Genomic DNA, 57,671 nt, shown 5'->3' on the forward strand with positions numbered 1-57,671 from the left:
GAACGTAACATTAAATCTCGAATATCTAATGTAATCGAAAAACTAAAAATTTAAAGAAAGACAGGAGTTAGTTACGATGATAAAAGGTTTCGGTGGAATATTTTGGAGAACTAAGAATCTTGATGTTGTAAAAAAATGGTACAGTGAAGTGTTGAAGATTGAAATAGAAAATTGGAATGGGACTGTGATTAAACCCCAACTAGGAAATGAGACTATCTTTTCTTTCTTTGCCGAGAATGACAGTTATTTTCCAACAGAACAACAAGTGATGTTAAATTTTCAAGTACATAATCTAAACGAGACTATTAAGCATCTTGAACAAATTGGTGTACCTCTTGTTAAGGAAAAAGAGGTTAGTGAGTATGGAAAGTTTATTTGGATTGAAGATCCTGAAGGTCGACTAATCGAGCTTTGGGAGAAATAGCGAGTTGTAATTTATTTGCTATTGAGCTATCGGGTACGAGTTTAATAAATAAGTAAGATCCATCTTATCTAAGGTGGGTTTTTTTACTTTGGGGTTATTTAGCTTCAAAGTAAAAAACAAAAGGGTAATTTAAGATCGGTATAAGGAGCCAGCCTTTTTTAGTTTTTATATTTCGACATTTTTCTGCATTTTAAGAAGTGAAAAAAATTACATAAGAGATTAGAATCATATAAAGTTTGTTGATTTTACTGACTTTTCCAGTCATTACCGTTGCTAGTGAGTATATTAATTTTTGTTAAGTTGAGAATTTGTCAAATCTTGACCTATTATTTAGCTTTAATCAATTTCATTTTATTTGTAAAATATAAAAAAGTCAAAAAACATTTGTAGGAATAACTAAGAGAAGTGGAATGAACAAAAAGTTAGAATTAAATAAAGGAGATAGAACAAAATGTACAAGTATACAATCTATGTAACACATAAAGGTAAAGTCTATCAAACCAACGTAATAGCTAGCAAAGACCAAACAGAAGAAGAAGTTTACCGTATGGCACAAGAACAAGTTCTGAAACAATGGGCAAATTAAATACGTGATCCTGGGATTAAAAGGATTGAATGGAACTTCCACTTGAAGAATGGATTTTGGATAGCTTCCTTTACTTGAAATCCAGCTGCCAATGGCGGCTTTATTTCAGCACTTGCACTTATAACTCGTGCTGTAGTTTACTAGCATTTTTAGACCGCAAAAAAAGCCTGGCTGCCAATTCCAGGCTTTTTGCTTTACGGTCTTGCGCTTGAAACAGCTGTCCAGCCACTGTACACTTTTACAGTGCCGACCAACTTGTAGGACCTTGCTTTATAATAATAGGTTCTTCCGGTTGTCAATCCAGTATTGGTGAAATACAGGGAGGTCGTATTTTTGACAAGGCTGTATGTTCCGGTGCTGGAAGTCGCCCTATACACCTCATACCCGCTTGCCCCTGTTACCGCACTCCAGGTTGTTTTGATGCTTGTTGAACTGTATCTTGCTGCCTTGAAATTAGTTGGGACGGACGGGATTGGCTTGGCTGAGACCACTGTAGTATAACCGCTGTAAACTTTGGTTGTCCCGACCGTTCGGTACGCCTTGATTTTGTAATAATATAGTTTGTTGGTAGAAAGCCCTGTGTTCGTGAAGCTCGTTGCAGTCGTGGTTTTACCGACTAAGGAATACGTACCCGTTGAAGAGGTGGCACGGAATACTTCATACCCGCTTGCTCCGCTAACGGCCGTCCAGCTTGTTTTGATGCTGGAATATGAAGCGGATGCTGCCTTGAAATTAGTTGGAACGGACGGGATTGGCTTGGCTGAGACCACTGTAGTATAACCGCCGTAAACTTTGGTTGTCCCGACCATTCGGTACGCCCTGATTTTGTAATAATATACTTTGTTGGTAGAAAGCCCTGTGTTCGTGAGGCTCGTTGCGGTCGTAGTATTACCGACTACAGAATACGTCCCCGTCGAGGAGGTTGCACGGGATACTTCATACCCGCTTGCACCGCTGACGGCCGTCCAGCTTGTTTTGATGCTAGAATAAGAAGCCGATGCTGCCTTCGGAGAAGCTGGGACCGCTAGTACTGGCTTTGCGGAAACAACCGGGCTGAATGCACCGTAAATCTTTTCGCCATTATCAAATGTAAAATAAGTCTGGATTTTATAATAATACGTTGTACCAGTATTCAAGCCTGTGTTTGTGTAATAGGCAGTAGGATCGGTTGTGCTGCTAATTTTTGTAAAAGTCCCGGCACTTGATGTTGATCTGTAAATGTCATAACCGTCAACCCCTGTTGCTGGAGTCCATGTTAGCTTTATGCTATTATAGGAGCTCGCTGTCGCTTTCGATGTAACGACTGGCTCAAGGTAAGATGGGTCGGTTGTAAACCACTTATAATTGATTGCACCCGTTGCCTGATTCACGCCTGTACTAATCCTGATCACCGGTAGGCCGGCTGACTTTTTAACAAGAATCCCATACCATACTTCGGACGCTGATGCTTCACGGTCTAAATTAACACCGTTTTCATCCAGTCCTGCTAATTGGTCTGTAAACGAGGCGGTTGCAATTGGGGTGATTTTCTCCCCGCCCTTTGTATAGAAATTATAATCGCTCCGAATGAGATCAGCGCGCATTAAGGATTTTTCCGGCCCGGAGATATAGGACATATCAAAACCCATCAATATCCACTGTTCATCCGCTGCCGGATCCTGGTTGGATCCATCTTCAGTTTGGATGATATCGTTGGCATCTTCACCAAAATACATATCAAATTGCTGTAAACCCACCACTTTAGATGTGTCAGAACTGGATTTCTGCAAAGCGAACTCGTGATAATCCCATGCACTGTACGGTGTCGCTCTGTCCCCTATTGCTGCAAAAGCTTTTTCTGGAAGTAAGGAGACGGCTAATAAAAAGAAAAAAGACAATAAAAAAATGGTAACCTTGCTGTTTCTCATAATTTCCCCCTAGATAGGATATTTTCGGTATAGATAACCTATTCTCTTTTTTTACAGGTGCATCTATCCAATCTTAATTCTACAAGGTTTGAGAAAATCTGACAATATATCATTTTTATTGAAATTATTGGTAGTAGAAACGTTAAATATCTTCTATACTTTTAAAGTAAGAATAACACTATTTAATTTAGATTAAAAAAGATAAAATAAAGTGTACTTTAAATATTTGACAATAGAGGTGCCAAAGTGAAAGAGATTCTTTTGATTTTGCTGTTACAACTAATTTATGTACCTATATACACGCTGCGAACAATCTTTTTGGTTAAAAATATAACCGTGTTAGCATCGATATTAGGTATTGCAGAAATGTTAATTTATGTTTTTGGCCTTTCTCTTGTATTTGGTGGAGATCAAAGTTTTGTATCAATGGTTGTTTATGCAGTTGGCTTCGGGTTAGGAATTATCCTTGGGACGAAATTGGAACAAAAAATAGCTATTGGTTTTATAAACGTAACGGTTAATACACAAGAAAAAAATAGTAATTTGATAGACACATTACGACAGAATGGCTTCGGCGTTACTTTATATACGGGTGAAGGCCGAGACAGTGAACGTTATCGAATGGAAATATTGACAAAGAGAAATAGAGAAAATGAACTAATTGCAACGGTGGAAATGTTTGAACCTCGTGCGTTTATTATTTCATATGAGCCAAGAAGATTTAAAGGCGGTTTCTTATTGGACCGACTTCGATAGATGAATTAAACACAACGAACTGTTGTGTTTTTTATTTTTTTATACGCTATTTTCGCAAAGTTTGTTGTTTTTTATCCATATTAAAAAAACAGATTATAATTTAATAAGGGGGAATTTGAATAATAAACGACCGACTACATATGCATTATATAGCAAAGCATTTTTAAGGAGGTATTTACTTGAAAAATTTTGATCATCCCCAGGTAAAACCCTACCTAATTACAAAGACTTTATTCCCTGAAAATCAGGAAACACCTATACATTTTTTAAATAGCGATATTGTGGATGGAAAATTATTTTACAGAAGAAACCATTTTTCTTACCCTCACTTTACATCATCCTTTTATCTGCTCCCAATTGACGGATTGGTGCATACCCCAAAAATATTTTCTTTACAGGAAATTTACTCATTGCCATCGAAAACTATAAAAGTTGTTTTAGAGTGTGCCGGAGATAAGCGTGAGTTATTTCAACCAAAGGTATTTGGTGAACAATTTGGGAAAGGTGCAATCAGTCAAGGAATTTGGAAAGGTGTTTCTTTAAGGACCTTACTACAGCACACAGGTTTGATTGATACTGCAAAAGAAATTGTTTTTGAAGGCTATGATTATGGAGAAAGACCTGATTCCAACCAAATTTTTAATTTTTCAAGAAGCTTACCCATTAAAAAAGCCCTTGAACCTGATATCCTTATTGCTTATGAATATAATAATCAACCCATCCCATTCAAGCATGGTTTTCCCCTGAGATTGATTGTTCCTGGTTGGTATGCAATGGCTTCTGTAAAATGGATTAAAAAAATTACTGTGATTGACAAGGAATTTAAAGGTCCCTTTCAAGTAGTTGATTACGTTTACTACCCAAACAAAGAAAACGATGGAGGAAAGTTTTCCGTCACTGCGGCCAATGTTAACTCCACCATACAATATCCTTTAGATAGACAATTATTGCATACAGGAATTTATGAAATTAAAGGAATTGCACGGACAGGAGAAGGAATGATAACAAAAGTAGAAATTAGTTTAGATGGTGGTCAAACTTGGGAACCCTGTCAACTAAATTCTCCATCCGAAAAATACTCATGGGTTCATTGGAATTATAAATGGGAGGCACTAAAAAAAGGTGAATACACGATAAAATCAAAAGCAACTGATTCTCAAGGGAATGTTCAACCTTCGGAACCATTTTGGAACAGGAAGGGCTATGGTTACAATGCCTTTGATAGTATAAAAGTTAAAGTAGAATAAAACCAAAACATTAAAAGTCCAAGATAGGATGTTATTTTTTCCTAAATAGAACATGTGAATGTATAAATTCGGGCTAAATACACAAAAAAACGCCGTGCTAATTACGGAGTTTTTTTGTGTGCGATTGAACATGTTATTTTCACAACTATTTGGATCCGATTTCTAATGTATCGATGCTAAAATTTCTTGCATTTTTTGTGACACAAGAGGGTAAAAATTGTTTTTGGCATTCGTTGTGGAATTTCCACCGAAAAATCCAGTACCAGGACACGTTTTCACTGCATGTCCTTCACCGTGGTCTAACACTCTTTCCCCCGAATTAATATCCCACCAATGATGGTAGGTGATACTATCAACGGAAGGAGTTAACCCGTATTTCAACATAAGCAAGGCAGCGACAGTGACAATCGTTTCCCGTTGTGCCGCAGTCATTTGTTCGGCATCGAAGTTTCCAACATTTTCAATGGCTAACGCATCGGTTTCGATCGCATGCATGGCCGATTTATTTAGTAATCCAAATGAACCTTCTGGAGGTTTGTTAAAGGACCTGCCTACTACCACTGTTCCGTCTGGAAATGTAGTTAATTGTTGACTGATCTCACTCCATTTCATCACCTGAACATGATATTTCTCCATGTCCTTCATCAAAGCAAAATGATTGGACCCATTGAATTGCTGATAAGACGGTTGATAGGTGTGATGTTGTTGGATTTTGCCAACTTTTCTAGTGAATTTTTGATTAAATATCCAATCTTTAAATTCCTCTCGATTCATCCGTATAAACTTTCCATCCATGGTCAGCTTTTTAGGAGGAATTTTTAGTCTTTGTCCAACATAAATCGCATCGGATGTAAGTCCATTTGTTGTTACGATTAAAGAGACGGTAGAATTGAACGATTGTGAGAGCTTCCAGAGCGTATCACCTGAAACCACTTGATACATGATAGGGACCCTTAATTTTTGGTCAACTAATAGTAAATCCGATTGTAATCCGTTGATTAGTTTCAGGTCTGTTACAGAGGTTCCATAGGTATGAGCAATTTTCCATAAATAATCCCCGGATTTCACCTCATATATATTTCTCGGGTTATTCGCTGCAAAAGCTGGAGATAAATTGATTTGTAGTACTAAAATGAAGCTAAATAGGAGCACAAAGGTTTTTTTCATTTAGTTTATCCTTTCATGATGATTTCACGAAAAACTCTGTTGATCCCTAAGTTATTGTTTGTAAAAAAACAATAAAATTATTCTGGAATTAACTTCTATGCTGAACCTAATCATAAGTAAAATAGCGGTTTTTTGTTCATAGAAGCAGAACCATCGCAAACAAACAGGTTTGTTTCGCAAACAAATGTGCTCCATTTAGATATAAAGCTAGCTTTATGATACTGAAGGAGTGAAATTAGTCCTGTTGGTGCATTTTATCAGTGGATTTTTGAAGGATATCAGCGAATCGGACCGTTTTATCAGCGAATCTAGCGTTTTATCAGTTGGGATAGGTTATTGGTACTTTACTATTTTCTAAATGCAAAATTAGAGGGCTCACCCACAAGTAGTAATCTACTAGAAGGGTTAGCCCTCTTTCTTGACCTTTTGAAGACATAATCTTTGGGTAAGGCCTTTTATTAGCTTCCAGTAAATTTAAATAGTCTCTCCCTTTTTTTGTTACCCTTTTTTAATCTTCAAGCTGGAAGGTTTGGCTGAAATGGACCTTTCCATTTTCATCGCGAATTTCCACGCCTGCTTGATTTTTTGCCGGATCTACATGGAACACACCGAAGTTGAAGAAATTACCTTCCGCATACAAGCGTTCAGGGCCGAAGGTAGGATCCAATGTACCAGGATTGATTTTTACTGCTCCAATCGGACCGCTGATTAATTCGTGATAATCTGTTTTGCCGTCATGATTGGCATCATATTTGATGACTTCGGCAAAATGGACATCGGTTGTGACGAAATAAACGTTTTTGATTCCTTTTTCAATGATAAAATCCGAGATTTTTTTGAACTCGTTCTCATATCCTGTTACATCATTAGGGTTTACCTGATTACCATTTGCCCATCCATCCCTGGCAGTTGCTTTTCCAGTCGGAACGGAGATTGGCACGGAGGTCGCGACAAATTTAACCTTGGCATCAGATTCGAGAAGCTGCTGTTCCAGCCATTTCACTTGTTCTTCACCGAGCATTGTTTTATCAGGCCCATCTGCCATGGTGTTTGGAGAGCGGTAGCCGCGGTTGTTAAGAATGATCATATCCATTGCTTTACCCCAAGAATACTTGTGATAAAGCTTGTTCGCTGAACTGCGTTCACTTGAAATTGGCCAATAATCCTTAAACGCACCCAACCCCGCTGAAGTCAACGGCTGGGAAGGTCCTGAAAAGTCATTGGTCACTTCATGATCATCCCATATAGCAAACGTTCCTGTTTTTTGTAAAAGGCTGCGTAATCCAGCATCCGTACGATTCTCCTTATATTTCGCCCAGAAATCCTGAACGGTTTGAGATGGAGGGTTAGGAACAGCCGGTGTCTTATTATCAGCATAGATGGTATCCCCGCTGAACAGGAAGAAATCTGGATTGATTGCTGACATCGCTTTGAAAGATTTATACGGCGGTATTTCTCCCTGGCCGCCAGTATCTCCGCCCCAGACGATTGACATTGGCTGTAAGCTGTTTTCCTCCGGTGCTGTTTTGAATGAACCATTTACGGTGTACTGGCTGGAAACTGCATGGGCCCGGTAATGATAAGTAGTATCAGGCTTTAATCCGTTAACCTCTACATTTACTGTATAATCATGTGCTTCATCTGCATGGCTCGTTTTGACGATGGTATCGTGTTTAAAACTGCTGTCGGTTGAAATTTCAAACTGAACTCTTGCATCAACATTTGCGCGGGCCCATAAAATCACCGATGAATCCGTTACATCTCCGCTTGCCGCTCCATGTGAAATATACGGCTTTTCCAGTAAATCCACAAGCTGGTCAGTATTATTTGTGAACTCTCCGTCCACACCAAGGGAAAGCAAGGAGACCATATCGTCCTCTGAATTGACTGTCCATGGATGCACTAGAAGCTGATTCTGATGAGCGGCTTCCATTAGTTTCGGTACAACAAGCTCCTTACTAGGACCTACGCCGGCAGCAAAGTCAGCGATCCGTTTCATTTCCTGATAAACATCCTTACCTGCCAGCATACTTCCTGAATACAGTTGAATCAGCTTTACATTAGGGGCAAGCGTTTTTAATTTACGAAGGCTTTCTTCACTAAATGATTCGAGAAAAAGTTTTTCGTTATCAAGTACATTGGTTTCTTTCAAGATTTCAATTACTTTCTCTTCCATTCCTGGGTAAACGTTTGGCGCTTTTGTTTCCATGTAAAGGCCAACTTTTCCGTTCCCATGTTTTTTGACAAATTCAATGGCTTCCTCAAGCGTTGGGACATGCTGTCCGATGTACTCTGTTTTTGCTTTATCCGGATATGCTTTATTGAACCATGACCCTGCATCCAGACGGCTGATTTCTTCAAGAGTGAAATCTTTTACCCTCCAAGGTGCGCGGTCTGGGTAAAGTTCCTTTACGTTGGTAGTTCTGGCCAAGGTTTCATCATGCATGGCGATCAATTGGCCGTCCTTTGTCATTTGTAAATCGAATTCTACATAATCCGCCTTCATTGTCATCGCCTGCTTATAGGCGGCGAGTGTATGTTCCGGGCCGTAGGCAGATGCACCGCGATGAGCAATTACCGCTACATCAGAGGTAAGCGGTCGTAAAGTCGATTGTCCATTATCTGTAGCAGTGCTTTGAATGGGATGGGCGAAAACAGCGTAAGGAGCCGCTGCTGTTACCGAAAGTGACAGACAAGCTAATCCGGCTATTAAACTCTTTTTCATTTTCAATTCATCTCCTATAAGTTTATGTATTTCAATTTAAAAGTATAGAAGAATTGTAAAGCCGTAATTGATAGAATGTTAATATTTAGTAAAGCACACTAAAACAATACTTTTTACTTATAATGAAATAATGAAAATAGAACTATTTTTACAGGGATAATTACCTATAAACGTTTAAAGAGCATGTGCATTTCCTCCCGGCGTTTGTTGTATTCATAAGAAAAAAACATCGATGAAATAAAGGAAGAAGAATGGTTTTCCAACCTGAATAAAGATGTTCGATACAATTACATCATTTGGCATAACAAGAGAGTTAAGCACTTCTTAAGGAAGCCTGAAAATATTAAAATTCTCAAAAGTAGTGAAGAGGAGCGCGAAAGATTTATTCAGCTTATTATTAAGGAACATTTTTAGTGTGGTTGTGGCTTCGCCTGCCCGTACAGTTTATGAAACTGATAAAATATTATAATCATCAATTCCTCCAAAATAAATTCATTCGTTAATTTGTGTAATTCCCCCAAGTTCTATTTACGCAAAAGCTCAGGTACATAAACAAAAAGATGAAATTCAGCAATATTTAAGCGTAGAAATCCCGCATTTTTCATCTGTTTTCCATCAAAATCCCCCAATTTACGATACGGATATTCCTAAGTACAATAAAACTAACAAAGATATTTGTCGGAAGATTTCAAAAAGACTTATTATTATGTTGGTTTTAAGGGGGAGAATGTATTGGGGAAAACTAAGTTTAAAAAGATTTTTGCAAAGACAGCTATGAGTTGTCTATTGTTGTCATCCATTCCTTATAATGTTATGGCTGCAGACCCAGTCCAAAACATCACTCAAGGTATGATTCCTAGTAAAGCTCAAACGGGTACATATAAGCTAACCCCAGAGCAGCTAGAGGCGATGAACAAAATTAGCACCGAGAATGACGTGAAAATTTCGCAGAAAATTAACGTTCAAAGTGCTGAGCCTGTTCGGATTATTGTCGAGTTTAAACAAGCTCCGGCAGCAGTAGCAGTCGTTAAGGAGCAAATAGAAGGAAACAAGATTTCGTTGACAGAGGCGACTAAAGTCGTAAATGATAGTCATAAAAAGTTTAAAGACTTTGTTAATAAAGTGAAGCAACAAAAAGCTGGAGCTAGTGCCATCACTCCATTTAATGCTACTAAATCAACAATTGAGATTACTAGAGAATATAAGCACGCGTTTAATGGTGTTGCGATGACACTTCCCGGAACAGCTGTGGAACAACTACTGGATTCAGGCTTGGTCAACCGCATTTTTGAAGATCAAGTGATTAAAGTTGACCCAAGGGAATCAGAGGGTTCTGATTTAAATAAAAATGGGTCATTGAAATCAACGGCAACTTCAATCAAGCAGCAAAGTGTGGCTGTTCAAAATACTTCGACGGATACAATGAAAGAGAATTCTATTCCTCTTCCGGGTATTGATGAAGTGCATAATGAAGGAGTGACGGGTAAAGGAATCAAAGTCGGTGTCATCGATACGGGAATTGATTACAAACATCCAGATTTAACAGATGCATATAAAGGATACCGTAAAAAAGATGGAGAAAATCCAGAAAATATTGATTCGGCGACCGTAAAAGGCTGGGATTTTGTCGATAATGATGCGGATCCAATGGAAACGACGTACCAAGATTGGATTGATGCAGGAAAGCCGGATGGTGGTACTAATTCGTATTTTACGTATCACGGTACTCACGTATCAGGCACGATTGCAGGTCAAGGAACTAATAATGTAGAATCTCCAGCTTTAGGGGTTGCGCCAGATGTTGATTTGTATGGGTACCGTGTATTAGGTCCATACGGCAGCGGATGGTCAAGCGCCATTATTGGAGGAATTGATAAAGCTGTACAAGATGGAATGGATGTTATTAACTTGTCATTAGGTGCTCCAGTAAATAATCCGTTAATTGCTGAATCCATTGCGATTAATAATGCAACACTTGCTGGTGTGACGTGTACAGTTTCGGCAGGAAACTCAGGCCCAGGTGAGAAAACGCTTGGTTCACCAGGGACAGCGGCATTAGCAATTACAGTAGGAGCAAGTGACTTCCCAATGGCTATACCTGCAGCATCGGCAACCGTTGGCAGCGAAACCTTTAACAATATGAAACTCTTAGGCCAAGGGTTAAATGATCATTTAGATAGTTTAGTAGACAAATCATATCCTGTCGTCTATATAGGTTTAGGCGGGGAGGATGACCTTAAAGAGGCAAATGGCCAACCGCTCAACTTAACAGGAAAAGTGGCCTTAATTCAGCGTGGAACGTACGCGTTAAATGACAAAGTTACGAACGCTAAGAAAGCGGGAGCGGCAGCTGTCATTCTTTATAACAATGTCGACGGAGAAATCGACTCGTATTTAGGGAAAGACCCATCACTTATTCCGGCGTTCCGTATCACGAAAGCGGATGGCGAGCGTTTAAAAGCAGCTGCAGCATCTTCGTCCATTACTTTCAGCAGTGTCGGTACATTTGTGTCAGAAGGAACTCATTTAGCGGGTTTCAGCTCAAGAGGACCAGTTACGCAAAACTATGACATTAAACCTGACGTCGTGGGACCTGGTGTATCTGTTTATTCCACTTACCCGGAATACGTTCATAGTCCAGAGGACGGAATCGACTATTCGACAGCTTACGCTCGTATTTCTGGAACGTCGATGGCATCGCCTCATCTTGCGGGAGTAGCAGCGCTTATTTTACAAGCCCATCCAGATTACACACCGTTTGATGTGAAAGCGGCGTTAATGAATACAGCAGATAAATTATCAAACGACTATTCCGTATACGAAGTAGGGGCAGGAGAAGTCGATGTAAAAGAAGCCGTTCACGCTGATATAGCTATTAAAGTCATGGACAAGACACAAAACATCGATGAGTATGGTTCCCTTGTCACGATTGACGAAGAAGCAGGCTCGATTGCTTATGGTACAATCTATCGGATAGAAAACGCCACAAATGAAGACAGTCGTAAAATTGTTATAAACAATAAGGGAACTGAGCAAAAAGAATTCGATATCAGTTATGAATATTCGAAGGCTAAGGCTGGTGTTCTTAATGCTGAGTCCAATAAAGTGGCAATCACGACATCTGCACAGTCACTTACTGTTGCAGCTGGCGCCTCTACTGATTTGACAGCAGCGATTCATGTGCCAGGAACGGCGGAGAAGGGCCGATACGAAGGATATGTGAATATTGTCAATCATGCAAATCCACACGAAAGCTATCGAGTGCCGTTTGCCGTTCGTGTCGTGGATAAAGGGATGGAAGAAATTGTCTTGTCAAACCCAGCTATGAGCACGGCAGAATGGAATCCAGGCCATCCATTTATGGCAGGTCCTACTCGATACTTGAATTTTAAATTAAATAGCCCAATGAAGACAGTTCGTGCGATTTACTATGACAAAGACGGTCATGCACTGGGAAGCACGACTCCAAGAACGATAAATGCTCGAACCGCACCAATTGACCAAGATTTATTGCTGACCATTAGCCCTTCTTACCTTCCATTTGTTGGAGATCCATTAGAAGAGAAAACCGATATTAATCAGCCACAGGCTGTATTACCGGAAGGCCAATACACCGTGAGGTTTAAAGCAGTGGACGCCGACGGCAAAACATACGAGAAAGACCATTTGTTTATTGTTGACAATACATTGCCTAAACTAACCTTTAAAGATAAAGCTCCGGGTAAGGTGTATGAGTTAAAAGATTCAGACTTTACACAAGAAACGGTTAATGGTAATGCACATAACGCATTTTGGGTTCATGCCAATTTATTTGATGAAGGGACAAAGCAATTAGCATCTGCTGGTGTTACTCAATCATCTAACGTCCTTTGGTATTATCTAAATCAGAAAATTTACCCGGATGGAGATTTCCCTTTAAGCGATAACGGAGACGTGAAATTCGGAATCGAGAAATCAGATATTGAGAATGGTCCGGCGACTATGATTTTATTCCCAATGGATTTAGCAACAAACGCTCATTTGTTAAATGAATTTTATCCTTATGCCTTTGTTAAGGAAGGTACGCCTTATGTCGTGCCGACCTACGATAAACACAAAGTATACAAAAACGACACGTTAACGATGACATTAACTTTAAACAATGTTGAAAAAATGATGTCAGGTACGTACAATGTTGATTTCTATAAAAACTTTAATTTTGAAGATGTCAAAGTGAATCAAGCGTTCCAAACGTATGCTGACCAACACAATTTTAACGTAACAGTGGATGAACCAGTTGTGATACCAACCCCTAATCTTGAGAATAATAGAAAAACAGTTAATGTAGGTGCTAAGATCAGTGGGAATGGATTCAAAGGATTTACTGGCGACACACCGTTCCTTGATGTAACATTCAAGTTAGTTGACGATCAGTTCTATATTCTTGCCGACGAAATGAACGGTATAGATAATACAACACCATTTATTTACACAAAATTTGGGGAATCAACGCCGACAACAATCACATCGTTTAACCAAATTGACAGCTATAAAATTATTCCAAAGCATTCATATGTTCAATCATATGCACGCTTAGAAGCATTCGACGGTCAATGGGATAAAGATTTATCGAAAATTGGCGCAACAACCTACGCACAAGATTCGAATGGAGTGAAATACCCAGGAACAATTGACAGACAAGGCTATATCGATATCCAAAATATCCCGTTATCAAAAGATCCAACAAATATCGTTGTAGAAGCACCTGGCCATTTAAAGAGTATCCAAAAAGTAACCCTAGGCAAAAAAACGACTTGGGGTGAGGATATTGGAGAATATTTATGGATTGGCGGTCGCCAACCGAAAGCGGCTGGAGGTGACGTCAATGGTGATGGTGTGATTGATGTCCTGGACGTAAAGAAATTAGCCAATAAAATTGGTATGCAAGATCAAGACGATTTTAAAGTAGAAGATTTGAACCAAGACGGCATCATCAATGAGACGGATATGAAGTTCCTCGTTCGGAACCTATATAAATCGAATCCAGATGCGACCGTAAAGCCGAAAGAAGCAGTGGCCGGCAAGTATAGTACCAATTACTTTAATGAATTAGGAATTGCCTCTACCATTAACACATTGAAATATACAACGAAAACAAAAGATACAGCTACGCTTAGCTGGATAGCTGCTGTCAAGGCAACGGAAGTGAAAATTGAGCAATCCAGCGATAATGGCGTAACATGGAGCACTGCGACAACAAAGCAGCCGGTTATAGTAAGCTCAAACAATGCAGTAGTGACAGGATTGTTGGAAAATACCTCCTACCAGTTCCGAGTGAAAGTGGTTGGCGGATTAAACGAGGGTATTTCTAACGTTGTTAAGTAATAACAGAATATAGTGAATGATTTAAGGTAAAGAAAAGTGCTGATCTTTTGTCTTGAGACATGAAGAGCAGCACTTTTTTTGCTTGCATTGGGAATTTTAATAGACTCTATTTTCTCACCCCCATAAGACATTTGGATCGTTCGTATTCTATTAGTATGAACACACAAAAAAACACGAGGGGTTATAACATGATTAAAATAACCAAGGGAGCCATTGCCATGGTATTAGCGGGATCTGTTACGTTTTCTGCCGCCAACGCTTTGTTAGGTCAACCTATTAAACGATTAACAAAAGAAATGGCTATACCTATATCGGCAGACCGAAAAAAAGCGGATGTAATCAACCCAGCAGAAAAAAAGGACAAACCTCAAACGCCAGCAGCGAATGTGAAGGACCGTCCTGTTATCCAAGTATCTTTAAAAAATAGGAATACCAATGATATGGAAGTAGCAGCCATTCAACAAAATATAGAAAAATCCAGCAGTATAACTACAACCAGTTCTGCTAATACGAATGTGAAAACAACCACAAAGCCTGCTGCAACACCGATACCTGTAAAAAGCACAAAAGCACCAATAACAACGAGTAAATCCACTACAACGAGACCTGCAGCAAGTACAACAACGAGACCTGCAGCAAGTACAACAACGAGACCTGCAGCAAGTGCAACAACGAAACCTGCAGCAAGTGCAACAACGAAACCTACGACAAGCACAAAAGCACCAACAACAACGTCAAAACCTGCGACGACTACACCGACGAAAACTACTACAACTACTGCAACCACAACAAAAACCAACCGTGGACAACAAGTTTCTCAAGAAGCAAAAGAAACTGCTGAGAGCCGTAGGGATACAAAAGAAAACAATGGAAAGAAAATGTAATTTATCCGAAAGGATCACCGAATTATGGTGATCCTTTTTATATGCAGAGAAAAAGTCTTCCCCGAATGGGAAAGACCTGTGCGAAGACTCCATTACATATTTTCCTTAACCTTCACCATCGAGGTATCCTGAGTTACATTACCTTTGCGTTTTAGTTTACCCCAGCCAACGGTTACTCCCTTTATTGCCGAGAAGATGGATTTAATTACTACATAAGTCATCAGCTGTTTGTACAAGATTCGTTGCAGAAACAATGAGACTAGTGGTTTGGGACTTTCTTTCTCCAAGCGAAACGCATAGAGAGAAGTTAAGAAATCCAGCAAGTAAAAAAGAATAAAGCCAATCGCAGCTCTTTCAGGGTGTGGGTTAAACAGGGCTAAAATAAACAAGATATCTGCAATAGGCGATATGGTTTGATAAATATATTGGAAAAGCCACATGTTTGGTAGGGCGATAAATCCTAATGAGTTATGTTTTTTATTAAATAAAGCCTCCCGATGTTTCCATAAGCATTGTAAGGTACCATAAACCCATCGGTAACGCTGTTTTGCCAGACTTTTAATATCTTCCGGCACTTCTGTAAAGGCATATGCCTTTTCTTCAAATTCAATCTTTTTCCCTAGGCGTAAAAGGGTAAGTGTGATATCGGTATCCTCTGCCAGTGTATCCTCTTGAAAGTATCCAGCTTCTTCTACCGCCGTCTTTCTCCATGCACCGATTGCACCTGGTACAACCGTAATGCAATTGAGAGCGGCAAATGCCCTTCTCTCTAGGTTAAAGCCTGTCACATATTCGATATGCTGCCAGTTTGTAAGAAGGTTCCCCTTATTGCCGACCTTTACATTCCCTGAAACCGCTGCAACCTTTTCATTTTTAAAATGGTTAACAAGCAATGAAATGGCATTTTCCGCGATGAGTGTATCTGCATCAAGAGCCACCACGATTTCCCCGTTTGCTTCTTTAAAACCAAGATTAACAGCAGAAGATTTTCCCCCATTGGTTTTTTTTATTAATCTGATAAGCGGATGTTTTGCATATGTTTCTTGAACGAAACCAGCCGTATCATCCTTTGATCCGTCATCGATAATCAGTATCTCAAAAGCTGGGTAGTCGCTGGATAAAATTGAATCTACTGTTTTACAAATTACTTTTTCCTCGTTATAGGCAGCAATCACGACGCTGACAAAAGGGGTAAAGCCAGGGTCGATCACGGTCTCCTTATACCTTTTTACTTGCTTTCTTGAAAGGAAAACGAAGATAGCCAGTCGTAAGATTCCTAACAGGATCGCTGAGTAGAACAGGAAGCTTAATCCTACGTGCCAGCCTTGTAGCACCATGAATACAGCCTTGTCATAGACCAAATATGGGCTGTCCTTAACAGGGGGCATAATCTGACTATTATTTTTTCCAGTTAGATCAGCAATGGTGGTAAATGTATAGCCGCGCTGTTTGAGTTCTTTAATAATCGTAGGCAAGGCTTCTACCGTGTTGGAGCGGTTACCGCCAGCATCGTGCATCAAAATCACATTTCCTTCAGGAAGCTGATCCAAAACCCGCTTCACAATTTCATCACTAGGAAGTCTTTGCCAATCGTCTGAGTCAATTAATTCACCGACCATGGTATAACCCATATCCTGTGCTCGCAAGATTGGCTCCAGTTCGCTCTTTGTGCTCGGTTCCGCATTGGCCACATACGGCGGACGGAAAAGAGTCATCGAATGACCGGTAATTTCTTGAAATAATCGCTGATTTGCATTTAGCTCCATTCTCGTTTGAAATGGTGTGATCGATGCAACATCCGGATGGGTAAAGGTATGGTTACCAATTTCGTGACCTTCTTTATACATCTTGTTAACCAGTTCTGGATGCTGCAGTGCGTTCTCGCCAATAATAAAGAAGCTTCCTTTTATGTTATTCTTGTCCAAAATGTCTAATATTTGTGGTGTATAGGTTGGATCCGGACCGTCATCAAAGGTAAGGACGACTTCCTTACCTTTGGGTTGGCCATACCGAACGATCTCGGAAGGCTTTGGTAATTTACGATAGGTTTCGGTTTGAATCAACCCATGTGAATCCAATTGAATCGTTCTTTTTCCTTTTTCTGATGGAGAAGCAATTTTTAAAATCTCTCCAGCACCTGTATAGTGAACAGGCTTAGGGCTGACCAAGGTTTGAAGGGCATGGGATGGATCGGTTATTTCCTTTGGTTTATTTAGGTAATTCCAGATTGAAGGATCTTCAGAACCGAGCCGCCAAACCGCAATTCCTCTTGAACCGTGATCCATCGCTAACTTCATTTGATTATAAAACGAAGCTGCATCTAAAAACCAAACAACATGGTTTTTTCCGTTTCTTTTGTAGCGTACATAAGGGTTACCTATTTGTTTATTCCATTGGATTTGGAGGTTGGTCCCAATTCCTAAATCCATGATATCGCCGAAAGCAACCGTATCTGCGGGCTGATGGGAGTTTTCTTCCCAGTCGTAACCGAAGCTTCCCAAACTAACAATCAACTTTTCAGAAGGAATATGGAGCTGGTTCAAGTTCTCTTTTACCCAATCAGATGGAGCCACAGGTCCAGGTTTACTCATCGAATGGTGCTGGTCATAGAGCATGACAATCATCCGATCAACATTCGTTGCTAAAGAAGTATAGTTAAAACTGTTGTTATTCGGTGGAACATCCAGTGTGACCATCAGACCATGTGGATGAAACGCCTCATGAACTTTATCGATAAAATGTGTGAAATGATCTTTGTCCTTTGGATGGATATCTTCAAAGTCTATATTAATTCCGTCAAAGTCATTTGTTCTCACATAATCCAACATCTTTTTAATAAAAAGATCTTCAGCACCGGGAGTAATAAATAAGCGGTGAAGAGCTTCGCCATCCCATTTATTATGACTAAAATTATTCACTAATGGGAGAATCTTTATATTATGGGCTTTGGCCTCTGCAATAATGGACTTGTCCGTGCTGGTTTTTAGGGTAGGGCCAGGAGTAAGCTGCATCCACCCCGGCACTAATGTTGTAATCGATTCGCTATTCTTTTTAAAAGAAGTATGGCTGTTTTTGTCCCAATCGACGTAAAAACCATACACTTCTTGTTTTTTGTTTGATTGCCCGATATTTTTTTGAATATGAGGGGAAGGACTCGTTTTTTGAAACTGAGTGGCAAGCTGTTCTGCACTGAAACTTTTATTAATCGGCTCGATCCCGCTCTTTACTGCTCTTTTATTCAATTGTAGTTCAGGAAATTCTGGGTTCGTATTAAGACTTTCAATAAAAATAGTCGATACTAAAATAATTAAAACCGTAAAGCCTGCACTCATTCTTTTGATAATGGACCAGCGTCTTTTGGCTGGATCAAGAAAAATATGTTCTTGATTTCTCTCCCTCTTTTTCAGCCCCAAATTGTAAAACCAATGGAAAATAAAGTAGCAGACAAGGCCAATCAAGCCTCCTAGAACCCCCGAGACAAAAGTTTGTGAAAGCTGTATTTTTGACATCAGGGTAGAAAATAACCAGTAATCCTCCAATAAACGCATATCCAGGAAGGGTAAATGATTCATCCTTGGTATAAAAAGCGGAATCAACGTTCCAAGAAATAAAGCAATGATATTAAGACGCAACAAAAGTGAAAGAACAAGCAATAATGGTATTCTAAAACTATCTAAAGGGAAAAACCCCATGAAAAAACCAAGTGTACTTGCAACTGCTCCTGCATTTCCTGTGACGGGTGCAAATAATGATCTAACAATCCACCTAAAAACACGATTCACATTGACTCCTCCTATAGGTGTAGTGTTTTAAAAATGTATCATTTTATTGTAATAGATTGATTTTATACAGTTGAATTTATAAAAAATGTTAACTGAAAGTTATCCTACTATCTCGCGGGTGGATTTTTCGACAAAAAATGACTATCTTCAAACACTTAGATAATCATTTAAAGATTTTGGGGGTAGGAGGATAAAGTTTTTTTAATTTTAAATGGCAATTGAGGAGGATTTTGTGTAAATGTAAAAACCTCATTTAGATATATGTTGTAAAAAAAGCTGAAATATACTAAGCCATTGAATTGGCTATATATATTTCAGCTTAAATTAATTAAGAAATTATTATATTTTTTTTCTGATTTTTTTGAGTTTATCAGATTTTTTCGAAAGCATCTGTTGGGACATATATAAGTCTTCAACTTTCTCTTGAACATCATCAAAGTTTTCATGTAACGACTTAATCATGAGCTCTCGATCTTTTGCTTTGATCGCATCAATATACAGTTGATGATTATTGATGATCCGTGTAAAGTCTTCATACTTTTCTTTAAAACGACTACGCATGGATAGAACAATCAAGCTTTCCATCACAGGCTTTAAATTTTCCCAGATCATCAGGATGTAGGAATGATTGATCGACCGAATAATTGTTTCGTGGAATAGGACATCCTGATAGGAAAACTCATCAGCATCTCGGTATTTTATGGCAATTTTCATCATTTCTAGTATTTTATTAAGTTCCATTACTAATTCATTCGTGTCCATCCTTACTAGCCGTTCAAACACAAACGTTTCAATGAGTAAACGTACATCATAAATTTCTGCATATTCTTTTTCTGTTAAACCTATGACAACCGCACCCATTCTTTCTAATCGGATGATATTTTCAGATGCAAGTATTCTTAACGCTTCTCGAATGGGTGAGCGGCTCACACCAAAATCGGCAGCTAATTTATTTTCAGATAGGATAGCACCGCTTACAATCATGCCCGAAATAATACGCATTCTAAGCTCGGATGTTACACGATCACCAGCTGAAGCTTTTGAAAGCCATTTTTCAGGATAAAGAAATTCCTTTGATTCAGCCATAAATTCACCTTCTCTTAAGGGGTATACTTGTATACAAGCATTATAATAGAACATTTTAATAATGCAAGCGCTTTTTTTTCGGTTACACAGGCACCGCCCGATATTTGTCGAAAGTAATTGGTGTTCAGATTGGCAAGGCAGTAAGGAAGGGGATCTATCGTTCTATTTACTTAATTTAAAGAAGGTTAGTAAATATATTACGAAATGTGAAGAATAACGTAACAATTAAATTATTGTAAAATAATTAATAAGAAAAGTATTGACTTCAAATATAATAGCCCCTAAAATAAACTTGTAAATGCAAGCGGTTACAAGTAGAAGTGGATCGATATTTTTTTGACCAGTATGTAACGGGTTACACAAAGTGATAACACCTTTTTTTACAAGAGTATGTAACGGGTTACACAAGCTGAGATTTCAGTAGGGTTACCAACCACTTTTTTTTAGAAGAATGTGTAACGGGTTACACAAAATGATAAGACCTTTTTTTTGGCTATGTTAAAGCTCATTGTTGATTTTGGCACATGTTGATTGGAGCGAAGCGCCTGGAGCGGAAATCAACAGCCAGGTATAACAGAGCTTTTTTTAAAAGAATATGTAACGGGTTACATAAAATAAATGAGAAATTTTTCATTAAGGGAAGTGAGTGAACAGCATGACCACGATTAAGGATGTAGCAGCTGTAGCAAACGTGTCTGTTGCCACTGTTTCTAGAGTTTTAAATAATAAAGGTTATATCAACGAGGAAACCAGAAAGAAGGTTCTGCTCGCCATTTCGGAATTAAATTATGTGCCAAATGAGGTGGCCAGAAGTCTTTTTAAGAAACAGTCGAAGACGATTGCCCTTATTGTTCCGGATATTAAGAACCCGTTCTTTCCTGAAGTGGCAAGAGCGATTGAAGATGTGATGAGCAGTCAGGAATATACATTGATCCTCTGTAATTCGGATGGGCAAGTGGAAAAGGAAATCATGTATTTGGATGTCATGAAGCAGAAATATGTGGATGGAATTATTATTGTCACGAGTACATTGACACCTAAGCATATTAAAAATAGAGACATCCCAATCGTGGCGTTAGACAGGCCAATTAGTAGCGACCTCCCCTCCGTTTCGGTTAACAATTTGGAAGGGGCAAGGCAAGCGGTTCAGTATTTGAAGAAGATTGGCTGCCAAAAGATTGCTCATATTCGCGGTCCGCATGACATTAGTAATGCGGATGAACGGTATAAAGGCTACTTAGCTGAGGTGGAGCACGAATCATGGTTTCACCCGGATTTAGTGGTGGATGGAAATTATCATGTGGAGCAGACGACAGAGGCAGCCACGAGGTTACTGATTAAGAATCCTGATATTGATGGGATCTTTGCAGGGAACGACTATATGGCAGTAGGCGTCTTAAAGGCGGCTAGAAAGCTGGGGATTCGGGTACCAGACGATCTATCGTTAATCGGTTTTGATGGGATCCAACTGAGCCAATTAACAAGTCCTGAAATCACGACGATGGCTCAGCCGATTTATGAACTAGGCTCTACAGCCGGTGAGCTGTTGCTAAAACTGATTGAAGGAAAGACCGTTCCGAAGCTTGATCATCTGTTTGAAGTTTCATTAATGAAAGGCCAATCTACAAGGGATTAGGAGTGATAACATTTGAAAAATAGAAAAATAACTGTCATTGGCAGTATCAATATGGATTTAGTGACGAGTACCAATCGAGTACCGATTCTTGGAGAGACGTTGATGGGGGAATCCTTTCATACGATTCCTGGAGGAAAGGGCGCTAATCAGGCCGTGGCCGTTGCAAGGTTAGGCGCGGATGTGACGATGATTGGCTGTGTCGGCAAGGATTTATTTGGCCAGAACCTATTGAAGCATTTGAAAGAACAGGGTGTCAATGTTTATAATGTGGAACCGGTTACAGATTCCTCAACAGGAATCGCCGCGATTACCATCTCGAATGGAGAGAATCAGATTATTGTGATTCCAGGTGCGAATTATCATGTGACACCAGCATTTGTGGCATCGTTTGAGGACGTGATTGCAAAAAGTGATATTTTGTTGCTTCAACTCGAAATACCACTTGAAAGTGTCGAAAAAGCAGTCGAGCTTGCCCACAAGCATCAGGTAAAGGTGATTTTGAATCCTGCACCGATTCAGCCGCTTCCGAAGGAATTGCTAGAAAAGGTCGATTATCTTACTCCGAATGAGTATGAACAACAATTACTCTTTGATTTGGTCGAATGGACGGAGCAAGAACGGCAAGCAATGTTAAAGAAATGTATTACTACCAGAGGTTCAAAGGGGATTACTTTTTTTCAAGAGGAAAAAGTGGAGATTCCTAGTTTTAAAGTAGATGTTGTCGATACGACGGGTGCTGGGGATTCTTTTAATGGAGGATTCGCGTATTCGATCAGTCAAGGGGCGTCTTTGGCGGAGGCCTGCCAGTTTGCGTCAGCGGTTGCGGCCCTTTCGGTTACCAAGCTTGGTGCCCAAGGCGGCATGCCGACGATGGAAGAGGTTCGGACGTTTTTACGGGAAAGGAAGGAAGAATTATGAAGAAATACGGCATATTAAATAGTCACATTTCCGAAGTCCTTTCAAGGCTTGGTCATACGGATACGATCGTGATTGCAGATTGCGGCCTGCCAATCCCGGAAGAAACGATCCGAATTGATCTTGCTCTTAGCCTAGGGACCCCATCGTTTATAGAAACACTGGAAGTGATCTTAGCGGATATGGCGGTGGAAAAAGTAACCCTTGCTCATGAAATCAAAGATCAGAATCCAGAAGTAGAGGCACAGGTTACGAATCTAGTAAATGGTGTTCCAATTGCCTATCTTACCCATGAAGAACTAAAGGCGTTAACGAAGAATGCCAAAGCGGTAATTCGCACCGGTGAAGCAACTCCCTATGCCAATATCATTTTACACGCAGGAGTGATTTTCTAATATGAGCCTCACACCTATCATCGAAATGAAGGGCTGCAGCACGTGAACGCGGCGAAGGGTTCCACAAAGCCATTGATGCAGTGGCTGATATCCAAGTGGTTGCCAAGCAAGCAGCAGATTTTGACCGGGCTAAAGGATTAACAGTAATGGAAAATATTCTTCAAGGCAACAAAGATATCCAAGCCGTGTTTGCCCACAACGATGAAATGGCGTTAGGAGCTCTTCAAGCACTTGATGCAGCTGGAATGAAAGATGTCATTGTTGTTGGTTTTGATGCAACGGAAGACGCAGTGAAAGCAGTCCATGACGGAAAAATGGCAGCAACTGTAGCGCAAAAGCCAGCTGAAATTGGCCAAAAAGGTGTACAAACAGCAATGAAAGTATTTAAGAAAGAATCTGTAGATAAGTTTGTTCCAGTATCGTTAGAATTGATTAAGAAGTAATTTTTTTCGGAGATTGATAGAGATTGGTGGGGAGAAGTGTGTTAGCGCACTTCTCCTTTTTTAGTTTAGTTGAAGGGTATGATGCCAGTGGAGTTTAAAGGCTAAAAGAAAAAGGTGTAGTCCCGAGAACCGGCGAGAATGCACCTTTTCCCTTTTTTAAGCTATTTTTTCCTCTAGTTTATTCCCCATCCCTTTTGTTATGATAAGGGCTGCCAGTGAGTTTTTAATAATATTAACGGTTGTCGAAGATTGCCTTTGTCCTATACATTTTGTAGAAGGTTGTCTAAACTAACAATAAAAGTCGTTTATTTGAAGAAGGGTATGAGGAGAAAAAATGGGGCAGCCAAATAGATTAATTAGAGAGCAAGCAATTGAACTATTACGTGAAAATAAAAGGAAATCAATTTTTCAAGATCTAACGACTCAAAACGTATCTTCTGGATTGATTTCTAGTACTTTAGTCATGACAGGTCCAGCGTTAATCATTCTGCAGGCAGCAGCGGCAGGGCATTTCTCTAATCAGCAAACCATCAATTGGATGTTTGCCGTCTATTTCTTTGGAGGGTTGTTAGGGATTGTTATGCCTCTGTTATTTAGAATTCCCATTACCGGAGCTCACTCGATTTCGGGGGTTGCTTTTTTAGCGACAGTGACAGCACATTTTACTTATCCCCAGCTAATTGGCGGGTATGTGATATCGGGGCTGTTGATTTTGCTGATTGGGTTGTCAGGACTTTTTACTAAAATTATTAAATGGGTTCCGAAAGAGGTCATTGCAGCCATGCTGGCAGGCCTGGTCACCAATTATGTTGTTCAGCTTGTCCAAGACGTTAAGGCGTTACCAATAGTTGGTGGGGCAGCCTTGCTTAGTTTTTTTATCAGTACGAAAATCTCAAAACGGATCCCGGCCGTTATGGTCGCAGTGGTTGTCGCTTTTATTACTTTGTTTTTAACCCAAGATCTACATAGCTCATCTAAGGAGATTGCCTTTTTCCTACCATCCATACAATTGCCGGAATTTACCTGGATGGGGATGGTCACATTAGGTCTGCCTCTGGCCATGTTAATCTTAAGTAATGATGTGGCACCTGGAATCGGCGCACTAGAAAGCTCGGATTTTGAACCGCCCATTCGAAAAATTGTTTCTTTTAGTGGAGTGTTTTCGATTATTGCCAGTTTTTTCGGGGGGCAAAGTGCGAATATTGCTGGCATGATGACCGCCATCTGTTCTAGTTCGGATGCAGGGGTAAAATCAAAGCGGTATATGGCGGCAGTGGTATCAGGGATTTTGACATTATTGTTTGGTGTTTTTGCTTGGAAAATCGTTCCATTTATCCAATCGTTACCCCACGCTTTTGTATCGATGCTAGCAGGGTTTGCGCTAATCGGCGTCCTTCTATCTAGTTTGCAGCTGGGTTTCTCCGCAAATAAATATCGTTTAAGTGCCCTATTTGCGTTCCTCATCGCATTATCCAATGTATCATTTTTCCATATAAGTGCACCTGTATGGGGGCTGGTTGTTGGAGCCATTATTGCGAAGACGGTGGAAGCGTAAAATTTTGTACCTCTCACGCTCTCGTAGATTGGTAGGTTGTTAGAGGGGAGAAGTGTTAGTGCACTTCTCCTTTTTTTACCGTAAACTAATTTCACTAGTTATCAGCGAATCTATATAAATTTCCGGAAGCTTACGACATTTGCTGGATATTAATTGATTGACAAGATTAACCATCGAGTGTAGAGTGAAGGTTAAATTAATAGGAAGACCACTAGGGGAGCCATTTTATGGCTGAGACAGGAGTTATCTTGGACCCTTTGAACCTGATCTAGTTCATACTAGCGTAGGAAAGTGGAGTTCGTGTATGGATAGATATAATTATTCAGCCGCTCCATTTTTGGGGCGGTTTTTTCGTGTTTGAAAATTCAGTCGCCTTTTCTAGAGTCTTTCCATTAAAACCAATAAGGGGGCAAAATTTTATGAGTTTTACAGCAGAATTAAGAAAAGAAGCAGATCCTATTTTCGAGGCGATTTTTGAACATCCGTTTGTGCAAGGAATCGCCAATGGGGATTTACAAAAGGAACAATTGATTCATTATGTTAAACAGGACTTTGAATATTTGAATTCGTTTATGCGCATCTATGGAATAGCGGTTTCCAAGTGTGAGAATCGTGAAGAAATGGATATGTTTAATACGCAGATTTCTTTTATCTTAAACAGTGAAATCCATCCTCATAATAACTTTTGTCAAGTAGCTGGTGTTCCCTACGAGGAATTACATGGATATCCGTTATCTCCCTCGGCTCTTCATTACACGCGTCATATGCTAACCGTTGCGCACGAAGGTACATTAGGGGAAATTTTAGCTGTGTTGTTGCCATGTCCGTGGACGTATTGGGAAATTGGGAAAAGATTATTAACGGAGGTTAATCCTGATCGCTCACATCCTTTTTATGATTGGATCAGTTTTTATGGAAATCGTACCGATTCGATTACCACGAAATTTTGTGCCCGTCTTGATGAGTGGGCAATGACAGCAACAGAGAGAGAGAAGGAAAAAATGAAGGATCATTTCTTAATCAGTTGTCAGTTGGAATATATGTTTTGGGATATGGCTTATAAACTCGAAGAATGGCCTGTGAAAATGGAGGTAGTGAAACGATGACTTGGAAGATGAAAGAAGTCGTTCTTGCTGTGATTCTAGCGGTCGCTTGTGGAGTAATCTATTTAGGATGGTCGACGCTGTGGATTCCTATTTCCGCTCTTGTCGGGCCGGTGGGTGCAGGTTTTATGTTTGGAATTTGGGTGATTGCTAGTCCAATCGTCGCGTATATTATCCGCAAACCGGGAGCAGCGCTTATTGCTGAGATTGCAGCGGCCGCAGTAGAGTTATTAACCGGAAGTCATTTTGGTTTGTCGGCCCTTTTAGTAGGTGTCTTTCAAGGGATTGGTGCAGAAATCGCATTCGCAATATTCGGATATAAACGCTACAATCTATTTACTTTAATGCTATCTGGAGCTTTTGCAGCGCTAGGCAGCATGATTTATAACTTAATCGCCAACGGTTTTGGATATTACACGAAGGAAGTATTTTTTACAACATTAGGAATTCATGTCATCAGCGGAATGATTCTCGGTGGATTGTTAGCGAAGGTCATTGTAGACGCACTCGCAAAAACAGGTGTGTTAGAACAATATGAACTGATGAAGGAAAAAAGGAAAAGGGAAAACGTCGATGGACATATTTCTGGGATGTAAGGATCTTTCGATTCGCTTTTATAATCGCTCTGAAAAAATACTCAGTCATATTACTTTATCCATCAATCAAGGCGAAAAAGTATTAATATTAGGGCCTAGTGGGAGCGGGAAATCGACGTTGATTTCCGCTCTTTCAGGTATTATCCCTGAGCATTTGGAGGCAGAGGTAAGTGGTGAAGTATTCTGCAGGAAAGATGCAGGTGTTATGTTTCAAGATCCTGATTCGCAATTTTGCATGCTCCATGTCGATGAAGAAATTGCGTTCAGTCTCGAAAACCGATCGATTCCGCGAAACGAAATGGACCAAATGATTTCAGAGTTAATGGATAAAGCAGGGCTGATGGTCGATAAGAAAACACCCATTGAAACCCTTTCAGGTGGGATGAAACAACGATTGGCGTTAGCTTGTTTACTGGCATTAGAACCAGAAGTCATCTTCTTTGATGAACCAACAGCCCAGCTAGACCCTGCTGGCCGGAATGAGATATTTGTTTTATTGAATCAATTAGCCCAAAAGACAAACCATACGATGGTATTTGTCGAACATGTCCTAGACGGATGCATCGAATGGATGGATCGAGTCATTATCCTAAATGAGAATGGAAGTATTATCGGGGATGGTCAGCCGAAAGAAATGCTCCTGAATTTTAAAAATGAAATGAAAGAAGCGGGCATTTGGCGCCCTAAGTTGTTTCCAGAAAAGTGGGAGGAAGTGGTTCGAAATAACGCGCATCCTCTTTCTATTAAACTTGCTAATCTGAAAAAAACCAAACCGCTCAAGGATGGCGAGATTTTACTACGCACCGAACATGTTGAAATTGGCTATGGGAAGAAGACCATCGTGAGCGATATTGATATAAAAATTCATAAAGGGGAATGGATTTCCATCGTCGGAGAAAATGGAAGTGGGAAAAGTACCTTTTTAAAAAGTCTGATCCGATTGGAGCCGATTAAAAAGGGGAAAATTCTCTTTCAAAATACGGAGCTAAAAAAATGGTCCGAACGAGAATTATATGAAAAAGCTGGCTTTGTTTTTCAAAATCCAGAACTTCAATTCATTACGGATACTGTCTTTGAGGAAGTTGCCTTTGGCGGCCGGCAACGAAATTGGCCCGAAGAGCTGATTCATACCAAGACCAACCAATTGTTAGAGGAGTTTGGATTGGAATCGCATAAAAATGCTCATCCGTTTACCCTAAGTTTAGGACAAAAACGGCGGTTAAGTGTGGCGACGATGTTATTGTTTGATCAAGATTTATTATTGCTTGATGAACCAACATTTGGTCAGGATGAAAAAACAGCGAACGAACTGATTCAACGCTTAAAGGAGCGGCAGGACCAGGGAACAACGATTGTCATGGTCACCCACGATATGGATTTAGTGGATGATTATTCTGATCAGGTTATCCTCTTCAACAAGGGAAGTGTAACCTATCAAGGGACCCCCTATGGGTTATTCTCAAATCCGAGTAATTTCCGTGACAGTGCGTTACTTCCACCCCTCCATTACCAGTTGATGCATGCAAGAAAAGAGGGGGTTTTTGTATGAAGGCAAACGATTCATTCCTGGCTACTCTTAATCCTGCATGTAAACTGCTCTCCCATTTGATTGTGATGTTTCTTTTAATGGCGATCTCCAATCCAAAGGTGACTTTTTTGATCTGGTTACTTGCTGTATTGATCGGTATTTTTTTAGGCGGATGGAGAATGACTTACCTTCTGAAAAGGCTTCTGCCTTATTTAGGTTTTTTTATTCTTGTATTTTGGATGATGGCGGCGTTTGGAGAAGGAGAAGAAACGATATGGAAATGGGCATGGTTCCATATTACTCAAGAGAGCATGAATCATGGCTTAACGATCGGTTTGCGGATGTTAGCGTTTGTTACGTATGGATTATTATTCACCTCTACCACAGACATCACCTTGTTCATCATGAGTTTAATTCATCAATGTAAACTTTCACCTAAATGGGCGTATGGGCTATTAGCGGGGTTCCGCTTTATTCCACTATTCCAATCTGAACTAAACCAAATGAAGACGGCTCATAAAGTCAGAGGTTACAAGCAGAAAAATAGCTGGAAAGCTTTTATGAGGTACTCTTTACCGCTGTTTACTCAAGGAATTAGGAAATCAGAACGAATGGCAATCGCAATGGAAGCGCGTGGATTTACGGGTACAAGAGACAGAACGTATTATCAAACAACTAAAATAATATCGAGAGACTTGATCTATTTACTTTCTTTGGTAATTGTTGGATTGGGGATTATTATTTTTATTGGATGAATAGGGAAGTTGATAGGCTGTTAGAGGGGAGAAGTGTTAGCGCACTTCTCCTTTTTACTTTGGAAGGTTCGTAAGCTGCCGGCATTCCTAAAGGTCTTTTTGATCGACGTTTAGTTCAATTAGATTCCCATCAGGGTCCGCACAGAATATTTGCGCAAAACCGCTCATGCCATTAGGTTTCTCTAACAGTTCAACATCCTTACTTTTCAACCAATTCAGCGTCTCTATGTAATCCTTCACTCTTAGTGCAAAATGGCCTTCCCTGCTGCTCAGGCGTTTATCTTGGCGAATCGTTTGTGATGTAGGAAGAACGATTAGATGGAGCTGTTGTCCCTCAACTTCGTACCAGGCACCAGGAAAATCAAAATTAGGACGTTTTATTTCTTTTAAACATAAGATGCTGCTATAAAAATGCTTGGCACGTTCTAAATCAGTAACCGTTAGACTAACATGGTGGAGTTCTTTATATTGGATCACCGCAGTCATCTCCCCTCATAAATTTAGTTCAATAATAACACAGATATGTGATTCACATGTGTCCAAGGAGAGTTTTGTCCATCGGAACCCGTCCGAAAGACATTTTACGGGTGTCCAAGGAGAGTTTTGTCCATCGGAACCCGTCCGAAAGACATTTTATGGGTGTCCAAGGAGAGTTTTGTCCATCGGAACCCGTCCGAAGGACATTTTATGGGTGTTCAAGGAGAGTTTTGTCCATCGGAACCCGTCCGAAAGACATTTTACGGGGTGTCTAAGGAGAGTTTTGTCCATCGGAACCCGTCCGAAGGACATTTTACGGGTGTCTAGGAAGAGTTTTGTCCATCGGCAAGCGGCCGAAGGACAATTTGGAGAGTTTTGTAGAATCAAAGAGAGGAAACTTAATCCATGAGATGGGATCTCTTGGAAAATGTCAAATATGAAACCCATAAAAAATCCTCTTCCCACAAAGGAAGAGGATTGCAGTTAACTAGTTGAGTTGTGGCAGCATGGTGTTTTTTTCGAACAAACCCAAGGTATTAGACATTCACTGTGACAAGCTCTTTTTTCCGTTCATCCCCGGAGTGATCAAACTCCTTGATCATCGCTATAAACGGTTCAATGAATTGAGGATCGAATTGTTTTCCAGAGCAGTTGCGCAATTCAGCGATTGCTTCATGGAAGGTTTTTGTTTTTTGATAAGGACGCTCGGTTGTCATTGCGTCAAAGGAATCGATCACGCAGAGAATTCGCGCCAGCTTTGGAATCGATTTTCCTGCTAAGCCATATGGATAGCCGTTCCCATCATAGCGCTCATGATGGAGTTCAACTAGCGGAATCAAGTCTTCTAATTTCTTATTCGTTGAAATGACCTCTTTTCCATAGGTTACGTGCTTCTTCATCAATTCCCATTCATGAGGCTCAAGCTTTCCTTTTTTATTTAAAATCTCCCGCGGGATTTCTATTTTTCCAATGTCATGGACAAGAGCTCCAAGAATCAGCGTTTTGCGTTCATGAACACTTAAGTTAAGCATCCGTGAAAAATCAACCGCATATTGGTAGACCCGTTTACTGTGGCGATAGGTATAGACATCTTTTGAGAGGAAGATCTTTAATTGAAACTCCGCTTCCTCCAACTCTTTTTCAAGTGAAAGCGAGCGATGAACGGAATATTCGGAAAGCCCATTATAAATTTGGACAAGATTTTTCCCTTGGTTCTTCGCCGCATACATGGCTTGGTCTGCTCTGTTCAGAAGTTCAGAAATATTGTAGGTCTCCTTTTCACATTCGGCAATCCCAGATGAAAAGGACAAGCAGCCGTAGGGGAGACGTTCCACCCCATTATAGTAGGTGTCATTTACTTTCTTCCGTAATTCATTCATGAACGAATAAGCAGTTTTGCGATCGGTGTTGGGCATGATGATCGAAAATTCTTCGCCGCCATAGCGTGCAACGATAAAATTTGCCGCGTCGGACTCGGTTTTCAAAATGCCACCAAATTCCTGGAGCAGATGATCGCCTTGAATATGCCCGTACAAATCATTAAATTTTTTAAAATCATCGATATCAAGGATGACCACACTTAAAGGCTGATCCGTTTCCTTTGCGATCGCTACTTCTTTTTCCAAAATTTCTTTAAAGTAACCGTGGTTATTGAGACCGGTCAGGGTGTCTTTGTTGGCTTTCTCGGAAATCTCTTTATATAAATTAAAATACTGTTTAAATGCTAATGATAATAAAAAGGCAATACAGGTGAATAGAGACAGACCGAATAATTCGTCGGGTTTCATTAATATGACTAGGACTAATGAAAGTACAAGTGTGATAATATATGTGGCAGCTGTCTCTTCAATAATTTCCTTAAAAAAGTTTACGATGTTTTCAGATGTTACCAATATGAAATAGATCCCAACTAATAGTAGATTTAGTGCAAAATAAGTGCAAAAAGAAAGTAAATAGGAAAAAATGTTATCAACACTGATCGGTCCAGTGATGCCATTTGTATATATATAAACATAATAGGCACTATTAATCATTAAAGAATAAACAGAGAAGTTAAACACATGTTTCCACCAAGCGATTTTCCGCTGGAATAAAGCAAATACAATGGAATGTATGAATAAAACAAGTAATGATGTATTTAATCCAAACAAAAAAAGACTTGCTAGATAAATAGAAGAATCCATGGAAAGGGAATTACCCTTTGGAGGAATCAGTACGGTGTAGTAATTAAGCAATAAGATGGAACCGGAAAAAGCAAAAATAACAATCCAATCCATTTGAGAGTACTGTGGGATTTTAATTGAGAAAGTAAAAAACAAAATGCCTAAGACTGAAATTAAGAAAAGATATATATTTGCAGGTGTCTTTAAAATACGCATACTCATCACTCTCATAAATAAATTTAGGAGAAGTAAAAAAGTTACTTCTCCCTACCATTCTACTCTTATACTAATTTATATCCAGATGTTAAAGCAATAATAATTGAACCGATAATGATTGCATTGAAAAGAATTCCAGTTAATTTAATGCCTTTTTTTTGTTCATTTTTCATTTTTTTTCACCTCCTCTAAAGGAGACGGGTGTGTATTCACTCTTTTTGGCGACTGGATGATGAACCATGAGATGTTGGATGAAAAAGAAGATACCAATATTCATAACGATATCACCGATACTGATGATTTGTGTTCGTGGATAGGGGTCTGTGATGGGAATAACATCGCCCAAAAATCCAAGATACGTAGAAGATGTTAGCATCGTATGCTTGGCGTATAGGCTTTCTTTAAGGACTTCGATATATTCAGAATCTAAAACAGCAGCTGCTTCCAATGAAACCGGCATTCTTCCGCCGTTGATCACCATGACTAAAAAATTGAGAAATACACCAATAAGAATGAGAGTAAATCCTGGGTTTTTGCGGTTCATAAATAAAAACAGCAAACCGAGTACATATACCACAATGTAGATGTATCCGCTTACCTGTCCCAGAAATTTGTAATCGTTTTGAAGCATAAAAACGGCTAGTTCAACAACCAATAGGAGAGGAAAGATCCATCCCCACTTTAGCTTCAACTGTGCTAGTGCTCTTAGATTCCCTTTTCGTAGAAACCCTACTATAAACGAAATAATGATGCCGTCAAAAACCATAGTTGTTACCTGCCTATGCCAGAATATATAACTAATAGAAGAAGTTCAAAAATTCCACAAAAAAAAAATATTCCCACAATAATATAATCAAAGATATTCGTCGAATGCAAGGGGATGTTGCTTGGTTTTGTGTCGAATTTGTATATATTCTTATGTCTTGACAAGGATACTCTTATTACATGGGATTGTCCCATGTAATAAACCGACTGGTAGCTTAATAGAATAGCTTTTTTTATGTGGAGTGCTCAGCTGTTCATTAGTAATCTCCAGAAAAGAGGTGTTATTAAAGACAGTTCTCGACATACTTTTCAGCCATTTAGAGAAATAAATCCAGGAATGGCAGGTGCTGAACCCACTTTTAATCAAACGTTTATGTAGTAGGGAAAAAGGGGGGGATTAATAGAATGATGTAAGTTCAAGCGAAATCCGCCTGTTTTTGTGGAAATAATGGTTATTTCCTGCGGAATGATCCCGCGTAAACCGACAATTTCCCGCCTGCATTAGCAGAGGAAATCCTTATAGGTTAGTACTTGCAGTTGTTTCAACCAAACGTTTGATTGAAAGGGAAACTTGGCGGAAATAAGCGAGGTTTGTCATTTAATCGGATGGATTGGGAGTAAATAATCAACGGGCGGGCGGAAATGGAGAGGAGTTTTGAGGAGAGCGAGAACTAGTACTCAAGAGGCTGTAAACGACCATGAAGGCGAAAAAAGAGAGAAGTTGGTCGTAAAGAGAGGTTCTAAGTGACCGTGAAGGAGGAAAAAGGAAGAGTCCGGTTACATAGAGAGGTTCTTAACCACTAACAGGTAGTGTGGTGCTCATTTCATTTTAGTAATATAGTTTTTTGAGCACTTTCGCCGATAACATGAGTTTATGCGGTGAATTAATTTTGTTCTAACGGGTTTCTCCATTCTTCAATTTTGTGCTATTTTTAAATATATCAAAAAGACATTTAAAATAATGCCAATTGGAGGAAGTTTACATGTTAGGTGCCATTGAAGCAGGAGGAACAAAATTTGTTTGTGCAGTAGGGGATGAATCGGGTAAGATTCTGGAGCGGTTTCAGATTCCTACTACCGTACCTGAAGAGACCATTCCTGGGGTGATTGAATTTTTTAAAAAATATCCTATCCAAGCCATCGGAATTGGCTCGTTTGGGCCGATTGATGTGAACCAGGAAAGTCCAACTTATGGAATGATTACCACGACACCGAAAACAGCATGGAGGGACTTCCCATTTGTTGACACGTTCAAAGAGGCTTTTTCGGTTCCAGTCGGATTCAATACGGATGTAAATGCTGCTGCATTGGGTGAGTCTGTTCTGGGTGCTGCAAAAGGCCTGGATAGCTGCCTTTACATCACTGTTGGGACTGGCATTGGAGCAGGTGCGATTGTACAGGGGGAACTCTTGCAGGGTTGGTCACATCCTGAAATGGGTCACATTCTTGTAAGACGTCATCCGAATGATGAATACAAAGGCAAATGCCCATACCACGCTGATTGCCTGGAAGGTCTGGCGGCTGGACCCGCGATTGAAGAACGGTGGGGTGAAAAAGGAATCCATCTGGTGGAGCGTTCCGAAGTTTGGGAAATGGAAGGGTACTATATTGCACAGGCACTTATGCAATATATACTGGTTCTCTCTCCTAAAAAAATTATTCTTGGCGGCGGCGTCATGAACCAAAAGCAGGTATTCACGTCTATCTATAAGTACCTGCCGGAATTATTGAACGATTATATCACCTTACCGGAGCTTTCTAGCTATATTGTGAGTCCTGGTCTAGGGGATAATGCCGGGATCACGGGGTCCCTTCTGCTTGCCCATCGAGCATTACTTCAAGCCGGACTTGAAAAATAAACTTCATCCTAATAAAAAGCGTAATAGGTGATCTATTACGTTTTTTATTTTTTCATAAATTCCCGGTCTTAACGAAGAGTGGCTGGACGCCTTGAAATAGAGAGTGAGTAAATGATGAAGCCATTTTTCTACATTCCTTTCAGGTATTTGAGGGGTAACACCACCTTTAATTAAACGTTGGTGTAGTAGAGAAAAGGCGGGAAATTAATAGAATGATGGAAGTTTAAGAGAAACCAATCAGATTTTGTGGGAAGGTGGGTTATTTCCTGCGGAATGATTTTGCGAATCTCGACAATATCCACTCACCTTTTACAGGGAAAATACCTATAGAACCGTACTTACAGCTGTTTCAACCAAACGTTTGATTAGTATAGCATATATGGAATGACGTCGATTGGCTGTCGTTTATAGACAATAATTGTTCAAAGGCTATTTATCTTCTATTTTTAGGTCGTTTTTCAACAATTAATTTGTATTGGAAATGGTCACTTGGAATAATTTAAGGCAAAGAATCGAGTATTGTTTAAACGAAAAACTACATCCTTTTTATGTGGAGTGTTAATTTAATTTTTTTTAGTAGTTGTGAAAAGAATGGAACGAACAGGTGTTACGGTGGGCTTTTCTTTGGAGAATATTTCAGTAATCAGCCCTAACTCGGAAATATTCACTTATGAACAATCAGTCCATGCTAGAACTGATTGTTCAAAAAACTCATTTTTTTATACTGAAATTATCAGCTAACAACGTCCAGTTCGACGGATATGGATAGCCTAATGCCCAGTAACTAATTCCGCGGAGATTAAATTCCTTAGCCAAGTCGAACTTGGCTTGGGCGCTGCGGGCATCTTCAAACCATACTTCATGGCCACGGCCTTTTTCATCGACGTAACGGAAAAATGGTGATTGGGTGGTGTCATCATATTGAATCGATGCCCCGTATTTTACTGCACGCGCAATCGCTTCTTGTGTACTAAATGTTTCTGCTTCTTGTCCTTTAACATGTGGAAGGAGCCAATCACGGGCATAAATTTGGAACCCTAAGAATATTTTTTCTGCCGGCATAACGGTCCGCGCGTATTCCACGACACGTCTCATTTGGTTGATAGGAGAGATCGCCTGTGGCGGTCCAAGCCTGTATCCCCATTCATAGGTCATCAGTACGACAAAGTCTACAATCCTACCATGTGCTTCATAATCATGTGCTTCATACAGCAGACCCGCTTGTGTCGCACTTTGTTTGGGTGCAACCGCCGTTGAGACAAAATATCCTCGCGGATGAAGACGGTTCACGGTTAGTTGGAGGAATAGATTGTAATTTTCGCGGTCGGCTGGTAATACATTTTCAAAATCAATGTTTACGCCCTTATAACCTTTTTCATCCATAATCCGAAGCATATTTGTCAGTACTTTTTCGCGTAATTCTGGACTAGATAAAAGGGTATGAGCCACGTTTGATCCAGCTGCAGTTGAAGTAAAGTTTGTAATCGACATCATCGGTGTGACATTACTGGTCTTTGCTGCTTGTAGGGTTAACTCATCATGAGCAGGAGTGAAATCCCCATTTTCATTGATTAGGTAAGCAAATGGACTGATATACGTGAGCAAATGGCTAAGTTCCTTAACCGTTTCAGCCGCTGCTTGATCGGGTTGATAGGTATAGGAATTGACTTCGATAGTTGGTTTCTTGATTGGTATTCTTAATCGTGTACCGGAATAAATGAGGTTTGGATTTTGAATCTGATTTTCATCGATAATCGCTTGGACTGTCACCCCGTAACGATTCGCAATTTGCCATAATGTTTCCCCAGATTGAGTCACGTGTATCCTTGGAGGGATGATGAGTTTTGCCCCTGGATATAAAAGAGACGGATTTGTGAGTTGATTTGCCTGGATAATCGAGTTAATTTCCACCCCATATTGTTGTGAAATCGACCACAATGTATCACCCGATCTAATGATGTGTGATGTCCCGGGGACTGGGATTACAAGTGATTGCCCAACTAACAGCTGGTTCGGGTTTTGGAGCCCATTTGATTGAACAATTCCATTCATATTTACTTTGTAGCGAGCAGCAATTTGCCAAAGTGTTTCACCGCTCCGGACCACATGAATCACCATCTACCTCTCCTCCTGTTTCACTTCAATAATAACTTATGTGGGTTAGAAGGAATGGGTTAATTGTCTATATAAATTTATGGGCACAGTTCGATTTTTTTGTAAAAAAGCTAATCATCGAGTATTAGTGGGGATAAGTGAAATCCAATTATTATTATTATTATTCTTTAGCAGTTTTTGTATGATCCTCAAAGAAACGAAATGAACAATAAAATCGCATTGACGATAAATTGGATTAAGGACAAAAATCGATAAAATGGATTAGAATGACTCGACTATTTTTAAAGCATGGAAACGAAACATTCTTTTGGAAAATAAAAGCAGTAATTTCTAAGCTAATAAATAAAACCCTTTATAAATCTAGGTCTCTTTAATAGCAGCACATTAGTCTGAATGATTAGTTTTTTGTAATAGTATTGACAGTTTTTCGACATAATTATAGAATTACATTGAAATATATGAATCTATGCATTTTTAATACGGGTGATCAGGGGATCAACTAAACGAGACTATTATTCCACTTTCAATTCCAAAGCATAACATCTTGCGTTCAAAAGTAGGATTGAAAAATTTCGGGAGTAATTTTCGTGAGGCAATTGCTTTTTTGCACCAATTTGAAACCGTTTGCAAATTTTAACAATAAAATCCCAATGAAACAACACGAGCAGATGTTATGTGAGAAACTGAGTGAGGTAATTTTAAAAGGAGGAATTATTTTGGCAAAAAAGGTTTTAAAGGATTTCTTAGCACCCCAACTGAACGAGTTGCGGGAAAACGGCCTCTACAATGTCATTGATACTGTAGAAGGACCAAACGGCCCTATAGTTACCATCAATGGCAAATCATTAATCAATATGTCATCCAATAACTATCTTGGCCTTGCCAATAATGAAAGAATGAAGCAAAAAGCGCATGAAGCAATCGAGGAATATGGTTTGGGGGCCGGAGCGGTCCGTACAATCAATGGTACATTGACAATCCATAATGAATTGGAGAAAACAATTGCCAAGTTCAAGCATACCGAAGCTGCCATTGCCTTCCAATCCGGGTTCAATTGCAATATGGGTGCTATTTCAGCCCTGATGACAAAGAAGGATGCCATTCTCTCGGATGAATTGAACCATGCATCGATAATTGATGGATGCAGATTGTCAGGAGCGAAAATTATCCGCGTCAAGCACCAGGACATGGACGATTTGCGTCGAGTAGCGAAAGAGACAATTGAAAGCGGTTTATACGAAAAAGTCATGTACATCACAGACGGAGTTTTTTCAATGGACGGTGATGTAGCAAAGCTTCCGGAAATCGTCGAAATTGCTGATGAGTTTGGGTTAATCACGTATGTAGATGATGCCCATGGTTCTGGTGTAATGGGTAACGGTGCTGGTACGGTTAAGCATTTTGGCCTCTCAGACCGAATTGACTTACAGATTGGGACCCTTTCAAAAGCGATTGGCGTCGTAGGCGGATATGTAGCAGGTACAGAGCAGCTGATTGACTGGCTGAAAGTCCGTGCACGTCCATTCCTGTTTTCAACCTCATTGACTCCGGGAGATGCTGCCGCCTGTATCGAAGCTATCAATATCATGACCGAATCGACAGAAAAAGTTGAAAAGCTTTGGGAAAACGGAAGATACCTAAAAGAAGGCTTAAAGAACCTTGGTTTCGAAATTGGACATTCCGAAACACCAATTACCCCATGCATCATAGGAAAAGAAGATCTGACCCAATTATTTTCGCGCAGGCTGATGGAAGAAGGCGTTTATGCAAAATCAATTACCTTCCCAACAGTTCCTAGAGGTACAGGCAGGGTTAGGAATATGCCTACTGCTGCGCATACCAAGGAAATGCTTGATGAGGTTTTGGCAGTCTATGGAAAAATAGGTAAAGAATTGTCTATTATTTAAACGTTTACAATTTCACCAAGGATAAAAATGTTCTTGCTTCAGTAAAATAAGGGTAAATAAACCTTTGGAGGTCCCGTCATATGAAAAAAATTCTTATTACTGGCTGTCTCGGCCAAATCGGTTCGGAATTGACACACCGTCTCAGAGTAATGTACGGAACAGAAAACGTTGTTGCAACAGATATTCGCCATATCGAAGGCAATCCAGTCATCGAGGGTGGTACATTTGAAATACTTGATGTTATGGATTACGAAGCAATGCTAGGCCTTTGCAAAAAATATGAAGTTGATACCCTCATGCATCTTGCAGCCCTTTTGTCGGCAGTAGGAGAAGCAAAGCCAAAATTCGCATGGGACCTGAATATGGGTGGCCTGATGAACGCCCTTGAAGTTTCACGTGAGCTAAACCTGAAACTCTTTATACCGAGCTCCATCGCTGCTTTCGGACCAGGAACACCGGCAGAAATGACACCCCAGGATACGGTACAAAGGCCAGCTACTATGTATGGCGTCACAAAGGTATCCGGTGAATTGCTTTGCGACTACTATTTTACAAAATACGGTGTAGACGTACGCGGAGTAAGGTTCCCTGGACTGATTTCATACAAGACTCTTCCAGGCGGGGGAACAACCGACTACGCAGTAGATATTTACTATGAAGCACTTAAGAATAAGAAATATGTATCATTCATTGGCAAAGGAACCTATATGGATATGATGTATATGCCTGATGCGATCGATGCTATCATTCAACTGATGGAGGCTGATCCTTCAAGATTGAAGCACCGCAATGCATTTAACATCACAGCCATGAGCTTTGAGCCGGAACAAATTGCTGCATCCATTAGAAAATTCATTCCTGAATTCGAAATCTCATACAATGTTGACCCTGTACGCCAAGGCATCGCAGACTCATGGCCAAATAGCCTTGATGTATCTGCTGCACGCGAGGAATGGGATTTCAATCCTCAATATAACCTGGACCGTATGACAAAAGATATGCTGGAAAACCTATCAGAGAAATTAGGCATTCCCTTTAGGGAGCTTACACTAGCCTATTAATTATTACCTTTCTTTCCCAAAACTATTTTATGAAATCTGGGGTAAAGGAAAGCGCTCTCTTCTATAAAAACTATTATAATTCATCTGCGGAAAAAAGACAAATGTATTTTTCAGATGGACTATTTCATGTATATTAGAAATTTGACAATAAAGAGGGGGAAATTTAAATGGCAAACAAGGAATTGAATAGGGGTTTAAGTTCACGCCATATTCAGATGATTGCGTTGGGCGGAACGATTGGTGTAGGTCTATTTATGGGTTCTTCCAGCACGATAGGCTGGACGGGTCCATCCGTAATGCTCGCTTATGGAATTACAGGAATATTTCTATATTTGATTATGCGCGCCATGGGCGAAATGCTCTATATGGAACCAAGTACAGGTTCATTCGCAACATTTGGCTATAAGTATATCCATCCAATAGCGGGATATATGACTGCCTGGAGTAACTGGTTCCAGTGGGTAGTTGTCGGTATGGCGGAAGTTATCGCAATCGGTACTTATATGCATTATTGGTTTCCAAATCTTCCTGCTTGGATTCCAGGCCTAATCGCAATGGTTATTCTAGGGGCGGCTAACTTTATTTCTGTAAAATCATTTGGTGAATTCGAATTTTGGTTTGCTTTGATTAAAGTAGTTACGATTGTATTGATGATTATTGCAGGTTTCGGCCTGATTTTCTTCGGCATTGGCAACGGAGGAGATGCGATCGGCATATCAAACCTCTGGAAAAATGGCGGTTTCTTTACTGGCGGACTTAAAGGGTTCCTCTTTGCCCTATCACTTGTTGTTGGGGCTTATCAAGGTGTAGAGCTTATCGGTATTACAGCTGGTGAAGCGAAGGATCCACAGAAAACAATTAGAAACGCGATCCAAAGTACTATTTGGCGTATCCTCGTTTTCTATATTGGCGCAATTTTTGTTATTGTTACAGTTTATCCTTGGGATCAATTACATGCGATCGGAAGCCCATTCGTAGCAACTTTTGCAAAAATCGGTATTACTGCTGCAGCTGGAATCATTAACTTTGTGGTTATCACTGCTGCATTGTCTGGCTGTAACAGCGGTATCTATAGCGCAGGGCGCATGCTTTATACACTTGGAGTCAATGGACAAGCTCCAAAAGCGTTTGCGAAGGTTTCAAGTAATGGGGTGCCTTTATTCGGTACAATTGGCGTACTAATCGGCCTTGGCTTTGGAGTTGTTTTAAGTTATATTGCACCTGAAAAACTGTTTGTGTACGTCTATGCTTCAAGTGTTCTTCCTGGGATGGTTCCTTGGTTTGTCATTCTGATCAGCCAAATCAAGTTCAGGAAAGTCCATGCTGAAAAAATGGCGGCTCATCCATTCAAAATGCCTTTTGCGCCTGTCACTAACTATGTGACAATTGCCTATCTGGTAGCGGTGCTTGTCGGTATGTGGTTCAATGAAGACACTCGTGTATCGCTGATTGCGGGTATTGTGTTCTTGGCTATTGTGGTCATCAGCTTTTATGCTTTCGGAATTAACAAGCGTGTTCCTGCGGATCTTCAAGAAGAGGATCTGACAGAGAGGAAAGCGATTTAAACTCCTGACTGTTTGATTGTGGGAGAAACGGAAGGGTATAAGGAAGCTGTTAATATAAGAATCAATAAATAGGGACAGTTTTCATAAATTGTCCCTATTTTTCTTGTTGGCTGCATGCTAAGAAAACAAACGGAACATCTATGTAGAGAATCTTAATTATAGAACTCAGGTGAAAACAATGAAGTATCGATCAGCATTTGAAATCATTGGTCCAATTATGATTGGGCCTTCCAGTTCACATACAGCTGGTGCAGTCCGGATTGGCCGCGTTGCCCGGACCCTATTCGAGGGCCAGCCGAAAAAGGCTGTTCTCTCGCTTTACGGCTCATTTGCAAAAACGTATAAAGGACATGGAACAGACTTGGCTCTTGTTGCGGGCTTATTGGATTTTGATACGTTCGACGAGCGGATACCCGACTCATTGGATATAGCGGAACAATTGGGTATGGAGGTCATCTTTCAAGAGGAAGAGGCCATTACAGAACATCCAAATACAGTAAAGATTAATCTTTTTGATGAAGATAAAGAGTTGGAGATTATCGGCATATCCATTGGCGGAGGAACCATTGAAATCACTGAAATCAATTCGTTCAAACTAAAATTATCGGGTGACCCTGCAATACTGGTCATTCATAATGACCGTTTTGGAGTAATCAGCTCTGTAACATCCATTCTTTCGCAAAATAAAATAAACATCAGTCATATGGAAGTGTCCAGGAAAGATAAAGGCGACATGGCAATCATGGTAATTGAATCCGATGAAAAGCTAGATGACCAGGTGATCAACGGAGTACAAAAGCTGGATAACGTTATAAGTGTAATCCGTATGGTTGTATAAATAGGTGTTTTCGGGCACGAACATAAATTAATAGAAGACAGCAGGGGGAAATCCTATGTTTCGTAATGTAGCTGAACTTGTTTCGCTGGCGGAACAACGACAGGTTAAAATAGCCGAAATTATGATTCGGCAGGAAATAGAAGTTACTGGCCTTTCCCGTGAGGATGTGATTGCCAAAATGGATCAGAACCTGACGGTAATGGAACAGGCCATCGAACGGGGCTTAAATGGAGTAAAATCACGCACAGGACTCACAGGCGGAGATGCAGTATTGCTGCAAAACTATATTCAGAGCGGAAAGTCCCTTACGGGCACATTGCTGTTGGATGCGGTGAGCAAGGCGGTTGCCACGAATGAAGTCAATGCAGCAATGGGCATCATTTGTGCCACGCCAACTGCTGGTTCGGCCGGGGTTGTCCCGGGTACATTATTTGCGGTAAAGGATAAACTCAATCCAACTAGGCAGGAAATGATTGAATTTTTATTTACGGCAGCGGCGTTTGGATTTGTCGTTGCAAACAATGCGTCCATTTCAGGGGCTGCAGGCGGTTGCCAGGCAGAGGTAGGTTCGGCTTCAGGTATGGCAGCAGCCGCAATCGTTGAAATGGCCGGCGGTACGCCTAAACAATCAGCAGAAGCGATGGCCATCACCTTGAAAAATATGCTGGGTCTTGTTTGCGATCCGGTTGCCGGCCTCGTTGAAGTGCCTTGCGTGAAACGGAATGCAATGGGTGCATCAAATGCTTTGACAGCAGCTGATATGGCCCTTGCCGGGATAACCAGCAGGATTCCATGTGACGAAGTCATTGGAGCCATGTATGCAATTGGACAGTCAATGCCGGCTTCTTTAAGGGAAACAGCCGAAGGAGGACTAGCGGCTACCCCGACCGGACGTAGGCTTGAAGCTGAAATCTTTGGCCAGCCTAAAGTAAAACTGATTGATTATTTAGTATAACTACTTCAAAAAGCTGCCGGTCATTCCAGGCAGCTTTATTTTTGGTATATGAAAAGAGTTGTCCATCCCGGCCTTCAAGAACAACTTTTGAAATCACTAGCATACTTTTTCAAGCCGGGTCTGTATTTTATTAAGTGGCTGTAAATTTAGCATAGATGATAAAAAATAGAGTTAATTCTCCTATTATGACAATGTTTGGAACTACCATGATCAAATTAATAATAAAAAAGGCTGCTAAAATCCCTAAAAACAACCCTAAATGATTAATTTTCAGACGGTGTTGTTCATACCTGTATTGATGAAAAACAATGGTAGTTGAAATGAAATAGAGCAATACAGAACTAAAATAAAGCAAATCGTTCTAATAAATGAGCCGTATTGGTCAGGGCTTTTACCAAATACTTGCGTCCGAAAACAGGCACAATAACATAGACAATAATTCCTGCATATAACACAGCGTATCGAATCCATGAATCAAAAAAGACAAATAGCAAGTCATAAAAAAGTTCTAACCACGTCACTTTTTTTTCTTCCATAAAGTTTCAACTCCTTCGGCCACTTATTAAAACAAATGGAATCTTCCGATTATGATCGTCCAAAGGATCAAAGTTAAGATTGGCATGGAGATTAGGGTGATTAACCACGCTCTTTCAAATAGGTTATAGCCTTTTTTCTCCGCAAACCATTCAGACCATAGGATCAGGAGATAAAGGGAGATGAACTCTAGCGTAATAGTTAATAACTTATAGAGTACAAAATTAAAGAAGCCATGATTGTCCATGTTTATCCCCTTTCGCTTGTACATGTTTATTCATTTCCAGGCGAAAGTATTATAAAAACTAAGGCTGTGGTGTCAGGCACCATTTACAAAATGTTCCTACCCTAATTAAGAGGAAGCTCGCTACGGGTAAACGATTTGATACTATAAATATATTTTTATACAAAAAAATTGACAAATTCTGAACGGAATTTGTCGGTGAAGAGGTCATTTTCGTAGGAAAAGTTGAAATATGGGCTGATGTTATCTGCCCAGAGACCTTGGAATGCCGACCTTGCTCAAAAATTTAAAAATAAAAGATTAGATTTGTAGATTTTTGACTAAACATTCTTAATTACGAACACAACACCTCTTTGTTAAAATAGTAATGTACTTTATAACGAATGGAGAGGTGTTATGAAAATTAGTAAAAAATTCAAGAGTTTAGTATTGGCGGGCGCTTTACTTATGTCCTTACCCGTTAACGCTTTTGCCAAAGGCCCTGCAAACGCCGCAAAAAGTCCTCAAAAACCGGTCATTGATTATGTGGCCCTAGGGGATTCTCTCGCAGTAGGATATACGCCCTTTGGTCCAGGTGATGTAGGATATCCTGACTATATTGCACAAGATTTTGAGAAAGAAAATTACAAAGTTGATTACGATAATTATGCGGTCCCTGGCTATACTTCAGCCCAATTGTTGAAAGATGTCCTTTCTAACAAAGAGGTAAGGGCGGGAATTAAAGAAGCTGAGTACATTACCATTGATATTGGGGGAAATGACCTTCTCGGGGCTCTAAAGGCCGATCCGACTGGTAAAACTGCGCCAGCTGCAATTGCCCGTGCATCTCTAAATTTACAAATCATTTTACAAACGATTGATAATTTAAACCGCCATGCGAAGGTTTATGTCATGGGTTATTACAATACCTTCCCTTATTTGCCTGCGGAGCAACAGGCCGGGCTGCTGCCATTGTTGTTTGCGTTTAATAGTAAAATCGACACGCTATCCAAAGCCAATCACGATACGTATGTGCCGACTTACAATGTGATTGCATCAAACTATCCATTGTATCTTCCAAATCCAATTGACATTCATCTAAGTCTAGCAGGCTATCAAGTTGTTGCCGACCAGTTCTGGAAAGAAATTGATCCGACCTTACCATAGAGGAAATAACGACAACCAGAACGTTATTATCACCGATAAAAAGCAAAAAAGTAACCGCCCATCCATCTGGATTGGGCGGTTACTTTTTTTTATCCCTTAACGTGTCCTCTGCACAAGGACAAACTTCGCATTTGTCCACCGATGGTACCTGACACCGATAGTTCAAACAAATTAAAATAATTAAAAAATTAAAAAAATACTTGATTTATTAAACGCAGGGCTTTATATTGAATTTAAGAAATTTAATTTCTTCAAAATAAATTATAGGAAATTTAATTTCATGATTTGAAGAAACTATTTTTTGTATTAATTCTGTAAAAGTTTAGAAAACCCTGCTTTTCAAAAAAAGTAAGAAAATCATTAACCGGTTGACAATAAGGGAGGGAATTATTAATCAACTTGAGGAAAAAAATTTCACCAGATTCATAGATGAAAAAATATGTCTGCACAATCTTTCTACTAAAAGTAAGCGTCTACATTTTTTGGTTAAAACTTATGCTTTTAAATAAAAAGGAGATGTTTCTTATGTTGATAACAATGAAAGAATTACTTACTGTAGCTAAAGAAAATAAATTTGCGGTGGGAGCCTTTAATGTTTGTGATAGTTCATTTTTACGTGCAGTAGTCGAAGAGGCGGAAAAAGTGAATTCTCCAGCTATCATTGCCATCCATCCATCGGAATTAGAGTTTTTGACAGACGAATTTTTCTCTTATGTAAAGCATCGGGTTTATGAAAGTAGAGTACCATTTGTCATCCATTTGGATCATGGCGGTTCAATTGAAGAAATCCTGAGAGCAATTCGCTGCGGCTTTACGTCGGTAATGATTGATGGATCCCTGCTCCCATATGAAGAAAACGTTGCATTAACGAAGAAAGCAACCGAAATCGCACATGCAGTTGGGGTTTCGATAGAAGGAGAATTAGGGACGATCGGAAGCACAGGGAATTCAGTAGAAGGCGGCGTTACAAAGGTTACTTACACAGATCCTGCACAAGCTGAAGATTTTGTTGCCCGTACAGGTGTTGATACTCTCGCCGTAGCAATTGGTACAGCGCATGGTATTTATCCAAAGGATATCAAACCAGAATTGCAAATGGATATTTTAAAAGAAATCAATGAACTTGTTGATATTCCATTAGTCCTTCATGGTGGTTCTTCTAACCCAGACAATGAAATTTCCCAATCCGTGCAACTGGGTGTAAGTAAAATAAATATTTCTAGTGATATGAAGTATGCCTATTTTACAAAAGCACGTGAAATTTTAAGCACGACTGAATACTGGGATCCAAACGTAATCTACCCAGAATGCATTAACGAAGCCAAAAAAGTGATTAACTATAAAATGCACCTCTTCAATTCCGTTGGAAAAGCTGAATTATATCAACAGCAACCAGCAGCCCAAAAAGCAGAACCAGTTGTAAGTGGTATCAGATATTAATGCATAGTAATCCCAACTAGAATTCTTCTTAATAAACCTTCATCTTCTGTCCTTCAGCATGAAATAAAAGATATAAAGGAAAGGAATTTCTTTATATGACCATACCTCAATTAAAAAATTATAATGCCATGGTGGAAAATATGTTTGCAAAAGCTGGGATTGTTTTGACTACGGATGAAAAGGAATCCATTGAAATTGCGGATTTTGGCTTAAATGATCTTGAAACAACCGGCTTACAACTTATCACGTATGTAAATAACGAGCGGTATTGTGCGAAGGAATTGGTTTTATTCCCGAATCAAACTTGTCCTGAACACCGGCATCCTCCTCGGGCAGATGGAAATCCTGGAAAGTTGGAAACCTTCCGCTGCCGGAAAGGTACTGTATATTTATATGTAGAAGGAGAGGCTACTGAGCTACCCCTCACGTCTCCTCCCGAAATTGATAGAAAATACTATACAGTCTTCCATGAAATCGTTCTCCTTGAAGGCGAGCAATATACAATACCCGAAAACTCCAAACATTGGTTCCAGGCTGCTGAAGAAGGCGCGATCATTTCTGAGTTTTCTTCGAATAGTGAAGATGAATCTGATATTTTCACAGATCCTCGAATCATACGCGTTCAAGAATAATGGCAACGAGGAGAAGAATAGTTTTCGTCCTGTTCTTCTCCTATCTTTTAACAAAAAAAATAGGTGAAATTGAAGAGAAATTTATTTTTATTATACTTGTAAGCGTATTCATACCTTTTGCAATTAATCTATCATTTACTTAGAACAAAGGTAGGAAAACCTGCCTTCATGCAGGTATGTTACAAAACATAAACCAAATTTATATATTTATGGAGGGAAACCATGAGAAGGCTTTTCGTTCTTTTCTTAGTATGTATGATGGTCATTTTGTCAGCCTGTAGTTCCAATCAGTCATCGACAAGTAGTAATGGTAAAGAGAATGATAGTAATGTAACGACTATTAATTTCGCGGCAATTAAAACATTCGGTGTGGATTCTTGGAGCGAGTTGATTAAGAAATTTGAAGCGGAAAATCCAGATATTAAAGTTAAATTAACGCAAATGCCAGCTCCTGCAAAAAGCACAGAAATCCATCAATACTTAGTAACTGCCTTCCAATCTGGCCAAAGTGATATTGATGTCTTTACTGGAGACGTTGTCTGGGTACCAGAGTTTGCAGCAGCAGGATGGACAGAGCCGATGGATCAATATGTAAACAAGGATGAGTACTATCCTGGTGTTATTGATGCACTAACTTATGATGGTAAATTATCTGCAATGCCATGGTATGTAGATGGCGGGATGCTTTATTATCGCAAGGATCTTTTGGATAAATATAACAAGCCTGTTCCGACCACTTGGGATGAACTGATTAAAACGTCTGAGGAAATCAAAAGCAAAGAAAATAATGACAAGCTAAACCAATTTGTATGGCAAGGCAAGCAAGCAGAAGTTCTTGTCTGTGACTTTGTCGAATTCTTAGGGAGTGCAGGAGGATCCATTCTAGATAGCAATGGAAAATCAGCTGCAAGCAGCCCAGAATTTTTGAAAACACTAGAGTTTATGAGAAAGATGACAGACGATAAGATTTCTCCTAAGTCCGTGTTGACGTTTGACGAAGAACCAAGCCGTACCGTTTTCACAGATGGAAATGCCATTTTCCACAGAAACTGGTCCTATGTTTGGAGTGTTGCACAAGATCCAAAGCAATCGAAAGTGGTTGATAAAGTTGGTGTTGCTCCACTTCCTTCCTTTGATGGAAAAAGCAGTGCTTCTACTATGGGCGGATATCAATTCATGGTTTCTAAGAGCTCTAAAAAGAAAGAAGCAGCTGTCAAATTTGCACAATTCTTATCTAGTGAAGAAAGTCAATTGTACTATGCAAAGGAACTTGCCTTCAGCCCAACAAGACCAAATGTCTTAAAGGACAGCGAATTACAAAAGAAGAACCCGTTCTTAACCGGCTTAGATAAAGTATTCCAAGGTACGACTGCCCGTCCTGTTAGCCCTGATTACCCTAAATTGTCGTTAGTCCTTCAATCGAATATCTCGGGTGTTCTTTCCGGCATGATCAAAGAAAAGGATGCGGCAAAACAGATCGATAATGAGTTGAAAAAGATTACGAATCAATAAATTTTCTGAAGGCACAAACTTAGTATCGTTTGTGCCTTAAACGTATAAGAGGTGAATGGACTATGGAAAAAGTAGAAAAGCAGGTCATTGGGAGCACCAATGCCCATTTATTACTAGCAAGAAAAAAGAATGTCAAAAAGATATTCAATAAACCCATGATGATCGGTTACTTATTTTTACTGCCATCTCTATTGATTCTTTGTATCGTCGGTATTTATCCTTTGATTCAAACCATTTATTTAAGCTTTTTCGATGTTTCCTTTACTAAGCAAGGTTCCAGTTTTGTGGGCCTAGAGAATTACCGGAATCTTTTAAGTGATTTGTGGTTCAAAGTGGCTTATAAAAACACGTGGGTTTTTACTGCATTTTCTGTTTTATTGGAGACGATATTCGGTCTTTTTATTGCCTTGGTCCTTAATAAAAATTTTAAGGGAAGAGGTTTGGTGCGAGCCTGTGTATTAATTCCGTGGGCGATTCCAACCGTTGTTTCGGCCAGGATGTGGGAGTGGATTTTTAATGCGGAGTATGGGATTTTAAATTTCTTATTAATGAAGGTCGGAATCATTGATGCCAATATTAATTGGCTTGGAGAAACCTCGACAGCTATGTCTGCTGCGATTTTTTCAGATGTTTGGAAAACAACTCCATTTATGGCGTTAATCATATTAGCTGGTTTACAAGGAATATCATCAAGCTTATATGAAGCGGCAGACATTGATGGAGCGAATAAATGGAAGCAATTCTTTCATATTACATTTCCATTATTAATTCCTTCTATTATGATTGCTGTTTTATTAAGATCATTAGACGCTTTCCGTGTATTTGATTTGATTTTTGTTTTAACGGGAGGCGGACCGGCGAATTCGACCGAAGTGCTTTCTTCGTACGCCTATAAGACCACTTTCTCCGCTTCTCAGGTAAGTTATGGTGCAGCGATGTCGTCGTTAATGGCGGTATCTGTTTTCATCTTAGCGATGGTTCTCCTATTCTTTATGAATCAATCATCCAAAAAAATTGAAGGAGGAAAGTAAGATGAAAGGAATGCTCAAGCGATCTACCATTGTCATACTTGCGTCTTTCATCGTCGTGTTTCAAGTAGCACCTTTCTTTTGGCAGATCATTACTTCTTTAAAAATGGATAAAGATTTATCATCCCTGCCGCCAATATTTCCAAACGAAGTCACCTGGCTTCATTATCAAAATATCTTTCAAAATACCGATTTTTATAAATACATCTTGAATAGTTCGGTTATTGCTGTCGTAGTGACATTGCTTTGCTTGTTCCTGGGAAGTTTGGCTGCCTATTCACTAGCTAGATTGCCGATTAAAGGGAAGGGTTTTATTTTACTTTTATTTCTATCGACGTCGATGTTTCCACAAATCGCGGTGGTGACCCCTCTTTATAATCTCATTAAACAATTGGGATTATATAACACGCATGCTGGATTAGTTCTATCGTATATGCTGTTTGGACTGCCATTAAGTGTGTTACTGCTGTACGGATTTTTCAGGAATATCCCTTATGAAATTGAAGAGGCAGCGTATATGGATGGGTGCGGATACTTTCGAACGTACTGGCAGGTGTGTCTGCCGTTAATGGCTCCAGGCCTGGTTACTGCTGGATTGTTAGTGTTTATCTCATCATGGAACGAATTTTTATTTGCGATTACGTTTACCAATAATATTGATGCTCAGACCATTCCTGTTGGCATTGCTATGTTGCCGCAAATGTTCTTTGTCCCTTGGGGTGATACAGCAGCAACATCTATTCTTGTAACCTTGCCGTTAATCATCCTTGTGTTGATTTTTGAGAAAAAACTTACAAAAGGCATCATGGGAGGAGCAGTGAAAGGATGACAACTATTGCAACTGGATTTACAGCCAATATAGATTTATTAGCAAAAATCACACCAGAGTTTTACAATGAAATCAGAGGAAATGCCGACAAAACTCCAAAGTCCGTTATTGACACGTGGGATGAGTTTTGTACGGTGATTGACTGGAATATCAAGAGAGGCAGCGGAGCGGAATATATCGTGTCAAATCAGGAAATTCTTGCCCGTTTAGAAAAAAAGTTAGATTGGACGAAGGCTATCGGTGGAACCGGCTTGCAAGCAGGTTGTGCAGCAAGTTGTGCAGGGTATAGGGCACTGGTAAATATTCCGATCCAATCTAATGAGTTGTCAGATTTGGTTTCGGAACATCAGGAGTTGATCCTTTTATCAGATCTTGAGGGGGATGTGCCAAGGCATTATATAGTAGAATATGAGCATGGAGATTCTTCCAACCGAATCATTTTCCGAAAGCAGGATGAATTTCCGTCTGATATTATCGCGAAAAGATTTCTGGAACGTCTAGAAATCAATCAAGATGATATTAGCTGGTTGTTGATCTCTGGATACAATGCCTTTGATCGAAGCGAAGACATTGACTTGTTTTTACAGAATACCGTTACTATATTGGCGTCATTAGGACCTAGGAAACCTAAAGTCCACCTTGAACTCGCTTCGATCTGGTCAATGGATGAACAGTGGAAGATCATTCGAACTCTAGGAGGCTATGTTGATAGTATCGGTGTCAATGAAGATGAATATCAGGAATTAATTGGAGGGAACAAACCTCTATTAAGTTATGACGATGCTGATTTATTAAATACGATTAACGATGCCTGTGAGTATCTAAGTGTTGCTAATTTTATTTTGCATACCAAACAATTCTCATTAATTAAATCGGATCTATATGATACCTCTCACTGGAGGAAAGCGTTAGAAAATGGTAACTTGATGGCGTTTTCAAGAGCGGTAAAGGGGGAAATTTGTGATCAAAAGATGATGAAACAAGTTTCGTTACGATCAAGTCTTCACCCCAGAGGAGAAAGGTTGCAAAAATTAACAATGGGCCAAAAAGATATCACCATCATTCCAGCTTTTAGGGGAGAAACCGTTAGCACGATTGGCTTAGGGGATACATTTACAGCTGGATTATTAGCGGAAGCACCAGTAGAATTTCTGCCAATGAGTAAACTACGTTTATAAATATTGGATGAATAGATGGTTTGAAAAAATGAAAATGTTAAAGGATGAATGGTAGTATGACTTCCGTTAAAGAAAATAATTTATTAAATACTGTAAAAAGTTTATATCCAACCTTGCATGATGCGGAAAAAAAGGTTGCAGAATATGTGATTAAAGAGTATTTTAATGTGATCGATATGAATGTGGCCGAGCTGTCTGAGAAGTGTAATGTAAGTGAAGCGACCATTGTTAGATTTTGCAAAAGGATTGGACTTAAAGGATTTCACCATTTTAAAATTCAACTGGCAAGAGAAATCACGAATCCCGAAAATACCACCCATTCTCCGACGATTCAATTAAATAATATAGCAGAATCGATTCGTAATATTTTTGCCTACAAGATTGATGAACTCAAACAAACCGCCTCATTTCTAGACCCGGATGCGGTACAAAAGTGCTTGGATGTAATTAGTGGATGCAGCCTAGTTCAATTTGTGGCGGCAGGTAATTCGCTTCCAGCTGCACTGGATGGCGCCTACAAATTTAATCAAATTGGAATTCGCTCGATTGTTAATAGCACGCCAGAAATGCAGGTTTCACTTGCCCATTCATTGACAGAAAAAGACGTAGTTATTGGCATCTCAAACTCAGGGGACTCTAAATTATTGCTTGATATCTTTGAAATTGCCAAAAAAAGAAAGGCAATTACGATTTGTATTACGAACCATATTAAATCCCCGCTTTCGCAATTAGCGGATATTCAGTTAATAAGTATTACGAATGAGAAATTGTTCTTTAAAGAATTTAGCTTTACTAGAGTGCCAGCCATTTCAGTGATTGATACGCTGTTTTTACTATTATCAAGAATAAACTTTGATAAATCGTTTCAATCCATCAGCGACCGCGAGCAAGCATTATCCGATTACAAGCACTAATACTACCTTATTTGAAAGGAACATGAACCCATGCGATTAGAAGGAAAGAAAGTAATTAGTCTCGTTCATAATGATTTTGAAGATTTAGAGTTATGGTACCCGATTCTTAGACTTCAGGAAGAGGGGGCTGTCGTCCATCTTGCCGGAGAAAATGCAAAGGAAAAATATATTGGTAAATACGGCGTACCTGCGATCTCCGATTTTGCCTATGGTGAGGTTAGCGCTAAAGACTATGATGCAATCTTAGTTCCAGGAGGATGGGCACCAGATAAAATCCGGCGCTTCCCTGAAGTCCTTTCTCTGCTTCAGCAGATGAATGCGGATGAAAAACCAATCGGACAAATCTGCCACGCAGGCTGGGTACTAGTTTCTGCAAAAATCCTTGATGGAAAAAAAGTAACCAGTACTCCTGGTATCAAAGATGATATGGAAAATGCAGGCGCAATTTGGTATGACGAACCCGTTGTAACGGACGGTCACCTGGTGTCCAGTCGTCGTCCACCGGATCTGCCTGACTATCTACGGGAATTTATTAATGTGTTAGAAAAGAAATAGTCATGGAAGGGAGATAGCGAGCAATAACTCGCTGTCTTTTTTTGATTCCATGCCTAGTCATTCTCCGAACAACCTGCCAAACCACAAACCATGAAACCTTTCCATTTATCATACGTATGTTTTATTAATGAGAATAAGGGTAATTCTGTAGAAAATAAACAAACGAGGGTGACTCAAAATACATGGAAACAAGAGATGAATTATTGAAAGAGCTAACTGTTATTGAGAAGTGGGAAAATGGCCAAAGCGATTTGTGGATTTGGGATCGCCTCGGACGATTGCCATTTAAGATTCTCGATAAAATCACTCCTCAATTCATCCACAATAAAGTGGGGAAATTACTAGAAGAGGTCGGTAACTATATTCAGACCGGCGGTAGCTATTTAATTAAAGAGGATAAACTATTTGATAAAATTGAAAAAGAGACAGGTAAGCGGATTAACCAAATAGCTGATATCAAGGAGATCCCTTTAAATGCCATGAATAAGATAAGCGAAGAGCTGACCGGTCAACGAAAGAAGTTTGCGACGATCCAAGGCGCGAGCACCGGAATCGGCGGGATTTTTACTCTTGCGATCGATGTTCCGGCTTTAATGGGCATTTCATTAAAAACGCTGCAGGAAATTGCTATCATTCATGGATATGATCCTAACGAAAAAAGCGAACGAATTTTTATAATTAAATGCCTGCAGTTTTCCTCAGCTGATATTGTCGGCAAACGTGCGATTCTGAATGAGCTTTCCAGCTATTATCAACAAGGAAGCGGTTCAGGCGAAATGATGTCGCAGCTGCAAGGCTGGCGTGAGGTTGTTTATACATACAGAGACCAGTTTGGGTGGAAGAAGCTGTTTCAAATGGTACCTATTGCTGGGATGATTTTTGGTGCATTTACAAACAGGTCAATGATTAATGACCTAGCGGAGACTGGGATTATGTTTTATCGGAAAAGAAGGATTCTGGAGAGATTGGAACAGAAATAAGGTCAATCTTGATTGGGAGTAAGTTTGTTAGTAATAGAGACAGCATTTTTTACAGGTTACGTTTCCTATCGTAAAACTAAAATAGCACCGCAAAATGCGGTGCTATTTTAGTTTGTTTTTCCCGTCCCTTGGCTTCTAGGTACTGATTCTCCCCATTCCAGTAATGATTGGCATTGCTCGCTTTATTAATAATTGAGGAGACTCAAGTGTTAGTGATGCTTGATGGACATCTTCACTGTACTTAAAAGATTTTTTAGCTGATACTTTTCACTTTTGTTGCGTTAATGTTTTTGATTCCTGCTTTTTTATGCAACCACTCGTAAATGATTGGGATGATAATAAAGCTGTTGATTGTCGATGTTACCATACCGCCAATTACGACAATGCCGAGAGTTTGAGAAATTACGGTATCTGCATTATGAGAAAAGGCAAGTGGTAACAAAGTAAGAACTGTTGCGGCTGCTGTCATTAAAATCGGTCTGATCCTAGAAAGACTTCCACTTAAAACCGCTTCTTTAACCAACATGCCTTCTTTTCTATTTTTTTCAATTTTATCAATTAACACAATACCATTTGTTACTACAATACCAGTAAGCATCAGAATACCAATTAATGCTGCTAAATTCCATTCTCCGTTGAATAGAATTAATGCTATTACGACACCACTTAAAGCAAGTGGGATGCTTAAAAGTACTGATAATGGTGCTCTCCATCCTTTGAAGATAGAAGAGGTAATAAGTAATACTAAAAGGATAGAAAATGCAACGGCAACAGACATATCGAAAATCATTTGTTTTACTTGTTCAGTGATTCCTCCCAATGAATACGTTACATCTTTAGGAAGTTTCATGCTGCTTAGAGCCTTGTCTGCTTGGCTTGACACTTTACTAATATCATTTGATGTAATCTGTGCTGTCACAAGGGAGAATGGTTGACCATCTCTTTCGCTAATAGTAGAAGGAGAGGTATCTTTTGAAACTTTACCTAACTGATCAAAACGAACCATTTCGCCATTTGTTCCTTTAAAAGTTTCAGAAGCAAGAGATGCTAAAACATCATCCGCAGAAGCATTTAACGTTATAGTTGAATTTGTTCCTGTTGCAATCTGATCTAAATATTGATCCACAGGAAGTGCTTTATGGTCAACCGTAATCGTTGCATCTTTAGATGAAGACATATAACGATTAATGACCGTTAGAATGTCAGTAATTTTTATACCTTTATCTTGAATTGCTTTTTGGTCAAATGTAACTTTGTATTTTGGTGAACCATTTGTTAAATCCACTTTTCCATCTACACTTAGGTTCACAATTTTTGATAAGTTCGTTCTTGCTTCTTGAGCTACTTGATCCAATGTTGCTTGGTCTGAACCTGTAAACAAGATACGCATTTGTGAATCATCACCAGAAATGTTCTGGCTTGTTACGGTATAAATAACATTTTTAGATATCGTTGGAAGCTGAGTTTGTAATTGTTTAATCACAGAATCCGCATCCTTGTCGTTTTTCAACACAACAGATAAATTTGCGACATTTGGATAGGTGATGAAACCTCCACCTTGGTCAAACACGTCATCACTTTGTGGTGTCATCGTCGAACCAAAATTTGCTGAATAAGCATCGACTTTTGGATTTTCCTTTAATGCTTTTTCGATTTTTTGTACTTCAGAATCTACTTGAATTAACGTGCTTCCTTTAGGTAATTCAGCCTTGATGGCAATTTGTCCAATTTTTCCACTAGGCAATAAACTTACTGGAAGAAATGCAGAATAGATGCCTGCACCTAAAAAGACTAAGATCGAAACAATAATCATCGCTCTTTTATGTTTAAAAGCAGATTGTAATAGTGGTTTCATTGTCGAATCTAGTTTGACCGTTTGTTTTGTAGAATTTCCACCTTTCCATCCCATAAAAGCAAGAGCAGGGATGACAAGCATTGCTACAAAGAAAGATATGACGAGTGCAATCACAACGGACCAAGCAAATCCGCTATACGATGCACTGATTACTCCCCCAACAAAGGCGATCGGAATATAAACAGCAATGGTCGTTAACGTAGAACCCAATATCGCAGGAATCATTTCAACCACTGATGATGCAAGAATGGGAAGTAAGGATTTATCTTTCGATTCTTCCCGTTTTCGATACATGTTGTCTAAAATAACAATCGAATCATCTACAATACGACCCATAGCTACAATCAAACCTGAAACCGTTAAAATGTTTAATGTGATACCCATTGACTTTAAGAAAGCAGTTGTGGCTAACAATGAAATTGGCAGCGAAATCGCAATTAATAATGTCGATCTTACATTTCGGAAAAAGAAGAACACACAAATCATTGAGAATAAGCAGCCAAGTAGGCCTTCTCTAACTAATCCGAAAAGAGAGCTGTTTAATTCTTTTTCCCGGTCAAGTAAAACATGGAAAGAAACATCTTTTGGATTTACCGTATCCAAGTGAAGATGTGAAACACGGTCCTTTACTTGATCTGCAACATCTGTGATATTTGCTGATGGTGTTTTGATTACATTTAAAGTAACACTTGGCGTTCCATTTGTTCTGGAGACGGTTTTAACGTCATTTAAAGAATGCGTTATGGTACCAAATGATGAAACAGGAACTATTTTCCCTTCCTTATTCTTAATCGTTGCGTTTTCCATTTGCTGCTCAGTTAATGGTAACCCATCAAAAGAGACTGGGATTGATAATTGGTTGTTTACAATATTCCCCTGTGGCATGGATGGAACAGCCAAAGCAAACGATTTATTCACATCATCCAATGTTAATCCGTTTTTCACTAGGTCTTTCATGCGGACAGTTAATACATATCCATCTTTTGCTCCCCCAATTGCGGATACATCCGCTACACCAGGGACAGATTTTAATTGTTTAACAATTTCCTGTGTTGCAGTGGAACGTAGTGTTTGTTCATCCAATGTTGAGCTAGTTAAACTGTATGTCAAAATTGGGAATGAACTAGTTGTTAATCTTGTTATCGAAGGAGTGCTCGTAATAGTTGGCGGAAGATCTGCATTTGCCAAGGCTTTGTTTACTTGATCTTCTGCTTGCTTCATGTCTGTATTCATTGGAAAATACAAACTCATAAATAATCCACCGTCATAAGAAGTGGTTTCAACATTGGATAAACCATCCACTGTTTTGATGGCACTTGATAAATTATCTGTCACTTGCTGTTTTACCTGAGCTGCTTGATATCCAGGTACCCTCATACTAACTGAAAGGGTCGTATTGTTAATCCCAGGCAAATAATCTCTTTGCATCTGGTAAGCAGATATACCGCCCCAACCCAAAATGATGACAACGCACACAATCATAAGAATGCCTCTTTGCATAGTTGCCTCTACGAATTTTTTCATTGCTTTACCTCCCCCAGCTTTTATATAAAATTAACCTAAATAACTTTATCGTTTTCTGTCGTGAATTCAAGAATGGTATTGCAATCTAATTGGGCAATTTAAGTTTACAAAACAAACTTGTACGCTCCCTTAATAAAAGATTAATTTTTCATTAAAATGGAAAATGAAAATTTGTTCTTCACTTTGTTTTTATTTGCTTGTTTTTTTCGAATAACGGAAGGATATATAGAAAATGCTACTTAAATGGGGAAGATTTGTCTTTGTTAGGGGGGCTACCTTGTTAAATCATATGGTAAAGGCTATACCGAATTTATTTACGATGGGAAATTTATTGTGCGGTGTTCTTTCAATTACCTCTAATATGAGTGGCTTTTTGGAACTAGCCTCCATTTTTATTTTCTTATCGGCTGTTTTAGATCTTCTTGACGGAAGAATAGCGAGAAAATTAAAAGTGAATAGTGAATTTGGCGTAGAATTAGATTCTTTAGCTGATATTGTTAGCTTCGGAGTTGCTCCTGCACTTCTG

Annotated in this window: 42 protein-coding genes, 2 pseudogenes and 1 riboswitch (1 of these 45 running past the window's edge); of the genes and pseudogenes, 32 read left to right on the plus strand and 12 right to left on the minus strand. The window is 39.5% G+C overall.

Features of this window, described 5'->3' with window-relative positions; all coding sequences use genetic code 11:
- Positions 1–76 precede the first annotated feature (76 nt).
- Both ACSU6B_RS08585 and ACSU6B_RS08590 read left to right on the plus strand, forming a co-directional pair.
- A complete protein-coding gene (locus ACSU6B_RS08585; RefSeq protein ID WP_410884375.1) occupies positions 77–424 on the plus strand; it encodes a VOC family protein in 348 nt (115 codons plus the stop codon).
- Between the two features lie 451 nt (positions 425–875).
- Complete coding sequence (locus tag ACSU6B_RS08590; RefSeq protein WP_088089908.1) at positions 876–1,010, plus strand: BA3454 family stress response protein; 135 nt, start codon at positions 876–878, stop codon at positions 1,008–1,010.
- Positions 1,011–1,204: 194 nt separating this feature from the next.
- Here the strand turns inward: ACSU6B_RS08590 and ACSU6B_RS08595 are convergent, their stop codons facing one another.
- On the minus strand, positions 1,205–2,917 hold the full coding sequence (locus ACSU6B_RS08595) for a fibronectin type III domain-containing protein (protein ID WP_410884378.1): 1,713 nt from the start codon (positions 2,915–2,917) through the stop codon (positions 1,205–1,207).
- A 246-nt stretch (positions 2,918–3,163) separates the two neighbouring features.
- Here ACSU6B_RS08595 and ACSU6B_RS08600 point away from each other — a divergent pair, with 246 nt between their 5' ends.
- Both ACSU6B_RS08600 and ACSU6B_RS08605 read left to right on the plus strand, forming a co-directional pair.
- Complete coding sequence (locus tag ACSU6B_RS08600; RefSeq protein ID WP_214997890.1) at positions 3,164–3,673, plus strand: DUF2179 domain-containing protein; 510 nt, start codon at positions 3,164–3,166, stop codon at positions 3,671–3,673.
- Between the two features lie 179 nt (positions 3,674–3,852).
- Positions 3,853–4,920 (plus strand): sulfite oxidase, encoded by a 1,068-nt coding sequence (locus ACSU6B_RS08605; protein ID WP_410884380.1) that lies wholly within the window; start codon positions 3,853–3,855, stop codon positions 4,918–4,920.
- 162 nt (positions 4,921–5,082) lie between these two features.
- On the opposite strand, the gene ACSU6B_RS08610 is transcribed toward ACSU6B_RS08605, so the two are convergent.
- Entirely contained in the window at positions 5,083–6,087 is a 1,005-nt protein-coding gene (locus tag ACSU6B_RS08610) for a LysM peptidoglycan-binding domain-containing protein (protein WP_410884382.1), read from the minus strand.
- Between the two features lie 508 nt (positions 6,088–6,595).
- Positions 6,596–8,812 (minus strand): glycerophosphodiester phosphodiesterase family protein, encoded by a 2,217-nt coding sequence (locus ACSU6B_RS08615; protein ID WP_410884384.1) that lies wholly within the window; start codon positions 8,810–8,812, stop codon positions 6,596–6,598.
- A gap of 732 nt (positions 8,813–9,544) precedes the next feature.
- Here ACSU6B_RS08615 and ACSU6B_RS08620 point away from each other — a divergent pair.
- Both ACSU6B_RS08620 and ACSU6B_RS08625 read left to right on the plus strand, forming a co-directional pair.
- Positions 9,545–14,176, plus strand: a complete 4,632-nt coding sequence (locus ACSU6B_RS08620) for a S8 family serine peptidase (protein ID WP_410884386.1) — start codon at positions 9,545–9,547, stop codon at positions 14,174–14,176.
- A gap of 188 nt (positions 14,177–14,364) precedes the next feature.
- Positions 14,365–15,060 (plus strand): hypothetical protein, encoded by a 696-nt coding sequence (locus tag ACSU6B_RS08625; protein ID WP_410884388.1) that lies wholly within the window; start codon positions 14,365–14,367, stop codon positions 15,058–15,060.
- 92 nt (positions 15,061–15,152) lie between these two features.
- Here ACSU6B_RS08625 and ACSU6B_RS08630 read toward each other — a convergent pair whose 3' ends face one another.
- Both ACSU6B_RS08630 and ACSU6B_RS08635 read right to left on the minus strand, forming a co-directional pair.
- A complete protein-coding gene (locus ACSU6B_RS08630; RefSeq protein WP_410884390.1) occupies positions 15,153–18,842 on the minus strand; it encodes a polysaccharide deacetylase family protein in 3,690 nt (1,229 codons plus the stop codon).
- A gap of 339 nt (positions 18,843–19,181) precedes the next feature.
- Positions 19,182–19,928 (minus strand): GntR family transcriptional regulator, encoded by a 747-nt coding sequence (locus ACSU6B_RS08635; protein ID WP_214997882.1) that lies wholly within the window; start codon positions 19,926–19,928, stop codon positions 19,182–19,184.
- A 655-nt stretch (positions 19,929–20,583) separates the two neighbouring features.
- Here ACSU6B_RS08635 and ACSU6B_RS08640 point away from each other — a divergent pair.
- From ACSU6B_RS08640 to ACSU6B_RS08680, 9 genes and pseudogenes are all read left to right on the plus strand, one after another.
- Positions 20,584–21,564: a LacI family DNA-binding transcriptional regulator gene (locus ACSU6B_RS08640; protein ID WP_410884392.1), complete on the plus strand. Its 981-nt coding sequence runs from the start codon at positions 20,584–20,586 to the stop codon at positions 21,562–21,564.
- Positions 21,565–21,576: 12 nt separating this feature from the next.
- On the plus strand, positions 21,577–22,482 hold the full coding sequence (rbsK, locus tag ACSU6B_RS08645; protein ID WP_410884394.1) for a ribokinase: 906 nt from the start codon (positions 21,577–21,579) through the stop codon (positions 22,480–22,482).
- A complete protein-coding gene (gene rbsD / locus ACSU6B_RS08650) occupies positions 22,479–22,874 on the plus strand; it encodes a D-ribose pyranase (RefSeq protein WP_214997880.1) in 396 nt (131 codons plus the stop codon). Before rbsK ends, rbsD begins: the two co-directional genes overlap by 4 nt.
- A gap of 32 nt (positions 22,875–22,906) precedes the next feature.
- Positions 22,907–23,317 (plus strand): annotated as a pseudogene (locus ACSU6B_RS08655) (substrate-binding domain-containing protein); the annotation flags it as partial.
- Between the two features lie 334 nt (positions 23,318–23,651).
- Positions 23,652–24,872, plus strand: coding sequence for a benzoate/H(+) symporter BenE family transporter (locus ACSU6B_RS08660; protein ID WP_410884396.1), 1,221 nt, complete (start codon positions 23,652–23,654; stop codon positions 24,870–24,872).
- A gap of 203 nt (positions 24,873–25,075) precedes the next feature.
- Positions 25,076–25,179, plus strand: a riboswitch (TPP riboswitch).
- Between the two features lie 112 nt (positions 25,180–25,291).
- Positions 25,292–25,978 (plus strand): thiaminase II, encoded by a 687-nt coding sequence (gene tenA, locus ACSU6B_RS08665; RefSeq protein WP_410884398.1) that lies wholly within the window; start codon positions 25,292–25,294, stop codon positions 25,976–25,978.
- Positions 25,975–26,571, plus strand: a complete 597-nt coding sequence (locus tag ACSU6B_RS08670; protein ID WP_410884400.1) for an ECF transporter S component — start codon at positions 25,975–25,977, stop codon at positions 26,569–26,571. Before tenA ends, ACSU6B_RS08670 begins: the two co-directional genes overlap by 4 nt.
- Positions 26,549–28,120 carry an ABC transporter ATP-binding protein gene (locus ACSU6B_RS08675; RefSeq protein WP_410884402.1) on the plus strand — a complete coding sequence of 524 codons (1,572 nt, stop codon included), beginning with the start codon at positions 26,549–26,551 and terminating at the stop codon, positions 28,118–28,120. The genes ACSU6B_RS08670 and ACSU6B_RS08675 overlap by 23 nt, the downstream gene beginning before the upstream one ends.
- A complete protein-coding gene (locus tag ACSU6B_RS08680; protein ID WP_410884404.1) occupies positions 28,117–28,854 on the plus strand; it encodes an energy-coupling factor transporter transmembrane component T family protein in 738 nt (245 codons plus the stop codon). Before ACSU6B_RS08675 ends, ACSU6B_RS08680 begins: the two co-directional genes overlap by 4 nt.
- A gap of 87 nt (positions 28,855–28,941) precedes the next feature.
- Here ACSU6B_RS08680 and ACSU6B_RS08685 read toward each other — a convergent pair whose 3' ends face one another.
- From ACSU6B_RS08685 to ACSU6B_RS08695, 3 genes are all read right to left on the minus strand, one after another.
- Positions 28,942–29,331 carry a VOC family protein gene (locus ACSU6B_RS08685; RefSeq protein WP_410884406.1) on the minus strand — a complete coding sequence of 130 codons (390 nt, stop codon included), beginning with the start codon at positions 29,329–29,331 and terminating at the stop codon, positions 28,942–28,944.
- A gap of 536 nt (positions 29,332–29,867) precedes the next feature.
- A complete protein-coding gene (locus tag ACSU6B_RS08690; protein ID WP_410884408.1) occupies positions 29,868–31,709 on the minus strand; it encodes a bifunctional diguanylate cyclase/phosphohydrolase in 1,842 nt (613 codons plus the stop codon).
- Positions 31,710–31,878: 169 nt separating this feature from the next.
- Positions 31,879–32,475, minus strand: a complete 597-nt coding sequence (locus ACSU6B_RS08695; protein ID WP_410884410.1) for a DUF5317 domain-containing protein — start codon at positions 32,473–32,475, stop codon at positions 31,879–31,881.
- Positions 32,476–33,457: 982 nt separating this feature from the next.
- Between ACSU6B_RS08695 and ACSU6B_RS08700 the strand changes: the two genes are divergently transcribed.
- Positions 33,458–34,333 carry an ROK family protein gene (locus ACSU6B_RS08700; protein ID WP_410884412.1) on the plus strand — a complete coding sequence of 292 codons (876 nt, stop codon included), beginning with the start codon at positions 33,458–33,460 and terminating at the stop codon, positions 34,331–34,333.
- Between the two features lie 711 nt (positions 34,334–35,044).
- Here ACSU6B_RS08700 and ACSU6B_RS08705 read toward each other — a convergent pair.
- Positions 35,045–36,451 carry a LysM peptidoglycan-binding domain-containing protein gene (locus ACSU6B_RS08705; RefSeq protein WP_410884414.1) on the minus strand — a complete coding sequence of 469 codons (1,407 nt, stop codon included), beginning with the start codon at positions 36,449–36,451 and terminating at the stop codon, positions 35,045–35,047.
- Between the two features lie 713 nt (positions 36,452–37,164).
- On the opposite strand from ACSU6B_RS08705, the gene ACSU6B_RS08710 reads away from it, so the two are divergent.
- From ACSU6B_RS08710 to sdaAA, 5 genes are all read left to right on the plus strand, one after another.
- Positions 37,165–38,355: a glycine C-acetyltransferase gene (locus ACSU6B_RS08710; RefSeq protein ID WP_410884416.1), complete on the plus strand. Its 1,191-nt coding sequence runs from the start codon at positions 37,165–37,167 to the stop codon at positions 38,353–38,355.
- Between the two features lie 80 nt (positions 38,356–38,435).
- Positions 38,436–39,416, plus strand: a complete 981-nt coding sequence (locus ACSU6B_RS08715; RefSeq protein ID WP_215003951.1) for an L-threonine 3-dehydrogenase — start codon at positions 38,436–38,438, stop codon at positions 39,414–39,416.
- Between the two features lie 167 nt (positions 39,417–39,583).
- Positions 39,584–40,981, plus strand: a complete 1,398-nt coding sequence (locus ACSU6B_RS08720) for an amino acid permease (protein WP_410884418.1) — start codon at positions 39,584–39,586, stop codon at positions 40,979–40,981.
- 178 nt (positions 40,982–41,159) lie between these two features.
- On the plus strand, positions 41,160–41,819 hold the full coding sequence (gene sdaAB, locus ACSU6B_RS08725) for an L-serine ammonia-lyase, iron-sulfur-dependent subunit beta (protein ID WP_410884420.1): 660 nt from the start codon (positions 41,160–41,162) through the stop codon (positions 41,817–41,819).
- Between the two features lie 55 nt (positions 41,820–41,874).
- Positions 41,875–42,774, plus strand: coding sequence for an L-serine ammonia-lyase, iron-sulfur-dependent, subunit alpha (sdaAA, locus tag ACSU6B_RS08730; RefSeq protein ID WP_215003955.1), 900 nt, complete (start codon positions 41,875–41,877; stop codon positions 42,772–42,774).
- A 130-nt stretch (positions 42,775–42,904) separates the two neighbouring features.
- Here sdaAA and ACSU6B_RS08735 read toward each other — a convergent pair.
- A pseudogene (locus tag ACSU6B_RS08735) lies at positions 42,905–43,289 on the minus strand (low temperature requirement protein A); the annotation flags it as partial.
- Positions 43,290–43,336: 47 nt separating this feature from the next.
- Positions 43,337–43,555 (minus strand): hypothetical protein, encoded by a 219-nt coding sequence (locus ACSU6B_RS08740; protein WP_410884422.1) that lies wholly within the window; start codon positions 43,553–43,555, stop codon positions 43,337–43,339.
- Between the two features lie 393 nt (positions 43,556–43,948).
- Here ACSU6B_RS08740 and ACSU6B_RS08745 point away from each other — a divergent pair, with 393 nt between their 5' ends.
- From ACSU6B_RS08745 to ACSU6B_RS08790, 10 genes are all read left to right on the plus strand, one after another.
- A complete protein-coding gene (locus ACSU6B_RS08745) occupies positions 43,949–44,698 on the plus strand; it encodes a GDSL-type esterase/lipase family protein (RefSeq protein WP_410884424.1) in 750 nt (249 codons plus the stop codon).
- Positions 44,699–45,223: 525 nt separating this feature from the next.
- On the plus strand, positions 45,224–46,138 hold the full coding sequence (locus tag ACSU6B_RS08750; protein WP_214717741.1) for a ketose-bisphosphate aldolase: 915 nt from the start codon (positions 45,224–45,226) through the stop codon (positions 46,136–46,138).
- A 95-nt stretch (positions 46,139–46,233) separates the two neighbouring features.
- Positions 46,234–46,770, plus strand: a complete 537-nt coding sequence (locus ACSU6B_RS08755) for a D-lyxose/D-mannose family sugar isomerase (protein WP_410884426.1) — start codon at positions 46,234–46,236, stop codon at positions 46,768–46,770.
- A 222-nt stretch (positions 46,771–46,992) separates the two neighbouring features.
- Entirely contained in the window at positions 46,993–48,282 is a 1,290-nt protein-coding gene (locus ACSU6B_RS08760) for an ABC transporter substrate-binding protein (protein ID WP_410884428.1), read from the plus strand.
- A gap of 62 nt (positions 48,283–48,344) precedes the next feature.
- Positions 48,345–49,313 carry a carbohydrate ABC transporter permease gene (locus tag ACSU6B_RS08765; RefSeq protein WP_410884430.1) on the plus strand — a complete coding sequence of 323 codons (969 nt, stop codon included), beginning with the start codon at positions 48,345–48,347 and terminating at the stop codon, positions 49,311–49,313.
- Position 49,314: 1 nt separating this feature from the next.
- Positions 49,315–50,139: a carbohydrate ABC transporter permease gene (locus tag ACSU6B_RS08770; RefSeq protein ID WP_410884432.1), complete on the plus strand. Its 825-nt coding sequence runs from the start codon at positions 49,315–49,317 to the stop codon at positions 50,137–50,139.
- Entirely contained in the window at positions 50,136–51,317 is a 1,182-nt protein-coding gene (locus ACSU6B_RS08775; protein WP_410884434.1) for an ADP-dependent glucokinase/phosphofructokinase, read from the plus strand. The genes ACSU6B_RS08770 and ACSU6B_RS08775 overlap by 4 nt, the downstream gene beginning before the upstream one ends.
- A gap of 56 nt (positions 51,318–51,373) precedes the next feature.
- Complete coding sequence (locus tag ACSU6B_RS08780) at positions 51,374–52,231, plus strand: MurR/RpiR family transcriptional regulator (protein WP_410884436.1); 858 nt, start codon at positions 51,374–51,376, stop codon at positions 52,229–52,231.
- Positions 52,232–52,261: 30 nt separating this feature from the next.
- Positions 52,262–52,786 (plus strand): type 1 glutamine amidotransferase domain-containing protein, encoded by a 525-nt coding sequence (locus ACSU6B_RS08785; RefSeq protein ID WP_215003961.1) that lies wholly within the window; start codon positions 52,262–52,264, stop codon positions 52,784–52,786.
- Between the two features lie 182 nt (positions 52,787–52,968).
- Entirely contained in the window at positions 52,969–53,766 is a 798-nt protein-coding gene (locus ACSU6B_RS08790; protein ID WP_410884438.1) for an EcsC family protein, read from the plus strand.
- Positions 53,767–54,019: 253 nt separating this feature from the next.
- Here the strand turns inward: ACSU6B_RS08790 and ACSU6B_RS08795 are convergent, their stop codons facing one another.
- Positions 54,020–57,145, minus strand: a complete 3,126-nt coding sequence (locus tag ACSU6B_RS08795) for an efflux RND transporter permease subunit (protein WP_410884440.1) — start codon at positions 57,143–57,145, stop codon at positions 54,020–54,022.
- A gap of 277 nt (positions 57,146–57,422) precedes the next feature.
- On the opposite strand from ACSU6B_RS08795, the gene pssA reads away from it, so the two are divergent.
- Positions 57,423–57,671 carry the 5' portion of a CDP-diacylglycerol--serine O-phosphatidyltransferase gene (gene pssA, locus ACSU6B_RS08800; protein ID WP_410884442.1) on the plus strand. 243 nt of this gene lie beyond the right edge of the window, so only the first 249 of its 492 coding nucleotides appear in the window; its start codon is at positions 57,423–57,425; its stop codon lies beyond the right edge, outside the window.

The organism is Neobacillus sp. C211, from assembly GCF_051842875.1.
GTDB lineage: Bacteria > Bacillota > Bacilli > Bacillales > Cytobacillaceae > Neobacillus.

Coding starts and splice junctions, on each gene's coding strand:
- ACSU6B_RS08640 (WP_410884392.1), top strand. CDS start 20,584: ATGACCACGATTAAGGATGTAGCAGCTGTAGCAAACGTGTCTGTTGCC.
- ACSU6B_RS08765 (WP_410884430.1), top strand. CDS start 48,345: ATGGAAAAAGTAGAAAAGCAGGTCATTGGGAGCACCAATGCCCATTTA.
- ACSU6B_RS08700 (WP_410884412.1), top strand. CDS start 33,458: ATGTTAGGTGCCATTGAAGCAGGAGGAACAAAATTTGTTTGTGCAGTA.
- ACSU6B_RS08780 (WP_410884436.1), top strand. CDS start 51,374: ATGACTTCCGTTAAAGAAAATAATTTATTAAATACTGTAAAAAGTTTA.
- ACSU6B_RS08675 (WP_410884402.1), top strand. CDS start 26,549: ATGGACATATTTCTGGGATGTAAGGATCTTTCGATTCGCTTTTATAAT.
- ACSU6B_RS08795 (WP_410884440.1), bottom strand. CDS start 57,145: ATGAAAAAATTCGTAGAGGCAACTATGCAAAGAGGCATTCTTATGATT.
- ACSU6B_RS08750 (WP_214717741.1), top strand. CDS start 45,224: ATGTTGATAACAATGAAAGAATTACTTACTGTAGCTAAAGAAAATAAA.
- ACSU6B_RS08590 (WP_088089908.1), top strand. CDS start 876: ATGTACAAGTATACAATCTATGTAACACATAAAGGTAAAGTCTATCAA.
- ACSU6B_RS08790 (WP_410884438.1), top strand. CDS start 52,969: ATGGAAACAAGAGATGAATTATTGAAAGAGCTAACTGTTATTGAGAAG.
- ACSU6B_RS08760 (WP_410884428.1), top strand. CDS start 46,993: ATGAGAAGGCTTTTCGTTCTTTTCTTAGTATGTATGATGGTCATTTTG.
- rbsD (WP_214997880.1), top strand. CDS start 22,479: ATGAAGAAATACGGCATATTAAATAGTCACATTTCCGAAGTCCTTTCA.
- ACSU6B_RS08690 (WP_410884408.1), bottom strand. CDS start 31,709: ATGCGTATTTTAAAGACACCTGCAAATATATATCTTTTCTTAATTTCA.
- ACSU6B_RS08585 (WP_410884375.1), top strand. CDS start 77: ATGATAAAAGGTTTCGGTGGAATATTTTGGAGAACTAAGAATCTTGAT.
- ACSU6B_RS08660 (WP_410884396.1), top strand. CDS start 23,652: ATGGGGCAGCCAAATAGATTAATTAGAGAGCAAGCAATTGAACTATTA.
- tenA (WP_410884398.1), top strand. CDS start 25,292: ATGAGTTTTACAGCAGAATTAAGAAAAGAAGCAGATCCTATTTTCGAG.
- ACSU6B_RS08715 (WP_215003951.1), top strand. CDS start 38,436: ATGAAAAAAATTCTTATTACTGGCTGTCTCGGCCAAATCGGTTCGGAA.
- sdaAA (WP_215003955.1), top strand. CDS start 41,875: ATGTTTCGTAATGTAGCTGAACTTGTTTCGCTGGCGGAACAACGACAG.
- ACSU6B_RS08615 (WP_410884384.1), bottom strand. CDS start 8,812: ATGAAAAAGAGTTTAATAGCCGGATTAGCTTGTCTGTCACTTTCGGTA.
- ACSU6B_RS08695 (WP_410884410.1), bottom strand. CDS start 32,475: ATGGTTTTTGACGGCATCATTATTTCGTTTATAGTAGGGTTTCTACGA.
- ACSU6B_RS08680 (WP_410884404.1), top strand. CDS start 28,117: ATGAAGGCAAACGATTCATTCCTGGCTACTCTTAATCCTGCATGTAAA.
- ACSU6B_RS08785 (WP_215003961.1), top strand. CDS start 52,262: ATGCGATTAGAAGGAAAGAAAGTAATTAGTCTCGTTCATAATGATTTT.
- ACSU6B_RS08720 (WP_410884418.1), top strand. CDS start 39,584: ATGGCAAACAAGGAATTGAATAGGGGTTTAAGTTCACGCCATATTCAG.
- ACSU6B_RS08705 (WP_410884414.1), bottom strand. CDS start 36,451: ATGGTGATTCATGTGGTCCGGAGCGGTGAAACACTTTGGCAAATTGCT.
- ACSU6B_RS08635 (WP_214997882.1), bottom strand. CDS start 19,928: ATGGCTGAATCAAAGGAATTTCTTTATCCTGAAAAATGGCTTTCAAAA.
- sdaAB (WP_410884420.1), top strand. CDS start 41,160: ATGAAGTATCGATCAGCATTTGAAATCATTGGTCCAATTATGATTGGG.
- ACSU6B_RS08775 (WP_410884434.1), top strand. CDS start 50,136: ATGACAACTATTGCAACTGGATTTACAGCCAATATAGATTTATTAGCA.
- ACSU6B_RS08740 (WP_410884422.1), bottom strand. CDS start 43,555: ATGGACAATCATGGCTTCTTTAATTTTGTACTCTATAAGTTATTAACT.
- ACSU6B_RS08670 (WP_410884400.1), top strand. CDS start 25,975: ATGACTTGGAAGATGAAAGAAGTCGTTCTTGCTGTGATTCTAGCGGTC.
- ACSU6B_RS08770 (WP_410884432.1), top strand. CDS start 49,315: ATGAAAGGAATGCTCAAGCGATCTACCATTGTCATACTTGCGTCTTTC.
- ACSU6B_RS08610 (WP_410884382.1), bottom strand. CDS start 6,087: ATGAAAAAAACCTTTGTGCTCCTATTTAGCTTCATTTTAGTACTACAA.
- ACSU6B_RS08745 (WP_410884424.1), top strand. CDS start 43,949: ATGAAAATTAGTAAAAAATTCAAGAGTTTAGTATTGGCGGGCGCTTTA.
- ACSU6B_RS08755 (WP_410884426.1), top strand. CDS start 46,234: ATGACCATACCTCAATTAAAAAATTATAATGCCATGGTGGAAAATATG.
- ACSU6B_RS08595 (WP_410884378.1), bottom strand. CDS start 2,917: ATGAGAAACAGCAAGGTTACCATTTTTTTATTGTCTTTTTTCTTTTTA.
- ACSU6B_RS08625 (WP_410884388.1), top strand. CDS start 14,365: ATGATTAAAATAACCAAGGGAGCCATTGCCATGGTATTAGCGGGATCT.